The organism is Streptomyces sp. NPDC044002 (genome assembly GCF_056434525.1).
Genome location: NZ_JBWKEZ010000016.1, coordinates 57098 through 114338 on the forward strand (window position 1 = coordinate 57098; position 57241 = coordinate 114338).

General features: G+C 73.0%; 51 protein-coding genes, 2 tRNA genes and 1 pseudogene (1 of these 54 only partly in view). 42 read left to right on the forward strand and 12 right to left on the reverse strand.

What is annotated here, in order from left to right; translation table 11 throughout:
* Positions 1 to 96 precede the first annotated feature (96 nt).
* The gene (locus AC07A6_RS14855) at positions 97 to 1278 is read right to left on the reverse strand and encodes a glycosyltransferase (RefSeq protein ID WP_478777361.1); all 1182 of its coding nucleotides are present in this window, start codon (positions 1276 to 1278) and stop codon (positions 97 to 99) included.
* On the reverse strand, positions 1275 to 4145 hold the full coding sequence (locus AC07A6_RS14860) for a bifunctional glycosyltransferase/CDP-glycerol:glycerophosphate glycerophosphotransferase (RefSeq protein WP_362467236.1): 2871 nt from the start codon (positions 4143 to 4145) through the stop codon (positions 1275 to 1277). Before AC07A6_RS14860 ends, AC07A6_RS14855 begins: the two co-directional genes overlap by 4 nt.
* Before the next feature lie 159 nt (positions 4146 to 4304).
* Between AC07A6_RS14860 and AC07A6_RS14865 the strand changes: the two genes are divergently transcribed.
* From AC07A6_RS14865 to AC07A6_RS14895, 7 genes are all read left to right on the forward strand, one after another.
* Positions 4305 to 5285, forward strand: a complete 981-nt coding sequence (locus AC07A6_RS14865; protein ID WP_362467235.1) for a glycosyltransferase family 2 protein — start codon at positions 4305 to 4307, stop codon at positions 5283 to 5285.
* A complete protein-coding gene (locus AC07A6_RS14870; protein ID WP_478777362.1) occupies positions 5285 to 5743 on the forward strand; it encodes a GtrA family protein in 459 nt (152 codons plus the stop codon). Before AC07A6_RS14865 ends, AC07A6_RS14870 begins: the two co-directional genes overlap by 1 nt.
* Before the next feature lie 78 nt (positions 5744 to 5821).
* On the forward strand, positions 5822 to 6949 hold the full coding sequence (proB, locus tag AC07A6_RS14875) for a glutamate 5-kinase (RefSeq protein ID WP_362467233.1): 1128 nt from the start codon (positions 5822 to 5824) through the stop codon (positions 6947 to 6949).
* 46 nt (positions 6950 to 6995) lie between these two features.
* The gene (locus tag AC07A6_RS14880; RefSeq protein ID WP_386274904.1) at positions 6996 to 7427 is read left to right on the forward strand and encodes a hypothetical protein; all 432 of its coding nucleotides are present in this window, start codon (positions 6996 to 6998) and stop codon (positions 7425 to 7427) included.
* A gap of 669 nt (positions 7428 to 8096) precedes the next feature.
* Positions 8097 to 9380: a glutamate-5-semialdehyde dehydrogenase gene (locus AC07A6_RS14885; protein ID WP_478777363.1), complete on the forward strand. Its 1284-nt coding sequence runs from the start codon at positions 8097 to 8099 to the stop codon at positions 9378 to 9380.
* A 77-nt stretch (positions 9381 to 9457) separates the two neighbouring features.
* A complete protein-coding gene (locus tag AC07A6_RS14890) occupies positions 9458 to 9997 on the forward strand; it encodes an SCO2584 family spore wall biosynthesis protein (protein ID WP_362474227.1) in 540 nt (179 codons plus the stop codon).
* A gap of 67 nt (positions 9998 to 10064) precedes the next feature.
* On the forward strand, positions 10065 to 11261 hold the full coding sequence (locus AC07A6_RS14895; RefSeq protein ID WP_478777364.1) for an SCO2583 family membrane protein: 1197 nt from the start codon (positions 10065 to 10067) through the stop codon (positions 11259 to 11261).
* Here AC07A6_RS14895 and AC07A6_RS14900 read toward each other — a convergent pair.
* Complete coding sequence (locus tag AC07A6_RS14900; RefSeq protein WP_478777365.1) at positions 11230 to 12357, reverse strand: M48 family metallopeptidase; 1128 nt, start codon at positions 12355 to 12357, stop codon at positions 11230 to 11232. The two genes, AC07A6_RS14895 and AC07A6_RS14900, sit on opposite strands and share 32 nt — an antisense overlap.
* Positions 12358 to 12498: 141 nt before the next feature.
* Here AC07A6_RS14900 and AC07A6_RS14905 point away from each other — a divergent pair, with 141 nt between their 5' ends.
* The 14 genes and pseudogenes from AC07A6_RS14905 (at position 12499) to AC07A6_RS14970 (ending at position 26705) form a co-directional block, all read left to right on the forward strand.
* Positions 12499 to 12666: a hypothetical protein gene (locus AC07A6_RS14905; RefSeq protein WP_362474236.1), complete on the forward strand. Its 168-nt coding sequence runs from the start codon at positions 12499 to 12501 to the stop codon at positions 12664 to 12666.
* A 63-nt stretch (positions 12667 to 12729) separates the two neighbouring features.
* Positions 12730 to 13347, forward strand: a complete 618-nt coding sequence (gene nadD / locus AC07A6_RS14910) for a nicotinate-nucleotide adenylyltransferase (protein WP_007264023.1) — start codon at positions 12730 to 12732, stop codon at positions 13345 to 13347.
* A gap of 24 nt (positions 13348 to 13371) precedes the next feature.
* A complete protein-coding gene (locus AC07A6_RS14915) occupies positions 13372 to 15009 on the forward strand; it encodes a LytR C-terminal domain-containing protein (RefSeq protein ID WP_478777366.1) in 1638 nt (545 codons plus the stop codon).
* 142 nt (positions 15010 to 15151) lie between these two features.
* Positions 15152 to 15598, forward strand: coding sequence for a ribosome silencing factor (rsfS, locus tag AC07A6_RS14920; protein WP_125602767.1), 447 nt, complete (start codon positions 15152 to 15154; stop codon positions 15596 to 15598).
* A complete protein-coding gene (locus AC07A6_RS14925; protein WP_362474245.1) occupies positions 15595 to 16257 on the forward strand; it encodes a histidine phosphatase family protein in 663 nt (220 codons plus the stop codon). The genes rsfS and AC07A6_RS14925 overlap by 4 nt, the downstream gene beginning before the upstream one ends.
* A gap of 134 nt (positions 16258 to 16391) precedes the next feature.
* Positions 16392 to 16464, forward strand: a tRNA-Ala gene (locus AC07A6_RS14930).
* 146 nt (positions 16465 to 16610) lie between these two features.
* Positions 16611 to 16844 carry a hypothetical protein gene (locus AC07A6_RS14935; RefSeq protein ID WP_007264019.1) on the forward strand — a complete coding sequence of 78 codons (234 nt, stop codon included), beginning with the start codon at positions 16611 to 16613 and terminating at the stop codon, positions 16842 to 16844.
* A gap of 136 nt (positions 16845 to 16980) precedes the next feature.
* Positions 16981 to 17053 (forward strand) — tRNA-Ala (locus AC07A6_RS14940).
* Between the two features lie 256 nt (positions 17054 to 17309).
* Complete coding sequence (gene leuS / locus AC07A6_RS14945) at positions 17310 to 20174, forward strand: leucine--tRNA ligase (protein WP_478777367.1); 2865 nt, start codon at positions 17310 to 17312, stop codon at positions 20172 to 20174.
* A gap of 153 nt (positions 20175 to 20327) precedes the next feature.
* A complete protein-coding gene (locus AC07A6_RS14950; protein ID WP_478777368.1) occupies positions 20328 to 21077 on the forward strand; it encodes a SurA N-terminal domain-containing protein in 750 nt (249 codons plus the stop codon).
* 186 nt (positions 21078 to 21263) lie between these two features.
* Complete coding sequence (locus AC07A6_RS14955; protein WP_478777369.1) at positions 21264 to 22109, forward strand: DegV family protein; 846 nt, start codon at positions 21264 to 21266, stop codon at positions 22107 to 22109.
* A 189-nt stretch (positions 22110 to 22298) separates the two neighbouring features.
* Positions 22299 to 23255, forward strand: coding sequence for a ComEA family DNA-binding protein (locus tag AC07A6_RS14960; protein ID WP_478777370.1), 957 nt, complete (start codon positions 22299 to 22301; stop codon positions 23253 to 23255).
* Between the two features lie 35 nt (positions 23256 to 23290).
* Positions 23291 to 25702 (forward strand): annotated as a pseudogene (locus tag AC07A6_RS14965) (ComEC/Rec2 family competence protein); the annotation flags it as partial.
* Positions 25703 to 25823: 121 nt separating this feature from the next.
* A complete protein-coding gene (locus AC07A6_RS14970; protein ID WP_386273498.1) occupies positions 25824 to 26705 on the forward strand; it encodes a YceI family protein in 882 nt (293 codons plus the stop codon).
* A 14-nt stretch (positions 26706 to 26719) separates the two neighbouring features.
* On the opposite strand, the gene AC07A6_RS14975 is transcribed toward AC07A6_RS14970, so the two are convergent.
* Positions 26720 to 26962 (reverse strand): hypothetical protein, encoded by a 243-nt coding sequence (locus AC07A6_RS14975; RefSeq protein WP_478777371.1) that lies wholly within the window; start codon positions 26960 to 26962, stop codon positions 26720 to 26722.
* A 61-nt stretch (positions 26963 to 27023) separates the two neighbouring features.
* Between AC07A6_RS14975 and holA the strand changes: the two genes are divergently transcribed.
* Positions 27024 to 28019, forward strand: coding sequence for a DNA polymerase III subunit delta (holA, locus tag AC07A6_RS14980; protein ID WP_478777372.1), 996 nt, complete (start codon positions 27024 to 27026; stop codon positions 28017 to 28019).
* Positions 28020 to 28365: 346 nt separating this feature from the next.
* Here the strand turns inward: holA and rpsT are convergent, their stop codons facing one another.
* Positions 28366 to 28626, reverse strand: coding sequence for a 30S ribosomal protein S20 (rpsT, locus tag AC07A6_RS14985; RefSeq protein ID WP_030030523.1), 261 nt, complete (start codon positions 28624 to 28626; stop codon positions 28366 to 28368).
* A gap of 210 nt (positions 28627 to 28836) precedes the next feature.
* On the opposite strand from rpsT, the gene lepA reads away from it, so the two are divergent.
* The 4 genes from lepA (at position 28837) to AC07A6_RS15005 (ending at position 34912) form a co-directional block, all read left to right on the forward strand.
* Entirely contained in the window at positions 28837 to 30702 is a 1866-nt protein-coding gene (lepA, locus tag AC07A6_RS14990) for a translation elongation factor 4 (RefSeq protein ID WP_362472400.1), read from the forward strand.
* A gap of 189 nt (positions 30703 to 30891) precedes the next feature.
* Complete coding sequence (locus AC07A6_RS14995; RefSeq protein ID WP_362472397.1) at positions 30892 to 32784, forward strand: AMP-dependent synthetase/ligase; 1893 nt, start codon at positions 30892 to 30894, stop codon at positions 32782 to 32784.
* 216 nt (positions 32785 to 33000) lie between these two features.
* Positions 33001 to 34233, forward strand: a complete 1233-nt coding sequence (gene hemW, locus AC07A6_RS15000; RefSeq protein WP_478777373.1) for a radical SAM family heme chaperone HemW — start codon at positions 33001 to 33003, stop codon at positions 34231 to 34233.
* Positions 34234 to 34333: 100 nt separating this feature from the next.
* The gene (locus AC07A6_RS15005) at positions 34334 to 34912 is read left to right on the forward strand and encodes a Uma2 family endonuclease (RefSeq protein ID WP_478777374.1); all 579 of its coding nucleotides are present in this window, start codon (positions 34334 to 34336) and stop codon (positions 34910 to 34912) included.
* On the opposite strand, the gene AC07A6_RS15010 is transcribed toward AC07A6_RS15005, so the two are convergent.
* Together AC07A6_RS15010 and AC07A6_RS15015 are read right to left on the reverse strand one after the other, a co-directional pair.
* Positions 34890 to 35699, reverse strand: coding sequence for a DUF3097 domain-containing protein (locus AC07A6_RS15010; RefSeq protein WP_478777375.1), 810 nt, complete (start codon positions 35697 to 35699; stop codon positions 34890 to 34892). The genes AC07A6_RS15005 and AC07A6_RS15010 overlap by 23 nt on opposite strands.
* Before the next feature lie 28 nt (positions 35700 to 35727).
* A complete protein-coding gene (locus AC07A6_RS15015; RefSeq protein WP_362474599.1) occupies positions 35728 to 36459 on the reverse strand; it encodes an MBL fold metallo-hydrolase in 732 nt (243 codons plus the stop codon).
* Between the two features lie 160 nt (positions 36460 to 36619).
* Here AC07A6_RS15015 and hrcA point away from each other — a divergent pair, with 160 nt between their 5' ends.
* From hrcA to AC07A6_RS15080, 13 genes are all read left to right on the forward strand, one after another.
* A complete protein-coding gene (hrcA, locus tag AC07A6_RS15020) occupies positions 36620 to 37636 on the forward strand; it encodes a heat-inducible transcriptional repressor HrcA (RefSeq protein WP_362474602.1) in 1017 nt (338 codons plus the stop codon).
* Positions 37637 to 38776, forward strand: coding sequence for a molecular chaperone DnaJ (gene dnaJ / locus AC07A6_RS15025; protein WP_007263998.1), 1140 nt, complete (start codon positions 37637 to 37639; stop codon positions 38774 to 38776).
* Positions 38777 to 38944: 168 nt separating this feature from the next.
* Entirely contained in the window at positions 38945 to 40036 is a 1092-nt protein-coding gene (locus AC07A6_RS15030; RefSeq protein ID WP_478777376.1) for a nitronate monooxygenase, read from the forward strand.
* Positions 40033 to 40779 (forward strand): 16S rRNA (uracil(1498)-N(3))-methyltransferase, encoded by a 747-nt coding sequence (locus AC07A6_RS15035; protein ID WP_478777377.1) that lies wholly within the window; start codon positions 40033 to 40035, stop codon positions 40777 to 40779. Before AC07A6_RS15030 ends, AC07A6_RS15035 begins: the two co-directional genes overlap by 4 nt.
* 375 nt (positions 40780 to 41154) lie before the next feature.
* Complete coding sequence (locus AC07A6_RS15040; RefSeq protein ID WP_362461962.1) at positions 41155 to 41514, forward strand: histidine triad nucleotide-binding protein; 360 nt, start codon at positions 41155 to 41157, stop codon at positions 41512 to 41514.
* 3 nt (positions 41515 to 41517) lie between these two features.
* On the forward strand, positions 41518 to 42432 hold the full coding sequence (locus AC07A6_RS15045; protein ID WP_478777378.1) for a ribonuclease Z: 915 nt from the start codon (positions 41518 to 41520) through the stop codon (positions 42430 to 42432).
* Positions 42433 to 42734: 302 nt separating this feature from the next.
* Positions 42735 to 43820 carry a carbohydrate kinase family protein gene (locus AC07A6_RS15050; RefSeq protein ID WP_478777379.1) on the forward strand — a complete coding sequence of 362 codons (1086 nt, stop codon included), beginning with the start codon at positions 42735 to 42737 and terminating at the stop codon, positions 43818 to 43820.
* 128 nt (positions 43821 to 43948) lie between these two features.
* Complete coding sequence (locus AC07A6_RS15055; RefSeq protein ID WP_478777380.1) at positions 43949 to 46054, forward strand: PhoH family protein; 2106 nt, start codon at positions 43949 to 43951, stop codon at positions 46052 to 46054.
* 13 nt (positions 46055 to 46067) lie between these two features.
* On the forward strand, positions 46068 to 46565 hold the full coding sequence (ybeY, locus tag AC07A6_RS15060) for an rRNA maturation RNase YbeY (protein ID WP_478777381.1): 498 nt from the start codon (positions 46068 to 46070) through the stop codon (positions 46563 to 46565).
* Positions 46562 to 47869 (forward strand): hemolysin family protein, encoded by a 1308-nt coding sequence (locus AC07A6_RS15065; RefSeq protein WP_362461978.1) that lies wholly within the window; start codon positions 46562 to 46564, stop codon positions 47867 to 47869. Before ybeY ends, AC07A6_RS15065 begins: the two co-directional genes overlap by 4 nt.
* On the forward strand, positions 47866 to 48219 hold the full coding sequence (locus AC07A6_RS15070; RefSeq protein ID WP_362461981.1) for an MmcQ/YjbR family DNA-binding protein: 354 nt from the start codon (positions 47866 to 47868) through the stop codon (positions 48217 to 48219). Before AC07A6_RS15065 ends, AC07A6_RS15070 begins: the two co-directional genes overlap by 4 nt.
* 190 nt (positions 48220 to 48409) lie before the next feature.
* The gene (locus AC07A6_RS15075) at positions 48410 to 48787 is read left to right on the forward strand and encodes a cytidine deaminase (protein ID WP_478777382.1); all 378 of its coding nucleotides are present in this window, start codon (positions 48410 to 48412) and stop codon (positions 48785 to 48787) included.
* 248 nt (positions 48788 to 49035) lie between these two features.
* The gene (locus tag AC07A6_RS15080) at positions 49036 to 50064 is read left to right on the forward strand and encodes a phosphotransferase family protein (RefSeq protein WP_478777383.1); all 1029 of its coding nucleotides are present in this window, start codon (positions 49036 to 49038) and stop codon (positions 50062 to 50064) included.
* On the opposite strand, the gene AC07A6_RS15085 is transcribed toward AC07A6_RS15080, so the two are convergent.
* Positions 50045 to 51394 carry an MFS transporter gene (locus AC07A6_RS15085; RefSeq protein WP_478777384.1) on the reverse strand — a complete coding sequence of 450 codons (1350 nt, stop codon included), beginning with the start codon at positions 51392 to 51394 and terminating at the stop codon, positions 50045 to 50047. The genes AC07A6_RS15080 and AC07A6_RS15085 overlap by 20 nt on opposite strands.
* Positions 51395 to 51465: 71 nt before the next feature.
* Here AC07A6_RS15085 and AC07A6_RS15090 point away from each other — a divergent pair, with 71 nt between their 5' ends.
* From AC07A6_RS15090 to era, 3 genes are all read left to right on the forward strand, one after another.
* Positions 51466 to 52494, forward strand: coding sequence for a GlxA family transcriptional regulator (locus tag AC07A6_RS15090; RefSeq protein WP_478777385.1), 1029 nt, complete (start codon positions 51466 to 51468; stop codon positions 52492 to 52494).
* Positions 52495 to 52547: 53 nt separating this feature from the next.
* On the forward strand, positions 52548 to 53582 hold the full coding sequence (locus AC07A6_RS15095) for a hypothetical protein (RefSeq protein ID WP_478777386.1): 1035 nt from the start codon (positions 52548 to 52550) through the stop codon (positions 53580 to 53582).
* A 116-nt stretch (positions 53583 to 53698) separates the two neighbouring features.
* On the forward strand, positions 53699 to 54649 hold the full coding sequence (gene era, locus AC07A6_RS15100; RefSeq protein ID WP_007263983.1) for a GTPase Era: 951 nt from the start codon (positions 53699 to 53701) through the stop codon (positions 54647 to 54649).
* Positions 54650 to 54652: 3 nt separating this feature from the next.
* On the opposite strand, the gene AC07A6_RS15105 is transcribed toward era, so the two are convergent.
* The 4 genes from AC07A6_RS15105 to AC07A6_RS15120 form a co-directional block, all read right to left on the reverse strand.
* Positions 54653 to 55324 (reverse strand): class I SAM-dependent methyltransferase, encoded by a 672-nt coding sequence (locus tag AC07A6_RS15105; RefSeq protein WP_478777387.1) that lies wholly within the window; start codon positions 55322 to 55324, stop codon positions 54653 to 54655.
* A gap of 123 nt (positions 55325 to 55447) precedes the next feature.
* On the reverse strand, positions 55448 to 56257 hold the full coding sequence (locus tag AC07A6_RS15110) for a GNAT family N-acetyltransferase (protein WP_478777388.1): 810 nt from the start codon (positions 56255 to 56257) through the stop codon (positions 55448 to 55450).
* Between the two features lie 62 nt (positions 56258 to 56319).
* Positions 56320 to 56592, reverse strand: coding sequence for a protealysin inhibitor emfourin (locus AC07A6_RS15115; protein ID WP_125816462.1), 273 nt, complete (start codon positions 56590 to 56592; stop codon positions 56320 to 56322).
* 33 nt (positions 56593 to 56625) lie between these two features.
* Positions 56626 to 57241 carry the 3' portion of a M4 family metallopeptidase gene (locus AC07A6_RS15120; protein ID WP_362462004.1) on the reverse strand. 461 nt of this gene lie beyond the right edge of the window, so the window shows 616 of its 1077 coding nt (coding positions 462-1077); the start codon falls outside the window, past its right edge — the gene reads right to left on this strand; it ends in the stop codon at positions 56626 to 56628.

Consider the following 57241-nt stretch of genomic DNA (forward strand, 5'->3'; position numbering starts at 1 on the left):
CCAACGACCCCTCCCCCCCCCCCCCCCCCCCCCCCCCCCCCCCCCCCCCCCCCCCCACCCCCTCCCCCCCCCCCCGCCTCTGCGTGTACGGGCGGGTCAGCGCTCCAGGAAGGCGAACAGCTCTTCCCACCGGTCGGTGATCTCCGCGGGGGAGTAGCGCCGCACGTGGCGGAACGCCTCGTCGCCGAGGGACTCGCGGGTCTCGCGGTCCGACATGAGGGTGTCCAGGTGTCCGGCCAGCTCCATCGTGTTGCCCAGGCGGGCCAGCAGCCCGTCCTCGCCGTGCCGCACGATCTCCCGTACGCCCGGCGCGCAGTCGAACGCGGCCACCGGCAGGCCCGCGGCCATCGCCTCCAGCAGGGTGATCGGGAAGCCCTCGGCCCGGGAGGCCTGGGCGAAGACGGACGCCCCGCGCAGCGCTCCCAGTACGTCGGCGGTGCTGCCCATCCACTCCACGGAGTCGTCCAGGCCCAGCGAGGTGCAGTGCGCCCGCAGCGTGGCCTCCTCGGTGCCCGCGCCGTAGATCCGCAGGGTCCAGTCGGGGTGGTGCGGGGCCGCGTCCGCCCAGGCGTCGAGCAGCAGGTCCACGCCCTTCTCGAAGGCGAGGCGGCCGACGCTCGCGACGACCTTCGCGGTGCGGGGGGCGGGGGAGTCCGGCATGAACGGCAGCGGGTTCGGCATGCTGGCGACGTTCTCCATGCCGGCCCGGATCCACAGGTCCGCGTCCTCCGGGGTGAGCACCAGCAGCCGGTCCACCTCGGGGTAGAAGCGGCGGACCCGCGCGCCCCGGGTGGAGGTCTGGCTGGCCTCGAAGGACTCGTGGCTCATGCCGATGACCGACAGGCCCTTGGTGTCGGCGAGGGCCACCCACTCCATCGCCCACACCTGGGTGACGATGACGACGGCGCCGGGCCGGGCCGCCCGGAACAGGGCGCTCAGCGTCTCCGCCTTGGCGCGCATGCCCGCCCGGCGGGCCGCCTGCCGGCGCCGCTCCGGGGCGTTGAGGCGGCCCTTGATGCCGCGCAGGCGGCGGGCGCGGGGCGGGTGGGTCTCGTACAGGGTGGTCATCTCGTACGGGAGTACGTCCGGCAGCTGCTGGCGGATCTCCTCGGCGACGGGGGCGATGCCGACGATGTGCACCCGGTGGCCGCGGTCGGTGAAGAGCCGGGCCATCTGGTGCGACCAGGTGGTCACGCCGCCGAGCTCGTCCACGCTGTTGGAGACGATGAAGACGTCCCGGCCGCCCTGTGCCGCGGGTTCGTGGGGCTGCTGGGTCACTTGCCGCTCCTGGTGAAGAACTTCTCTACGATCCGGCGGGCCGCGTCCCCGCGGTCGTATTCGCCGAACTCGGCGAGGAAACGCTGGCGGGCCTCCGCGTACTTGGCGTCGGCCTCGTCGAAGGCGGAGACGGCCTGCATCAGCTCGTCCGCCGTGGCCACCACGGGGCCGGGCGCCTTCTCCTTCAGGTCGAAGTAGGTGCCGCGGATGTCGGTGGAGTACTTCTCGTAGTCGTACGCGAAGAACAGCATCGGCCGGTCCAGCACCGCGTAGTCGAACATCACGGACGAGTAGTCGGTGATCAGCCCGTCGGCGAGCGCCAGCAGCGGGGTGATGTCGTGGTGCCGGGACACGTCGACCACCCGGCCCGCCACCGACGGCGGCAGCGAGACGCTGTTGAGGTAGTGGGTGCGCACCAGCAGCGTGAAGCGGTCGCCGAGCCGGTCCGCGAACTCCTCCACGTCGAAGGGGAACTCGAAGCCCTCCACCGTGCCGTCCGCGCTCGCCCGGAAGGTCGGCGCGTACAGCAGCACCCGCTTGTCCGGGTCGATGCCCAGCTCGGCGGCGAGCGGGCCGCGCACGCGCTCCCCGCTGTGCGCCTCGGCGCGGTGGGCCTCGACCAGGGCGTCGTTGCGCGGGTAGCCGGTGCGCAGCAGCACCTCGTCGCGCAGCCGGAAGCCCTTGGCGAGGGTGCGCACGTCGTGCTCGGAGCGGATCAGGAAGTGGTCGAAGCGGTCGACGGCCTTCTGGAAGCGGTCCTGGGCGGGCTTGCCCTGCGCCTTGGTGCGGGGCTCGTGGAAGCCCATGCGCTTGAGTGCGGAGCCGTGCCAGGTCTGGATGTAGGTGGTGCCGGGGCGCTTGGTCAGCGCCAGCGGGAAGCCCTGGTTGTCGACCCAGTACTCGGCCTGTGCCAGGGCCCGCAGGTACTGCCAGCTCCAGCGCTTGACCAGGGTGGCCTGCTCGGGGAAGCCGGTGGGCTTGGCGCCGGCGTAGGACCAGATCGCCTCGAAGGGGGCGCCCTGGCGGACCAGCTCCTCGTAGATCGCCTTGGGGCTGTCGCTGTACTGCTTGCCCATGTGGCTCTCGAAGACGACCGTGCCCTTCTTGACCGGAAGCTTCGAGAAGACCTCGTGGTAGACCTTCACCTTCTGCTCGCCCGAGCCGATGTTGCGGCGGGCCTTCAGGGCCCGGCGCAGGCTGCGCTTGACGAGGCCGGCGGCCTTGCCGTGCATGGCGCTGCCGAGCAGCGTCTGGGTGCGCACGGCCGCGGGGCCCTCGGCGGTCAGGACGTAGGAGAGGTTGCCCTTCTTGGTCACCTCGGGTTCGAAGCGGTCCGAGACCAGCCGGGTCAGGCGGGGGCGGACGCGCAGCCGGGCCGCCGATTCCAGGTCGACGCCGCCGACCGAGACGCGGGTGGTGAGCTTGTCGCCGCCGGCCGTCAGCTTCAGGCGTACGTCCCAGACGGCGTCGATGATGCCGAGGGGGCGGACGGTGCTGCCGATGTCGGCGGTGGCGGTCCACTCGATCGTGTTACCGGCGTGGCGCACGGTTGCCACCGGGAAGCTGAAGGAGCGCACCCCGATCTGCCGGCGGGCCCGGAACTCCAGGGAGGCCTTGAGCTCGGTGCCCTCCTGGATGCGGCCCAGGGGGTTCACGACGGTGCCGGACAGGGTGACGGTGCCGCGCCCGTCGTCCTCGTACGAGGTCAGGCGGTTGCCCAGGGCGAGGGAGGACAGGGGGGCCGTGTGGAAGCCCTGGCCGGTGACGTCCAGTATCCGGCGGCCCTCGGCGTCGTCGAGGTGCTCGGCGCACCAGTAGACCCGCCCGTCGCGTTCGGCCAGCGGGGAGGACAGCCGGCCCTTGTTGGTCATCGCGTCGGCGGCGGGGAGGAGGTTCTGCCAGTCCTCCTTGCCGAGCAGGTAGGCGCAGATGGCCTGGAGGTACGTGACGTTCTCGTACGCGGCCGGGTCGATGCCGGCGAGGTAGCCGTTGGCGAGCCGGGCGAACTCCTGGCGGTACGCGTCGCCCAGCAGCGGCAGGTCGCGCAGGTGCAGCACGAGGTCGTGCTTGAGGAACTTGGCGTCCTTCGCCGTCTTGATGGCCGTGTGGCCCTTGGCCGCGAGCAGCTCGTCGACCCGGCGGTGGATCTCCATCCGGTGGACGAAGTTCGCGATCTCGTGGCGCCGGTTGCTGATCGACTTGGCGGAGGCCTTCTCGACCACGTTCCAGTAGTAGACGTGGTTCGGGATCAGCGTGATGCGGCGGGCGGCGACGTAGGCCTGCGCCGAGAACAGCAGGTCCTCGTAGTGGATGCCGACCGGGAACTCCAGGCCCTGCTCCAGCAGGAAGGCGCGCCGGTAGCACTTGTTCGTGGAGAGGGTGTCGTAGACCAGCAGGTCCGGGTACTCGGTGATCGACTCCAGGGTCCGGGTGCGGGAGTAGATCCACGGGTACCACTCGGTGGTCTTGCCCCACCGGTTGTCGAGGTGCACGCGCACGCACATGCCCGAGACCAGGTCGGATCCGGTGCTCTCGGCGGCCGCGAGCATGTTCCGGCAGGCGTTGCGGTCCAGGACGTCGTCGCTGTCCAGGAACATGACGTAGGTGCCGGTGGCCTGCTTGATGCCGTGGTTGCGCGGGGCACCGCAGCCGCCGCTGTTCTCGGGCAGCTGGAAGGCGCGCACCCGCCCCGGGTTCGCCGCTTCCAGCTCCCGGGCGACCGCGTAGGAACGGTCCTTGCTGCAGTCGTCCACGATCACGACCTCGACCCCGTGCAGGGTCTGGTCCAGAACCGACTGGACGGCCGCCGGCAGACGCTCTGCGTCGTTGTAGACGATGACGACCACGGAGACGTCAGGCACGTGCACCTCGATCCTTTCGTTCCATTCCGCTTATCCCGTCAAAGCTACCGTGTGCCGCACGCGACTCGGGCAGGCCGACCGCCGGCGTGCATACTTCTAAGGAAGAGGTGAGTGGCGGGTCCGGTCGCCGACAATCACCCGTTAGGACGCCAGCAGGAAGTGCTCATGACCAAGCTGTCGGTAGTTGTCCCCTGTTACAACGAAGAAGCCGTCATCGACCGGTTCGACGCCGAGATCCGCAAGGTGCTGGACGCCCTGCCCGTCGAGTACGAGGTCTGTTACGTCGACGACGGCAGCCGCGACGGCACCCTCGGCAAGCTCCGCAAGATCGCCGCGGACCACGGGGACCGGACCCGCTACGTCTCCTTCAGCCGGAACTTCGGCAAGGAGGCGGGCATGCTCGCCGGGCTCCGCGAGGCCACCGGCGACGCCGTGGTCATCATGGACGCCGACCTCCAGCACCCGCCGGAGCTGATCGCGACCATGCTGGAGCACTACCGGCAGGGTCACGACCAGATCATCGCCCGGCGCACCCGCGAGGGCGACAAGAAGGTCCGCTCCGCGCTCAGCCGCCTCTACTACCGCGGGGTCAACCGCTGGGTCGACGTGGAGCTCACCGACGGGGTCGGCGACTTCCGCATGCTCTCGCGGCCCGCCGTCGACGCCCTGCTCGCGCTCCCCGAGTACAACCGCTTCTCCAAGGGCCTGTTCTCCTGGATCGGCTTCGACACCGTCCACTTCGACTACCAGAACGCCCAGCGCGAGGCGGGCGAGACCAAGTGGAAGTTCGGGTCCCTGCTGAACTACGGCATGGACGGGCTGATCTCCTTCAACAACAAGCCGCTGCGCCTCGGTATCTGGCTCGGCGTGTCGCTGGTCGCGCTGACCGGCCTGTACGCGCTGTGGATCACCGTCATGGCGATCACCAACGGCATCGACTCGCCCGGTTACGTCACGATCGTCGCGATGATCGCCGGCATCGGCGGCATGCAGATGATCATGCTGGGCCTGATCGGCGAGTACATCGGCCGCATCTACTACGAGACCAAGCGCCGCCCGCACTTCCTGGTCAAGGAGGCCCACGGCGCCGATGCCGAGCGGATGCCCGGAATCTCCGAAGCCGTGATCGCGGAGCGCAGCCGCTGATGGCCGGCCACAGCCGGCGCGACCAGCTCGGCCAGATCCTCCGGTTCGCCCTGGTCGGCGGCGTGAACACAGGCACCTTCTTCGGCATCTACCTGCTGCTGCACCCGTGGATGCCCTACTTCGCCGCGTACACGCTCGCCTTCGTGCTGTCGATGATCGGGTCGTTCTTCATGAACACCTACTTCACCTACCGCACCCGGCCCACCTGGAAGAAGTTCCTCCTCTTCCCGCTGACGAACGTCACCAACTACGTCATCCAGTCCGCCGGGCTCTACGCCCTGGTCAGCTGGGCCGGAATGGACACCCGCATCGCGCCGCTGGTCGCCGCCGTCGTCGCCATCCCGTTCACCTTCCTGCTCTCCCGCAAGATCCTCATCCCCGGCACCGGCACCGGCACCGGGGCCGCCGCCGCGGCCGCCGACGGCCCGGAGCGGGAACGCTCCTCGTCCACGGTCTGAAACCGGCGGGCGGGCCCGCCGCCCCACCCCGTAGATTGGGCCGGTCGGTCGGAAAGTTTCTGCGGTGAGGGGAAAGACGTGTCAACGGCTAGGCAAGGTGTCGTGGACGCCCGCAGGATCGTGGTCAAGGTCGGCTCCTCCTCCCTGACCACCGCGGCGGGAGGCCTCGACGCCGACCGGGTGGACGCGCTGGTCGACGTACTCGCCAAGGCGCGCAGCGGCGGCGAGAAGGAGATCGTCCTGGTCTCCTCCGGAGCCATCGCCGCAGGCCTCTCCCCGCTCGGCCTGGCCCGCCGCCCCAAGGACCTCGCCCGCCAGCAGGCGGCCGCCAGCGTCGGCCAGGGCCTCCTCGTCGCCCGCTACACCGCCTCCTTCGCCCGCTACGGCGTCCGCGTCGGCCAGGTCCTGCTGACCACCGACGACACCAGCCGCCGCGCCCACTACCGCAACGCCTACCGGACCCTGGACCAGCTCCTGGCCATGGGCGCCCTGCCCGTCGTCAACGAGAACGACACCGTCGCCACCGACGAGATCCGCTTCGGCGACAACGACCGGCTCGCGGCCCTCGTGGCCCACCTGGTCCGCGCCGACCTCCTCGTCCTCCTCTCCGACGTTGACGGGCTGTACGACGGCGACCCGTCCCTGCCCGGCACCACCCGCATCGAAGAGGTCCGCGGCCCCGAGGACATCGCCCACGTCTCCATCGGCAGCGCCGGCAAGGCGGGCGTCGGCACCGGCGGCATGGTCACCAAGGTCGAGGCCGCGCGGATCGCCGCCGCCGCCGGGATCCCGGTGGTCCTGACCTCCGCCAGCCACGCCGCCGACGCCCTCGCCGGCCGCGAGACCGGTACGCACTTCCACGCCACCGGCCGCCGCTCCGCCGACCGGCTCCTCTGGCTCCAGCACGCCTCCACCCCGCAGGGGCACCTGGTCCTGGACGACGGCGCCGTACGGGCGGTCACCGAACGCGGCAGCTCGCTGCTCGCCGCCGGCATCGCCGCCGTCGAAGGCGACTTCAGCGCCGGCGACCCCGTCGAACTGCGCGCCGCCGACGGCCGCGCCGTGGCCCGGGGCCTGGTCAACTTCGACGCCAAGGAACTCCCGCAGCTCCTCGGCCGCTCCACCCGTGAGCTTGCGCGGGAGCTCGGACCCGCGTACGAGCGGGAGGTCGTCCACCGCGACGATCTGGTGCTGCTCCAGGGCTGAGGTTCGGCAAAACCGCCGCACGGCGGGCCGGGGACTGGTCAACTGTGTGGGGCGGACACGCGTAGCGCAGACAGGAGGCGGGCTGGTGAGACGAGCGCTGACCAGCGTGGGCGGCGGCGGGGACGAACAGGCCGAGACCTCCCGCCTGTGGCACATCACCCTCAGCGTCTCCGGCAAGCCGGCGCCGCTGTCCGAGGTGCGGCGCGGGCTGGAGCAGCTCGCGCACGACCACCCCTTCCTGCTGACGAGCCGGTACGCCGACGACCACGCGGAGATCCGGTACTGGGAGGAGGCCCGCGACCTCCACGACGCGGCGGCCGTCGCCCTGCGCCTCTGGGGCGAACACCGCTCGACGGCACAGCTGCCGCCGTGGGAGATCGTCGGCCTGGAGGTCATCGACCGCCCCACGTACCACCAACGCGTAGCGGAGGGCTACGGCCCACCCCCGGCCCACCCGGTGGGCGTGCACCCCTACTGAACGCGCCGCTTGCGCGGCTCGGCCGCGGGCGGCCACGCCTCTTTAACGCGCCGCTCGCGCGGCTCGGCCGCTGGCGGCCTCCCCGGCTTCGCGCCGCTGCGCCGGACTCCGTCCGGCGGCCTGCGGGGCGGGGCCGGTTCGCGTGGCTGGGGCCGGTTGGTCGGGTGCGGCTGGGTGGACCGCTGCGCGGGGCTGGGTCCCCTACCCGCCCTTCCACCGTTCCCCGGGCGCTGCCCGGACCCGCGCCTCAAACTCCCCCAGCTACCGCTGGGAGGTGCCCCCAGCGCGGGCTGGAATTTCGCTGCGCGAAATCCAGCCTCGCCGGCGTTTGAGGCGCGGGGGTGGGGGGGGCGGAGCCCCCGCAAGGGGTCCGGGCGCAGCCCGGGGAACGGGCGAAGGGCGGGTAGGGGACCTCGCCCCGCGCAGCGGCCCACCCACCGCAGCCGACCCACTTACCCGCACCCGACCCACCGGCCCGAGCCACGGGCACCGGCCCCGCCCCGGCCCCGGCGGACGGAGTCCGGCGCAGCGGCGCGAAGCCGGGGAGGCGCCCCGGCGCCGAGCCGCGCGAGCGGCGCGTCGGAAAATGGGCGCGGCGCGTCGGAAAGGGCGTCTCGGGGGGTGGAAGGCCCGGCGGAGCCAGGGGTGGCGGGGATTACCCTGGGCGGCATGACCTCGCTCGACGACGCCACCGCCGCCTCCCCCGTCACCGCCACCGCGCACGCGGCCCGCACCGCCGCCGCCGCCATCGCGCCACTGCCGCGGTCCGCCAAGGACACCGCCCTGCTGGCCATCGCGGACGCGCTGGAGGCCCGTACGGCCGAGATCGTCGCCGCCAACGCCGTCGACACCGACAAGGCCCGCGCCGCCGGCACCAGCGAGACCGTCATCGACCGCCTCACCCTCACCCCGGAGCGCGTCCGCGCCATCGCCTCCGACGTGCGCGACGTCGCCGCCCTGCCCGACCCCGTCGGCGAGGTCGTCCGCGGCTCCACCCTCCCCAACGGCATCGACCTCCGCCAGATCCGCGTCCCCCTCGGCGTCGTCGGCATCATCTACGAGGCCCGCCCCAACGTCACCGTCGACGCCGCCGCGCTCTGCCTGAAGTCCGGCAACGCCGTCCTGCTGCGCGGTAGCTCCTCCGCCTACGCCTCCAACACCGCCCTCGTCGCCATCCTGCGCGACGCCATCGAGGCCGCCGGCCTGCCCGCCGACGCGATCCAGCTCGTCCCCGGCGAGTCCCGCGACTCCGTCCGCGAGCTGATGCGCGCCCGCGGCCTCGTCGACGTGCTCATCCCGCGCGGCGGCGCCTCGCTCATCAAGACCGTCGTCGAAGAGTCCATCGTTCCGGTCATCGAGACCGGTACCGGCAACTGCCACGTCTACGTCGACGCCCAGGCCGACCTCGACATGGCCGTGGACATCCTCATCAACTCCAAGGCCCAGCGGCCCTCCGTCTGCAACGCCGCCGAGACCCTCCTCGTGCACCGCGACATCGCCGCCGCCTTCCTGCCGCGCGCCCTCGACGCGCTCGCCGACGCCGGCGTCACCGTCCACGGCGACGCCCAGGTGCTGGCCGCCGCCGAGGGGAGCAAGGTCACCGCCGTCCCCGCCACCGACGAGGACTGGGCCGCCGAGTACCTGTCGTACGACATCGCCGCCGGCGTCGTGGACTCCCTCGACGACGCCGTCGCCCACATCCGCCGCTGGACCTCCGGCCACACCGAGGCGATCGTCACCACCTCGCAGGCCGCCGCCCGCCGCTTCACCCAGCTGGTCGACTCGACCACCGTCGCCGTGAACGCCTCCACCCGGTTCACGGACGGTGGCCAGTTCGGCTTCGGCGCCGAGATCGGCATCTCCACCCAGAAGCTGCACGCCCGGGGCCCGATGGGCCTTCCCGAGCTCACCTCCACCAAGTACATCGTCACCGGCGACGGTCACGTCCGGTAACCATCGCGAGGACACGGTGTGGCCGGAATCAGGCTTACACCCTGCCCAAAGCGGCCCCCCAGGTCTACGCTGGTCCCGTGCCGGACGACGTGGGGGGCAAGCCGTTCCCGGACGACGGGGAGCCCGACGACGACCGCGGAGGCGCGGATTTCGACTTCGCCTCCGTGGTGCTCGACGAGGACTTCGTCCGGAACGCCGAGATCCATGAACCGAGCGCGGCCGAGCGCCAGCGCGCCGCCGACCGGGCGCGCGCCGACGCCGAGGCCGCCCGCGTCGCCGGGGGCTGGGCCGCCGACGACGACTACGGCCACCCCGACGGGTACGGCCTCGACGACCCCGGATGGGAGTACGGCCCGTACGGCCACGGCTACGCCGACGGCCCTTACGGCGCCTACGGCGGAGCCATGCGCCCCTACCGCGGCCGTGCCCCCTGGCTGCGCCCCGTCGCGTGGGTGCTCGCCGTCGTGATGGGGCTCGGCATGGTCGCGCTGGCCTTCAGCGCCGTCTACCGCAGCGCCGCCGGCGACCCGGACCCCGCACCCGCCCCGGCCAGTACGCCGCTCAGGGAAGTCACGGGCGTCGGCGCGTTTACGTACCCCGTCGGCCGCCAACCCTGAAGGTACGACCCCACTCGTTCGCTCCGGAGCTGGGGGCTTCTCTGAAGCGGGGACAGCGGGAGAAGCGATGGCCGTACCAGGAGATCCGCCCAACGGCACCCCCGAAGGCATCGGCGGGGGTGACGACGAACTACGCCCGGACGAATACCGCTCGGTGGTGTTCGACGAGGACTTCGTCCGTGCTGCCCGGCTCCAGGAGTTCTCCGCCCAGGAACGCATGGGCGAGCACGCCCGGGCCGTCCGCAGCCGCTCCATCTGGTCCGGCGGCGGCTCCGCCGGCCCCCGCACCGGCAGCCCGGGCCGCGGCGCCCGCCAGGGCATGCTGCTCGTGCTGCTCATCGCGTCGGCCTTCGCCATCGCCGTGTACATGGGCATGCGCAACCCGTACGTCCCGCCGCCCGGCGGCAACGCCGAGCCGCTGAGCAGCACCGTCGTCCCCCTGGCACCGGCCGTCCCGGTGCCCGGCGGCCGGCCGGCCGACCTCTACGCCGACAGCCAGGCGGCCGAGTACCGGATCGGTGCCGCCGGCATCACCCTCCCGGCCGTGCGGCGCACGCACCACTTCACCGAGAGCCAGGTCGTCGCCGCCCTGTCCATCGCCAAGGACTACCTGGTGCAGTCCTCGCTGGACCCGGACGTCCTCTCCGGCGCGGCCTCCCGGCCCGTGCGGGTGCTCCTGGACCCCGGGCAGCTGGCCCAGTTCGACGAGAGCGTGACCTCGCCCTCCGGCGACGGCCGGCACGCCGCCACCGGCTGGCTGGTCCGCTTCGACCCCGCCATCGCCGTCGTCGCCGACAGCCGCGTCAGGGTGAGCGGGATCCTCGCCGTCCAGGAGCTGAACCCCGAGGCGCTGGAGGTGAGCACCGACCACACTTTCGTGTACGCCGTCCGCCCGGCGGCCGGACCGCCCGCCGCCGCCGACGGGGCCTCGTTGTTCACCGTCCGCCGCGAGCTGCGCCTGCGCTTCGACCGGGAGGACCTCACGGCCCGCCGGGCGGAGATCTCCTCGGCCTACGTGATGGCCGGGCCGCAGGACTGCGCCACCGAGCCCGCCGAGGGCTTCAAGCCCCTCCTGGCCGGAGCCGGGCCCACCACCGTGGGACCGCCCGCGAGCGACCCCTACGCCGCCGGCCACTCCCGGCGCACGGCCGGTCTGTGCGGCGTACTGGCACCGGCCGGGGCGCCGGGCGGCCCCCCGGCCCCGTCCCAGCCGCCGCCCCCGCAGGCCTCCGTCAGTCCCGCCCGTCCGGGCCCGAGCCCGTAGGACCGGCCGGGCCGGAGGAGCCGGGGGTGCCGGGGGTGCCCTTGGGGTCGCCGGACTCCCGCGCGGCGCCGCCGCCCGATCCGGTGAACCTGTCGCGCAGCTTCCCGCCCAGGTCGCCCGCACCGCCGGCGATGTCGCCGACCAGCTTCATCAGCGGATCCTTGCTGGTCCGCACCGACTCCGCGTAGTGCGAGGCGGACTGGCGGAAGGAGTCGGTCACCGAGGTGTCCTTGTCCTCCTCCCGGCGCGGGTAGTGCCCGTCCATGATCCGCTGGTGGTCCCGGCTCTGGGACCACTTCTTCAGCTCGGCCGCCCGCACCGTCGTGAAGGGGTGGGTGCGCGGCAGCATGTTGAGGATCTTCAGGACGGAGTCGCGCAGGTCGCCGCTCTCCTCGTACTCCTCGGCCTGGGCGAGGAAGGCGTCCACGTTCATCTCGTGGAGGTGGTTGCCGCCCGCGATCTTCATCAGGCCGCGCATCGAGGCGTTCACGTCCTGCCCGACCAGCAGCCCCGCCCGGTCCGCCGACAGCTCCGACTTGCGGAACCACTCCCGCAGCGCGGTGACGATCGCCATGATCGCCACATTGCCCAGCGGGATCCACGCCACCTTCAGCGCCAGGTTCGTCAGGAACAGCAGCACCGTGCGGTACACGGCGTGCCCGGACAGTGCGTGGCCCACCTCGTGGCCCACGACCGCCCGCATCTCCTCCTCGTCGAGCAGCTCGACCAGCGCCGTGGTCACCACGATGATCGGCTCGTCCAGCCCGATGCACATCGCGTTGGGCTTCGGGTCCTGCTGCACGTACATCTGGGGGACCTTCTCCAGGTCCAGGATGTAACAGGCGTCGCGCAGCATCTCGTGCAGGTGGGGGAACTGGGTCTCGCCCACCCGCACCGAGTCCGACAGGAACAGCAGCCGCAGGCTGCGCTCCGGCAGCAGCCCGCTGAGGGCCTTGAACACCGTGTCGAAACCGGCGAGTTTGCGCAGCGCGACCAGCGCCGAGCGGTCCGCCGGATGCTCGTAGGCCCGCGAGGAAATCCCCGGGAACCTCCTGCGATTGCGTGCCGGTGACGTCTCGGAACCGGTGTTCGTCATGGCGCCCTTCCCCCTCGATCGGCTGTGGTGACGTGTGTCCATCCTCCCCAACGCCTGAGTCGGCGTGAGCGTGCCCAGGGCCCCCGCATACGATGTGAGGGAAGTCTCCGCTCGCTCCCCGACTCGATAGGTACCTGCCTGATGAGCCTCTCCACCACCGCCCACAACCTGGTCCTCCTCGCTGCGGAGGAAGGCGGGCAGCACGGCGGCAACCACGACAGCCTGAACCCGTACCTGACCGGTGGCGGTGCGCTCGTGATCCTGCTGCTCATGCTCTGGGTGACCACTCGCCTGAACCGCGACCGCTGAGCCGGGCTCCTCGTACGCACCGGCCGCCGCGCGCGTGTCACCGGGCCAGTAGGCTCTGCGCTCATGGGAGAGCAGGAAATGCCTACGGGCCCGGTCAAGCGCCGGCTCGGAGTGATGGGCGGGACGTTCGACCCGATCCACCACGGACACCTGGTGGCCGCCAGTGAGGTGGCCGCCCTTTTCCACCTCGACGAGGTGGTCTTCGTACCCACGGGCGAACCGTGGCAGAAGTCGCAGCGGGCCGTGTCTCCCGCGGAGGACCGCTACCTCATGACGGTCATCGCGACCGCCTCCAACCCGCAGTTCTCCGTCAGCCGCATCGACATCGACCGCGGCGGCCCGACGTACACCATCGACACCCTGCGGGACCTGAGCGCGCTCAACGCCGACGCCGACCTGTTCTTCATCACCGGTGCCGATGCCCTCGCCCAGATCCTGACCTGGCGCAACGCGGACGAGCTGTTCTCCCTCGCCCACTTCATCGGAGTGACCCGGCCCGGCCACGTCCTCACCGACGACGGACTGCCCGAGGGCGGGGTCTCGCTGGTCGAGGTCCCCGCGCTCGCGATCTCCTCCACGGACTGCCGCACAAGGGTCGCCCAGGGCGATCCGGTCTGGTATCTGGTTCCGGACGGTGTGGTGCGCTACATCGACAAGCGCGAGCTGTACCGGGGAGCCTGAGCTTCCGGAGAGAGGGGCCCCGCGGTGAACGACCCACAGGATCCGTACGACCCGTACGCCGCCCAGCAGCAGCTCATCGGCTACGACGCGTACGGCAGACCCGTGTACGGCCAGGTGACCGCGCAGCCTGTACACCCCGTACAGCCCGTCCCGCCCCCGTACGAGCAGCAGTACGCGCCGTACCCGCAGTACCCCCAGTACGAGCAGTACGAGCAGCCGTACCCGGAGCCGCAGCCCCACGACCCGTACGCGGGCCGGCAGGACCACCCGCAGTGGATCCCGCACCAGGCCGCCCCCCGGCAGCAGCCGGCGCAGGCACCCGCGCCCGCCCCGGTGCCCGAGCCGCGCCGGGCGGCGCCCGCCGAGTCCGCCGCCGGGGTCACGGACGCCCCCGGCGGCCGCGACTACCGCACGGAGCAGTTCGCGTTCATCGACCAGCCCGACGAGGACTCCGAGGACGTCATCGACTGGCTCGCCTTCACGGAGAGCCGGACCGAACGCCGCGAGGAGGCCCGCCGACGCGGCCGCAACCGGGTCGTCGCGCTGGTCGTCGTCCTCGCCCTGTCCGCCGTCGGAGGGCTGGGCTGGCTCTGGTACACGGGCGGGCTCCCCTTCCTCGACGGCCCCGGACAGAAGAAGGGCGCCGCGGCCGCCGCCGGCGCGCAGAAGCGCGACATGATCGTCGTCCACCTGCACAACACCAAGCGCGGCGGCAGCTCCACCGCCCTCCTCGTGGACAACGTCACGACCGGGCAGGGCGCCACCGTCCTGATCCCCAACACCCTGGGCGTCCCCAAGCAGGACGGCACCGCGACCTCCCTCGGCAAGGCCGTCCAGGAGGGCGGACTCGGCACCCGCGAGTCCCTCGACACCGTCCTCGGCACCCGCATCGGCGGCACCTGGCGCCTGGACACCCCCTTCCTGGAACGCCTCGTCGAGCTGGTCGGGGGCATCGAGGCCGACACCGACACCGCCGTCCCGGCCGACGAGCAGGCCAAGACCCCGGCCGTGGCACAGGGCCCCAGGCAGAGCCTGACCGGCGCGATGGCCGTCGCGTACGCCACGTACCGCGGCCGCGGCGAACCGGAGACGAAGCAGCTGGAGCGCACCGGCAAGGTGCTCTACGCCGTCCTCCGCAAGATCCCGGGCGACCCCGGGGCGGCGGCCACGACCGTCGAGAGCATGGGCCAGATCCTCGACCCGGGGCTCGACGCGAAGAACCTCGGCGGGCTGCTGTCGCGGATCGGCGAGCACGCCAAGGTGGCGGCGTACCGCACCGAGGTGCTCACCGTGAAGCCGGACGGCGGCCTGACCGACGAGGCCGGCCGGAAGGTCGTCAAGGAGATCCTCGGCGGCTCCCTCGGCGCGGCCCAGCCCGGCGCCGCCCCGCGGGTCGGCCTCAAGGACGCCACCGGGGACGAGAAGGCGCAGGTCGCGGCGGAGGCGGCGCTGATCAACGGCGGCTACGCCTTCGTGGACGGCGGCAGGGCGGACCGGACGGCGGCCGCCACGCGGATCACGTACCAGGACCAGGCCCAGCGGGACCGGGCGGTCGACGTCGCCAAGACGCTGGGGCTGCCGGAGACGGCCGTGCAGAAGGCCGAGAGCCCGGTGAACGCGGACGTCGTGGTGGTGCTGGGCAAGGACTACAAGCCGTCCTGACGGGGCGGGCCGGTCCGGGCGGCTCCCGCCCCGGACCGGCTCCCACCTGGGCCCGGGCCCGCGCCGGACGTTCCGCGCGGGCGGCGTCGGCGGTACGTGAGACCCTTGTGGGTATCTGTCCGCCAACCCGAAAGCATGGCCAGTGACCGCCACGGACCGCTCCATCGAGCTCATCACCACCGCCGCCCAGGCGGCGGCCGACCGGCTCGCGCACGACATCATCGCGTACGACGTCAGCGACGTGCTGTCGATCACCGATGCCTTCCTGCTCGCCTCGGCGCCCAACGACCGCCAGGTCAAGTCGATCGTCGACGAGATCGAGGAGCGCCTCCTCAAGGAGCTCGGCGCCAAGCCGGTGCGCCGCGAGGGCGACCGCGACGCCCGCTGGATCCTGCTCGACTACGTCGACATCGTCGTCCACGTCCAGCACAGCGAGGAGCGCGTCTTCTACGCGCTGGAGCGCCTGTGGAAGGACTGCCCCGAGATCGAGCTCCCCGAGGACGCCAAGCTCACCATCGGCAAGGCCGAGGAGCACGCCAAGCTGCGCGAGGCGCAGGGCGACGACGAGATGGACGGTGATCTGTTCTGAGCACGACCACGACGACTGCCGCCAAGCCCGGCAGGAAGATCGTCCTCTGGCGGCACGGCCAGACCTCGTGGAACCTCGAGCGCCGCTTCCAGGGCTCGACGGACATCGAGCTGACCGAGACGGGTGTGGCGCAGGCCCGCCGCGCCGCCCGCCTGCTCGCCTCGCTGAAGCCGGACGCCATCGTGGCCTCCGACCTGCGGCGGGCCGCGGACACGGCCGCCGAGCTGGCCGGCGTCACGGGGCTGTCCGTGGCGCACGACGAGGCGCTGCGCGAGACGTACGCGGGCGAGTGGCAGGGCCTCACCCACGAGGAGATCCTCGCGAAGCACGGCGAGCAGTACGCGGCGTGGAAGCGCGGCGAGCCCGTGCGCCGCGGTGGCGGCGAGCTGGAGACCGAGGTCGCCGACCGCGCCGCTCCGGTGGTGCTGGAGCACGCGGGCCGGCTGCCCGAGGGCGGCACGCTCGTCGTCGTCAGCCACGGCGGCACCATCCGTACGACCATCGGGCGGCTGCTGGGCCTGGAGCCGTACCACTGGGAGGGCCTGGGCGGGCTCTCCAACTGCTGCTGGTCCGTCCTGGGCGAGGGCGCGCGCGGCTGGCGCCTGCTGGAGCACAACGCCGGCACGCTGCCGGAGCCGGTGCTCGGCGACGACGACTGAGGCTTCCGCCGGGGCCCTCCGTGTGGCCCGCAGGGCCGCCGGGACCCGGATTTCACTTTCCGGCTGGTCACAGGCTAGAGTTCTTCTTGTTCGCAGCGAAGAACACCGGAAACGGGGGGAACGCGGCGGAGAGCGGGGCTATAGCTCAGTTGGTAGAGCGCCTGCATGGCATGCAGGAGGTCAGGAGTTCAATTCTCCTTAGCTCCACAATCAGGATCCCGTCCCCAACAGGGGGCGGGATCCTTGCGTTTGTTCCCCTTTGTGTGCTTGCTGACCCGTCCGCTGCCGACGTGGCAGAATCGGACGGCCGGAGGGGGACACGACGGCCCGATGCGGGAGGGAGTCGCTGACGGATGGGTGCACACCGGCGGCGGTGCGACTGGTGCAACAACGGCACGCCGATCGTGCGGGACATGGAACCGGTCAATCCCGACTACCAGTACTGGTGCGAGGAATGCGCACGGGCGCTGATCATAAAAGGCGACCCGATCGAGACGTATCGGGAGCTGGAGGGCGAGCCGATCTACGGCCGCCTGCTCGACGAGCACTGCACGCTGAAGCGCTTCTACCAGTTCGCCCGGGCGTGATCAGGGATGAAACGGACATAACGGGCCACTGGAAACCGATTTTTGGTCTGGGGCCATGACCGTGTAATGTTCTCGATGTCGCCAAGGGGAACCGGCAAGGGAAACCGAGAAGGGGCCCGGCGGCAGAGAGAAACAAGGGGCTATAGCTCAGTTGGTAGAGCGCCTGCATGGCATGCAGGAGGTCAGGAGTTCAATTCTCCTTAGCTCCACAGTGAAGAAGCGGGCCACCCGGATCGGGTGGCCCGCTTCTCTTCGTGCCCGGCCGGTGAACGTCCGAGCGCCCGCGGGGGCCGCTGCGGTACCCTGACGCCATGCGTGCCGTACGCCTTCTGCTTACCGAGCCGCGCTGATCAGTACCGACCCTTCGAGAAGGTCGGCATCGGCGCGGCGTCCCCTCCTGTGCGAGGGGCTTTTTCGTTTGGGCGGGCAGAGACGGCAGAGACGATCGATGGAGCTTCAGGAATCATGAGCGAGACGAACACCCCGGCCCCCGAGGCGGCCGAGGGGCACCGTTACACGGCTGCCATGGCCGCCGACATCGAGGCACGCTGGCAGGACGTATGGGACGCGGAGGGCACCTACGAGGCGCCGAACCCGACCGGCGACCTGGCCGGCGACCCGGCCGTCGTCGCCCGGCCCAAGAAGTTCATCATGGACATGTTCCCGTACCCCTCCGGTGCGGGCCTGCACGTCGGCCACCCGCTGGGCTACATCGCCACCGACGTCTTCGCGCGCCACCAGCGGATGTCCGGCCACAACGTCCTGCACACCCTGGGCTTCGACGCCTTCGGCCTGCCGGCCGAGCAGTACGCCGTGCAGACCGGCACGCACCCGCGCGTGTCGACCGAGGCGAACATCGAGAACATGAAGGTCCAGCTGCGCCGCCTGGGCCTGGGCCACGACAAGCGCCGCTCCTTCGCGACGATCGACCCCGAGTACTACAAGTGGACCCAGTGGATCTTCCTGCAGATCTACAACTCCTGGTACGACGCCGACGCGAAGAAGGCCCGCCCGGTCTCCGAGCTGGTCGCCGCCTTCGAGAACGGCACCCGTGAGGTCCCCGGGGGCCGTGCCTGGGCCGGCCTGACCGCCGCCGAGCGCGCCGACGTCCTGAACGGCTTCCGCCTGGCCTACGCCTCCGACGCGCCCGTGAACTGGTGCCCCGGGCTGGGCACCGTCCTGGCCAACGAGGAGGTCACCGCCGACGGCCGGTCCGAGCGCGGCAACTTCCCCGTCTTCAAGTCCCGCCTGAGCCAGTGGAACATGCGGATCACCGCCTACGCGGACCGCCTGCTGGACGACCTGGACGCGCTGGACTGGCCCGAGGCCATCAAGCTGCAGCAGCGCAACTGGATCGGCCGCAGCGAGGGCGCCCGCGTCGACTTCGCGCTGGGCGACGAGGCCATCACCGTCTTCACCACCCGCCCGGACACCCTGTTCGGCGCCACCTACATGGTCCTGGCGCCCGAGCACCCGCTGGTCGAGAAGTTCATCCCGGCCGCCTGGCCCGAGGGCACCCACGACGTGTGGACCGGCGGCTACGCCACCCCCGCCGAGGCCGTGGCCGCGTACCGCAAGCAGGCCGCCTCCAAGTCGGACGTCGAACGGCAGGCCGAGGCCAAGGACAAGACCGGTGTCTTCACCGGCGAGTACGCGGTCAACCCGGTCAGCGGCGACAAGGTCCCCGTCTTCATCGCCGACTACGTGCTGATGGGCTACGGCACCGGCGCGATCATGGCCGTCCCGGCGCACGACACCCGCGACTTCGAGTTCGCCCGCGCCTTCGAGCTGCCGATCCGCTGCGTCGTCGAGCCGACGGACGGCCGCAGCACCGACACCGCCGAGTGGGAGGACGCGTTCGTCTCCTACGACGCGAAGCTGGTGAACTCCGCCGGCGAGGGCATCTCCCTGGACGGCCTGGGCGTCGTCGAGGCCAAGGCCGCCATCACCGACTGGCTGGCCGGGCGCGGCATCGGCGAGGGCACCGTCAACTTCCGCCTGCGCGACTGGCTGTTCAGCCGCCAGCGGTACTGGGGCGAGCCCTTCCCGATCGTCTACGACGAGGACGGCGTCGCCCACTCGCTGCCCGAGTCGATGCTGCCGCTGGAGCTGCCGGAGGTCGAGGACTACTCCCCGCGCACCTTCGAGCCCGACGACGCCACCTCCAAGCCGGAGACCCCGCTGTCGCGCAACGAGGCGTGGGTCAACGTGGAGCTGGACCTGGGCGACGGCGTGAAGTCCTACCGCCGCGAGACCAACACCATGCCCAACTGGGCCGGTTCCTGCTGGTACGAGCTGCGCTACCTGGACCCGAACAACGCGTCGGCCCTGGTGGACCCGGAGATCGAGCAGTACTGGATGGGCCCGCGCGAGGGCGCGCCGCACGGCGGCGTCGACCTGTACGTGGGCGGCGCCGAGCACGCGGTGCTGCACCTGCTGTACGCCCGCTTCTGGTCCAAGGTGCTGTTCGACCTGGGCCACGTCTCGTCGGCCGAGCCGTTCCACAAGCTGTTCAACCAGGGCATGATCCAGGCGTACGCCTACACCGACGCGCGCGGCGTGTACGTCCCGGCGGCCGAGGTCGAAGAGCGCGACGGCGGGTACTTCTACCAGGGCGAGCCCGTCAAGCGCGAACACGGCAAGATGGGCAAGTCCCTGAAGAACGCCGTCACGCCCGACGAGATCTGCGAGGAGTACGGCGCGGACACCCTGCGCCTGTACGAGATGGCGATGGGCCCGCTGGACGTCTCGCGCCCGTGGGACACCCGCGCCGTCGTCGGCCAGTACCGCCTGCTGCAGCGCCTGTGGCGCAACATCGTGGACGAGGAGACCGGCCAGGTCACCGTCGTCGACGGCGAGCCCGACGAGGCCACCCTGCGCGCCCTGCACAAGGCCATCGACGGGGCCGGCTCCGACATGGCGGGCCTGCGCTTCAACACGGCGATCGCGAAGATCACCGAGCTGAACAACGCCCTGACCAAGGCGGGCCGCCCGCTGGAGCGCTCCGTGGCCGAGCGCCTGGTGCTGCTGGTCGCCCCGCTGGCGCCGCACATCGCGGAGGAGCTGTGGCACCGCCTGGGCCACACCGACTCGGTCGTCCACCAGGACTTCCCGGTCGCGGACCCGGCGTACGTGGTGGACGAGACGGTCACCTGCGTGGTCCAGGTCAAGGGCAAGGTCAAGGCGCGCCTGGAGGTGGCGCCGAGCATCTCGGAGGCCGACCTGGAGCAGCTGGCCGTCACCGACGCGGGCGTCGTCGCGGCCCTGGGCGGCGCGGAGATCCGCAAGGTGATCGTGCGTGCGCCGAAGCTGGTGAACATCGTCATCTGAGGCGGGCCGAGGCCCGTGCGTCCCGCCAGGGCCGCGCGGGCCGGCGCCTCGGGGTGATCCCGTACGGGCAGGTTGGGGGTTCGATTGGAACCCCTGGCCTGCCCGCGGCGTTTACGGTGGGAGGGACGGGAACAAGCCGGGGAAGGGAACCTCATGGAGGTAGGCGCTTTGATCATCATCTTCGCCCTGGTGGTGCTGTTCGCCTTCCTGGGGCTGGGCGCCTGGGCCACGGTGAAGGCGGTCGGCGCGGCCAAGCGCGGCGTGGACCGGACGATCACGCAGGCCCGCCGCACGGTGGAGGACACCACGCTGAAGGCCCGCAGCATCGGCCAGGGCGGGGTCGCCGGCGCGCTGGCGCAGCTGCGGCTCGACCTGCGGAACTCCATGCGCGCCACGCAGGCCGCCCTGTACCAGGGCGTGCAGTCCGACAGCTCGCTGAAGGAGTCCATCGCCCTCTTCGAGCGGTTGAGCCGGCATGGGCACGAGCTGGACGACGAGCTGAAGCGGCTGGAGCAGGAGCCCGACCGCAAGCGGATCGCGGAGTCCCTGCCCGAGCTGCGGGAGCGCACCCTCAAGATCACGAAGTCGGCCGATTCCCTGCGGTGGGCGGCGCGCGACCGCGCCCGGCGGTTCGCGGACGACGAGCTGGCGCACCTCTCGGAGCAGATCGAGGTCGAGTCGGACGCGCTGCGCGACTGGTCCCGGGAGTCGGTCGACGACCTGGCGGCCGCGGCGGCGGCCTGGGACGCGGGGCAGGAGGCCGCGGGCGCCCCGGCCGCGGGCACCCCGGGCGCCGAGCCCGGCGCGCGGCCGGCGGAGTCCGGGCGGCCGGCGCTGGGCCCCTCCGCTCCGGCGGCCGCGTACCCCTGGCAGAAGGCCCCCAGGCCGGAGGCCACCACCTGAGCGGAGGCGCGTTCGGCGGTGGTGCGGGCGTGGTCCGAGGGGCGTGCCGAGGGTGTTCCCGGGGCCGTGCCGAGGGTTGCGCGGAGGGTGTTCCCGGGGCCGTGCCGAGGGTCGTGCGGAGGCGGATCCGGGTGAGGGGGAGGCCCGGGCTGCCGGAAGGCCTCCGCTGCCGGTAACCTCCGGCTCATGTCCCGCCATGTCGCGATCGTCACCGATTCCACGGCCTACCTGCCCCCGCAGGCGATGGCGCGGCACGGGATCACCTCCGTCCCCCTGACCGTGGTCCTGGGCGACGAGGCCCTGGAGGAAGGGACCGAGATCTCGGCCCGCAGCCTCGCCGCGGCCCTGCAGAAGCGCCGCCCCGTCACCACCTCCCGCCCCGGCCCCGAGCGGTTCGTACGGGCCTACCAGGAGGCCGCGGAGGCCGGTGCCACCGGCATCGTGAGCCTGCACCTGTCCGCCGAGTTCTCCGGCACCTACGACGCCGCCGTGGTCGCGGCCCGGACCGCCCCCGTGCCGGTCCGCGTCGTCGACACCGGCATGGTCGCCATGGCCCTCGGCTTCTGCGCACTCGCCGCCGCCGAGACCGCCGAGGCCGGCGGGTCCGCCGACGAGGCCGTGGCCGCCGCCGAGAAGCGGGCCGCGGAGATGTCGGCCTACTTCTACGTGGACACCCTCGACTACCTGCGGCGCGGCGGCCGGATCGGGGCCGCGCAGGCCCTCCTCGGCTCCGCGCTGGCGGTCAAGCCGCTGCTGACCCTGGACGGCGGGCGGATCGAGATGCTGGAGAAGGTGCGCACGGCCTCCAAGGCCATCGCCCGGCTGGAGGAGCTGGCCGTAGAACGGGCCGGGGCGCGGGGCGTCGACGTCGCAGTGCACCACCTGGCGGCCCCGGAGCGGGCCGAGAAGCTCGCCGAGCGGCTGCGCGAGCGCATTCCCGGCCTGGTCGAGCTGCACGTCAGCGAGGTCGGCGCGGTGATCGGCGCACACACCGGGCCGGGGCTGCTGGCGGCGGTCGTCTCGCCGCGCTGATCACTTGGGTCGGGTGGGTTCCCGGGCCTGGTGGGCATTGGGGTCCTTCCGGGTGCCGGGTGCCGGGTGCCGGGTGCCGGGTGCTGATGGTCACACGGAAGGGTGGCCGGGTTGTCCACAACGGGGCGGTTATCCACCGGAATTGAAGGCTCCGAGCGGTGGTCCTGGGGTCGGCCCTAGCTTCGGGGCATGACTCTTCGAACGCGTACTCCAGGTGTTTCCACGGCTTCCCCTTCCGACGGCCCCGGCGGGAGCGGGCCCGGGCGGGCGCGCCGGTCCGACGGCAGGCTCGGGGACCGGCGCCGGCGCCGGGACCGGTCCCGCCCCGACCCCGCCTTGCTGCGGCGCAGGGCGGAGGCCCTGCTGGCCGGCCGGGCCGGGGCGCAGGAGACGGCCCTGCGGGTGGCCGACCCGCCGGGTGGGACGGCGGATCCCGCTGCCGGTGCCGGGCGGGAGCCCGGGGAAGCGCCGGGGGCTCGGGAGGCGCGGAGGCCGGCTCTGCGGGAACGGCTGCCGGTGTGGGTGCAGGAGCGGTGCGGGGTGGAACCGAGGACGGTGGCCGCCGTGACGGTGGTGCTGGTGGTGGCCGTCGGTTTCGCCGCCCAGCAGTACTGGTCGGGCCGGCCGCAGCCGGTGACGGCCCCGGCCGTGCTCGGGCCCGGCTCCGCTCCCGCCGCCCCGGTGCCGTCGGCGGCTGCGGCCGGTGCGGGTGCCCGCATCGTGGTGGACGTCGGCGGCAAGGTCCGAGACCCCGGTGTACGGAGGCTGCCCGGGGGCTCGCGGGTGGAGGACGCGCTGGCCGCCGCCGGGGGAGTGCGGCCGGGTACGGACACCACCGGGCTCAACCGGGCCCGGGTGCTGGTGGACGGCGAACAGGTGCTGGTGGGTGTCACCGCGCAGCCGGCCGCGGGCGGCCCGGCTCCCGGCGCGGGCGCGGCTGCGGGGGCCGGGGCCGGTCCGCTGAGCCTCGCCGGCGCGACGGTCGAGCAGCTGGACGGGCTGCCCGGGGTGGGACCCGTCCTCGCCCGGAACATCGTCGAGTTCCGGACCGCCCGGGGCGGGTTCCGGGCCGTGGAGGACCTCCGGCAGGTCGACGGCATCGGCGAGCGGAGGTTCGCCGAGCTGCGAAGGCTGGTGCGGCCGTGAGCGCCGCCGGGGAGCCGGTCGCGGAGGAGCCGGCCGTGGGAGAACGGGGCGGCGGCGGAGCGGCCGGGGGTGAGCGGGCCGGGCCGGCGGACCTGCGGCTGGCGGTGCCGGCCGTGGCGGCCTGGGGTGCGGCCGCGCTGGCGCTCGGGGTGCCGGGCGGGTGGAGCGCCGCCGGGGCGGGGCTCGCGGCGGCCGCGGCGGGGGTGCTGCTGCTCGCCGGCCGTCGCGGGTCGCAGCCGCTGTGGGGGGTCGGACCGGCCGTGGCCGCCGCGCTGCTCTGCGCCGCCGCCGGGGCGGGGGTGGCCGGGCTGGAGCGGGCCGAGGCGCGGGCGGGGCCGGTGGCCCGGCTGGCCGGGGAACACGCCCGGGTGCGCGCGGAGCTCACCGTCGGCTCGGACCCCCGGACGGCCCGCGGCGGGGCCGGGCCGCCGGTGGTGGTGCTGGACGCGGTGCTGACCGGGGTGAGCGGGCCCGACGGGACGCGGACCCGGGTGGAGACCCCCGTACGGGTACTGGCCGGGCATCCGGGGTGGGCCCGGCTGGAGCCCTCGACCCGGGTCGCGGTGGTGGCCCGGCTGGCGCCCGCCGGGGACGGGGAGCGGGCCGTGGCCCTGCTCCGCCCGGCCGCGGACGCCCCGCCGGGGGTGACGGGCGGCCCCGACCGGGTGCAGCGGCTCGCGGGGGTGCTGCGGGCCGGGCTGCGGGACGCCACCGAGGGGCTCCCGGGGGACGCCAGGGCGCTGCTGCCGGGGCTGGTGGTCGGAGACACCTCCCGGGTCCCGCCCGAGCTGCACGAGGCGTTCAGGGCCACCGACCTGCTGCACCTGCTGGCCGTCTCGGGCTCCAACCTGACCGTCGTGCTGTATCTGCTGATCGGGCCCCCGGCCCGCGCGCAGCGCGCCGAGCGGAGCGGGCTCGCGCCCCGGCTCGGGCTCTCGCTGCGGGCCACCGCCCTGGGCGGGGCCGCGCTGACGCTGGCCTTCGTGGTGGTGTGCCGGCCCGACCCGAGCGTGCTGCGGGCCGCCGCCTGCGGGGCGGTCACCCTGCTGGCCCTCGCCACCGGGCGGGGCAGGTCCCTCGTGCCGGCGCTGGCCGGGGCCGTGCTGCTGCTGGTGCTGTACGACCCGTGGCTGGCCCGCAGCGTGGGGTTCCTCCTCTCGGTGCTGGCCACCGGGGCGCTGCTCACCCTCGGGCCGCGCTGGAGCGGGGCCCTGCGGCGGCGAGGGGCGCCGCCGCGCCTCGCCGACGCCCTGGGGGCGGCCCTTGCGGCCCAGGCCGTGTGCGCGCCGGTGGTGGCGGTGCTCTCCGCCCGGGTGAGCCTGGTCGCCGTGCCGTGCAACCTGCTGGCGGAGCTGGCGGCCGGTCCCGCCACCGTGCTCGGCTTCGCGGTCCTCGCCGCGGCCCCGCTGTGCATGCCCGTGGCGGAGCTGCTCGCGCGGTGCGCGGGGGTGCCCGCCGGGTGGATCGCCGCCGTGGCGCGGGGCGGGGCCCGGCTGCCGGGGGCGGAGCTGCCCTGGCCGGGCGGGCTCGCGGGCGGGCTGCTGCTGGCCGCGGTCACGGCGGCGGCGGTGGGGTTCGGGGCCCGGTGCGGGCGGCGGCGGGGGGCCTGCGCCGCCGTGGCCGTGCTGCTGCTGATCGCGGTGCTGCGGCCGCCGCAGCTGATCCGTACCGTCACCGGCTGGCCGCCGCCGGACTGGAGCTACGTCCAGTGCGCCGTGGGCCAGGGCGATGCCGGCGTGCTGGCCGCCGGTCCCGGTACGGCCGTCGTGGTCGACGCCGGGCCCGAGCCGGGCCCGGTGGACGACTGCCTGCGCGCCCTCGGCGTGAGCCGGATCCCGCTGCTCCTGCTGACGCACTTTCACGCCGACCACGTGGGAGGGGTTCCGGGGGTGCTGCGGGGCCGGTCCGTGGGTGTGATCGAAACCACCGTGCTGGAGGAGCCGCCCGCGCAGGCGGCCGCGGTCCGCCGGGCGGCGGCGCGGGCCGGGGTGCCCGTGGTGCCCGCGGCGCCGGGGGAGCGGAGGCGGACCGGCCCGCTGGAGTGGGAGGTGCTGTGGCCCTCGGCGACGGCCCCGCCGCCGGACGGGCCCAACGACGCCAGCGTCGCCCTGCTGGTGCGTACCGCGGGCCTGGTGCTCCTGCTGCTCGGAGACCTCGAACCGCCGTCCCAGGAAGCACTTCTGAGGGAGCATCCGGAACTGGGGCCGGTGGACGTGCTCAAGGTCGCCCACCACGGATCGGCGCACCAGGACCCGGGCCTCCAGGACCGGATCCGGCCACGGCTGGCGATCGTCCCCGTCGGTGCCGGCAACCGCTACGGGCATCCCGCCCCGGGCACGATCGCGCAGCTCAGGGCCCATGGAACGGCCGTGTTGCGCACCGATGAGGACGGCTCCGTGGCGGTCTCCGGAAGCGGTGCGAGGATGCGTGCGTTTCCGGCCGGACGGCGTCCGAAAGCGCGCGGTCATACCGGGCGCGACCATTCTGTTTGCCCACAACCCGACAGCATGATCGAATGCGTCTTCGCCAGAACGGTCCAAGTCCACACAGCACGGGGGTGCACTAGCCATGTTCGGTCGCCGACGGGGGATGGAGACGACCAGCGGTGCCGCTTCGACCACATCCGCGACGCTCACACTGCCGCACACGGCGCGGCTGTTGAGCTGCCGGGTGCTCGACACGGTCCACCAGCCCATCCGACAGGCCAAGTTCGAGGTAACCGACCCGATCGGCCGACGGGTCGTCAGCGGGGAGACGGACCCGTACGGGGGGTTCACCGCGGCCGTGCCGGAGGGCGAGTACCGGCTCTCCGTCACCGCCGAGGGCTACGCGCCCTTCCACGGGGCGACGCTGGTGGGGGACCCGGCGCAGCCCGGCACGGCGGAGATCATCCTGGACTCGGTGGAGCCGCCGCTGCTGCCGCAGCCCGGGCACTGGGAGCTCGACCCGACGCACTCGTCGATCGCCTTCACCGCCCGGCACATGGGCTTCGCCCGGATCCACGGCCGGTTCACGACCTTCGCCGGCGCGGTGCGGATCGCCGAGCGCATGGAGGACTCCTCCATGCACGTGATCATCGACACGACCAGCATCGACACCGGGATGCGCAGGCGGGACGACCACCTGAGGTCGGCGGACTTCCTGGACGCGGCCCGGCACCCGCGGGTGGAGTTCTACAGCGAGCGGTTCATCCACCGCAGCGGCAGCCGCTGGGCCGTGGCGGGCGCCCTCACCCTGCACGGGGTCAGCCGCTCGGTCACCCTCGACACCCAGTACCTGGGTCACGGCACGGGCCTGGAGGGCGAGCCGCGTGCCGCCTGCCGCGCCACGGCCGAGCTGAACCGCGGGGACTTCGCGCTGAACTGGCAGTCGGTGCTGGCGCAGGGGATCGCGGCGATCGGGCCGAGCGTGGAAGTGGAGCTGGACGTGCAGATCGTGCACAAGGCGTAGGCGCGGGCGCGGCCCTACGGGGCTTCCAGCCAGCCCTCGTACTCGGCGGCGAGTTCGTCCAGCGAGGTGGCGTCGAGGCGCTCCTGGGGGTCCTCGACGACCACCAGCCACTGGGCGTCCTCGGCGTCGTCCTCGCCGGCGAGGGCGTCGCGCACCAGCTGGGGCTCCTCCGGGAGGCCGAAGCGGTCGACGACCTCCTGGGCCACCTCCTCGGCGGCGTCGCGGTCGGGCAGGACCAGTACATGTCGCACGTTCACCCGACCATTCTCGGGCACCGGGCGAGGGGTGCTGTCAGTGCGGCGTGGGATGCTGGGGGCGATGGCCACCAGGAAGAACCCCACCGACGATCTGCTCGCCCCGATCACCCTCGCGGTGGGGCAGGAGGACCTGCTGCTCGACCGCGCCGTACGGGACGTGGTGACGGCGGCCCGCGCGGCCGACGCCGACACCGACGTACGGGACCTCACCTCCGACCAGCTCCAGCCCGGCACGCTGGCGGAGCTGACCAGCCCCTCGCTGTTCTCCGAACGCAAGGTCCTGATCGTGCGGAACGCGCAGGACCTGGGGGCGGACACGGTGAAGGAGCTCAAGGCCTACCTCGCCGATCCGTACGAGGAGATCGCCCTCGTCCTGCTGCACGCGGGCGGGGTCAAGGGCAAGGGCGTGCTGGACGCGGCGCGCAAGGCGGGTGCCCGCGAGGTCGCCTGCCCGAAGATGACGAAGGCGGCGGACCGGCTGTCGTTCGTCCGCGGGGAGTTCCGGACCCTGGGGCGCTCGGCGACCCCCGAGGCGTGCCAGACGCTGGTGGACGCGATCGGCAGCGACCTGCGCGAGCTGGCGAGCGCGGCGGCGCAGCTGTGCGCGGACGTCGAGGGCACCATCGACGAGGCCGTGGTCGGCCGCTACTACACGGGCCGGGCGGAGGCGTCCAGCTTCACGGTCGCCGACCGGGCGGTCGAGGGCCGGGCCGCGGAGGCCCTCGAAGCCCTCCGCTGGTCCCTGGCGACCGGTGTGGCACCCGTTCTGATCACCAGCGCGCTGGCGCAGGCCGTCCGTGCCATCGGCAAGCTCGCCTCCGCCCCGCGCGGGGCCCGTCCGGGCGACCTCGCCCGGGACCTCGGCATGCCGCCGTGGAAGATCGACCGGGTCCGGCAGCAGATGCGGGGCTGGTCGGCGGACGGGGTCGCGGACGCGCTCCGTGCGGTGGCGCTGGCCGACGCGGGGGTCAAGGGCGGCGGGGACGACCCGGAGTACGCGCTGGAGAAGGCCGTGGTGGCCGTGGCCCGCGCCGCCAGGGCCTCGCGGGGGCGTTAGCCGCTGCGCTGCCGCTTGGGTGCGGGTGCGGGTGCGCGGGGCTGCGGGGGCCGCTGCGCGGGACTGTCCCCTACCCGCCCTTCACCCGTTCTCTGGGGGCTCCGCCCCCAGACCCCCGCGCCTCAAACGCCGGCGGGGCTGGAGGGTGCTGGCGGGGCTGGATTTGGCGGGCCTACGCGAAAGCCCCGGTTCCTCCCTGGGGAAGGGGGGAACCGGGGCCTTCGGTCACTGCTGTGTGCGCCGCACCCGCGTGGCGAACGCAGGCCGCGTGCGGCGCGGGGTGCCGGTCAGGAGCGGATGAGAGGGCCCGCTTGGTCCGTCCCGGCGATCACATCGAGTGCGGAACTCAGATGGCGGCAACCTTGGAGGCCAGCGCCGACTTCTTGTTGGCGGCGGCGTTCTTGTGGATGACACCCTTCGAGACGGCCTTGTCCAGCTTCTTGGAAGCCAGGCGGGCCGCAGCGGTGGCCTTCTCCGCGTCGCCCGCGAGGATCGCCTCGTTGGCCTTGCGGATGAAGGTGCGCAGCTCGGACTTGACCGACTTGTTGCGAAGGCGAGCCTTCTCGTTGGTCTTGTTCCGCTTGATCTGGGACTTGATGTTCGCCACGAAAGAGCCTTTTCAGGTTCAGAGTTTTTTCGGATTCGTGTCACGTCTGCTGAGAGGGCATGCGAGACACAGCCACCCAGACTACCAGGCGCGCTTCGAGCGGCCCAAACCGAGCGCATCCCCGCGTCCATGGGACCATGGGAGTCTGCGTACAAGTCTGCCTACCGATCCGACAGCAGATCCGACAGCGACCGAGAATCAGGACACTGCGTGCCCGCCATCCCCAGCCACGTGCCCGAGCCGAGCCGTACCGACCCGGCGCTGATCCGTAATTTCTGCATCATCGCGCACATCGACCACGGCAAGTCGACCCTCGCCGACCGGATGCTCCAGCTCACCGGCGTCGTCGACCAGCGGCAGATGCGCGCCCAGTACCTCGACCGCATGGACATCGAGCGTGAGCGCGGCATCACGATCAAGTCGCAGGCGGTCCGCCTGCCCTGGAGCCCCACCGAGGGCGCGGGCACGGGCACCACGCACATCCTGAACATGATCGACACCCCCGGGCACGTCGACTTCACCTACGAGGTCTCGCGCTCCCTCGCCGCGTGCGAGGGCACGATCCTGCTGGTGGACGCCGCCCAGGGCATCGAGGCCCAGACCCTCGCCAACCTGTACCTGGCGATGGAGAACGACCTCGCGATCGTCCCGGTCCTGAACAAGATCGACCTGCCGGCCGCCCAGCCGGAGAAGTTCGCCGAGGAGCTGGCGAACCTGGTCGGCTGCCAGCCCGAGGACGTCCTGCGGGTCTCCGCGAAGACCGGCCTCGGCGTGGACGCCCTGCTCAACAAGGTCGTCGAGACCGTCCCGGCCCCGGTCGGCGTCAAGGACGCCCCGGCCCGCGCGATGATCTTCGACTCGGTCTACGACTCCTACCGGGGCGTCGTCACGTACGTCCGTGTGGTCGACGGCACGCTCAACAAGCGCGAGCGCATCCGGATGATGTCCACGAACGCCACGCACGAGCTGCTGGAGATCGGCACCAACTCCCCGGAGATGCTGCCGGCCGACGGCCTCTCCGTCGGCGAGGTGGGCTACCTGATCACCGGTGTGAAGGACGTCCGCCAGTCCAAGGTCGGCGACACCATCACCCAGCAGACGGGCGGCGCCACCGAGTCCCTCGGCGGCTACAAGGACCCGAAGCCGATGGTCTTCTCGGGCCTGTACCCGCTCGACGGCTCGGACTACCCGGAGCTGCGCGAGGCGCTGGACAAGCTCCAGCTCAACGACGCCGCGCTCGTCTACGAGCCCGAGACCTCGGCGGCGCTCGGCTTCGGCTTCCGCGTCGGCTTCCTCGGCCTGCTGCACCTGGACGTGGTCCGCGAGCGCCTGGAGCGCGAGTTCGGCCTCGACCTGATCGCCACCGCGCCCAACGTGGTCTACCGGGTCGTGATGGAGGACCGCACCGAGGTCACCGTCACCAACCCGAGCGAGTTCCCCGAAGGCAAGATCAAGGACGTCTTCGAGCCGGTCGTACGGGCCACCGTCCTCGCGCCCACCGAGTTCATCGGCGCGATCATGGAGCTCTGCCAGACCCGCCGCGGCACCCTGCTCGGCATGGACTACCTCTCCGAGGACCGCGTCGAGATCCGCTACACCCTCCCGCTCGCGGAGATCGTCTTCGACTTCTTCGACCAGCTGAAGTCCAAGACCCGCGGCTACGCCTCGCTCGACTACGAGCCCACCGGCGAGCAGGCCTCCAGCCTGGTCAAGGTCGACATCCTGCTGCACGGCGACAAGGTCGACGCCTTCTCCGCCGTCTGCCACAAGGACGCCGCCTACGCCTACGGCGTGCGCCTGGTCGCCAAGCTGCGCGAGCTCATCCCGCGACAGGCCTTCGAGGTGCCCATCCAGGCCGCCGTCGGCTCCCGCGTCATCGCCCGCGAGACCATTCGCGCCATCCGCAAGGACGTCCTCGCCAAGTGCTACGGCGGTGACATCTCCCGTAAGCGGAAGCTGCTGGAGAAGCAGAAGGAAGGCAAGAAGCGGATGAAGATGGTCGGCTCCGTGGAGGTCCCGCAGGAGGCCTTCATCGCGGTCCTGTCCAGCGACGAGTCCGGCGGCAAGAAGAAGTAGCGCCGTATGCGAAAGAGGCCCCCGAGCGTAGGCTCGGGGGCCTCTTTCGTTATGAATCGGCCGCCGGTTGGCCCTTACGCGCCAGCCTGAGGCCCCCTACTCTGAGCATTGGTTACTCGCCAGTTACAAGCCCGTAGTCATGCCCTAGCCAGCCCGAGCAGGCCCTGCCGCGTGGTCCGGAGGACGTCCGTGAGCGACACACAGACCTTGATCGAGAACCGTCCGCCCACCGTGGCGGCCCTCTTCCTTGACCGCGTCGCCGCCACGCCGAACGCGGAGGCCTACCGCTTCCCCGTGGCCGCGGCCGGCCGCGAGGGTGGTCCCGACGACTGGAAGTCGCTCAGCTGGGGGCAGGCCGCCGACCGGGTCTTCGCCATCGCCGCCGGACTGATCTCCCTCGGCCTGCACTCCGAGCAGCGCGTCGCGCTCGCCTCCAACACCCGCGTCGAGTGGATCCTCTGCGACCTCGGCGTCATGTGCGCGGGCGGCGCGGTGACCACGATCTACCCCAGCACCAACGCAGAGGAGTCCTCCTTCATCCTCTCGGACTCCGAGAGCCGGGTGCTGATCGCCGAGGACGCCAAGCAGCTGGCCAAGGCCCGCGAGCGCCGCGCCGACCTCCCCGACCTCGCCCACGTGGTGGTACTGGAGGCGGCCGACGCCGTGCCCGCCGAGGGCGACCCGGAGGGCTGGGTGCTCTCCCTCGCCGAGCTGGAGGAGCGCGGCAAGGAGCACCTCGCCAAGCACCCCGCGGCGGTCAAGGACCGGATCGCGGCCATCACCCCCGACCAGCTCGCCACCCTCATCTACACCTCCGGCACCACCGGCCGCCCCAAGGGCGTACGCCTGCCGCACGACAACTGGTCGTACATGGCCAAGGCCACCGTGGCCACCGGCATGATCCACTCGGACGACGTCCAGTACCTGTGGCTGCCGCTCGCCCACGTCTTCGGCAAGGTGCTCACCTCCGGCCAGATCGAGGTCGGCCACGTCACCGCCGTCGACGGCCGCATCGACAAGATCATCGAGAACCTGCCGGTCGTCCAGCCCACCTACATGGCGGCCGTCCCGCGCATCTTCGAGAAGGTCTACAACGGCGTGGCCGCCAAGGCCCGGGCCGGCGGCGGGGCCAAGTACAAGATCTTCCAGTGGTCGGTGGGCGTCGCCCGCGAGTACGCCAAGGTCACCCAGGACAACTACCGCCGCACCGGCCGGGCCACCGCCCCCTTCGCGCTCTCCGCCAAGCACAAGGTCGCCGACACGCTCGTCTACTCCAAGCTCCGAGAGGCCTTCGGCGGCCGCCTGCGCGCCGCCGTGTCCGGCGCCTCCGCCCTGGCCCCCGAGATCGGCTACTTCTTCTCCGGCGCGGGCATCCACATCCTGGAGGGCTACGGCCTCACCGAGTCCAGCGCGGCCTCCTTCGTCAACCCCGGCGAGGCCTACCGCACCGGCACGGTCGGCAAGCCGCTCCCCGGCACCGAGGTCCGCATCGCCGACGACGGCGAGGTCATGCTGCGCGGCCCCGGCATCATGCAGGGCTACCACGGCCAGCCCGAGAAGACCGCCGAGGTCCTCGAAAGCGACGGCTGGCTGCACACCGGTGACATCGGCGAGCTCTCCCCGGACGGCTACCTGCGCATCACCGACCGCAAGAAGGACCTGATCAAGACCTCCGGCGGCAAGTACGTCGCCCCGGCGGAGATCGAGGGCCAGTTCAAGGCGATCTGCCCGTACGTGTCGACCATCGTCGTCCACGGCGCCGACCGGAACTTCTGCTCCGCCCTCATCGCCCTCGACGAGCCCGCCATCCTCGGCTGGGCCGCCGAGAACGGCCTGGAAGGCAAGACGTACGGCCAGGTCCTCGCCGCGGCCGAGACCAACCGGCTGGTCGAGACCTACATCCAGACCCTCAACGAGGGCCTCCAGCGCTGGCAGACGATCAAGAAGTTCCGGATCCTGCCGCGCGACCTCGACGTCGAGCACGGCGACCTCACCCCCAGCCTCAAGCTGAAGCGGCCGGTCGTCGAGCGTGAGTTCAAGCACCTCATCGAGGAGATGTACGAGGGCTCCCGCGAGGCCTGACGCCCCGCGGCGGGCCGGACGGGGCGGGGCGGCGCGGCCGCCCCGCAGGCCCCGCGGCCGGGCCCCGCACGAGCCGTGCGCGGCGACGCGGGCGGTGTCCGGTCGCGCGGCCGGGGCCCGGGGGCCGGGTCCTGCGCGCCCACGTCCGCCGTACGCGGCCCCGCGCCCGTCCCGGCGCGGGCCGCCGGGCCACGGCGAGTGCGGGACAATGGCGGCATGCCTTCCGCACTGCCCGATGGTGACCCCATGCCCGAAGACGGCTCGCTGCCGTCGCACGCCCTGGAGGGCGCCGGGGAGCGGCCGCTCGGGTTCTACCTGCACGTCCCGTACTGCGCCACCCGCTGCGGGTACTGCGACTTCAACACCTACACCGCCACCGAGCTGCGCGGCACCGGCGGCGTCCTCGCCTCCCGGGAGAACTACGCCGACACCCTGATCGACGAGGTCCGCCTCGCCCGCAAGGTGCTCGGCGACGACCCGCGCGCCGTGCGGACCGTCTTCGTCGGCGGCGGCACGCCCACGCTGCTGCCCGCCGGGGACCTCGTACGCATGCTCGCGGCGATCCGCGACGAGTTCGGGCTCGCCGAGGACGCCGAGGTCACCACCGAGGCCAACCCGGAGTCCGTGAACCCCGAGTACCTGGCCGAGCTGCGCGCCGGCGGCTTCAACCGGATCTCCTTCGGCATGCAGAGCGCGAAGCAGCACGTCCTGAAGGTCCTCGACCGCACCCACACACCCGGCCGCCCCGAGGCCTGCGTGGCCGAGGCGCGCGCGGCGGGCTTCGAGCACGTCAACCTCGACCTGATCTACGGCACCCCCGGCGAGTCCGACGACGACTGGCGGGCCTCCCTGGAGGCCGCGCTCGGCGCCGGCCCCGACCACATCAGCGCGTACGCCCTGATCGTCGAGGAGGGCACCCAGCTGGCCCGCCGGATCCGCCGCGGCGAGGTCCCGATGACCGACGACGATGTCCACGCCGACCGGTACCTGATCGCCGACCAGGTCATGGCCGAGGCCGGGTACTCCTGGTACGAGGTCTCGAACTGGGCCACCACCGAGGCCGGCCGCTGCCTGCACAACGAGCTGTACTGGCGCGGCGCCGACTGGTGGGGCGCGGGCCCCGGAGCCCACTCCCACGTCGGCGGGGTCCGCTGGTGGAACGTGAAGCACCCCGGCGCCTACGCGGCCGCCCTCGCGGAGGGCCGCTCCCCGGGCGCGGGCCGCGAGCTGCTGTCGGCGGAGGACCGCCGCGTGGAGCGCATCCTGCTGGAGCTCCGCCTGGTCGACGGCGTCCCGCTGTCCCTGCTGGCCCCCGCGGGCCTGGCGGCCTCCCGCCGCGCCCTCGCCGACGGCCTGCTGGAGGCGGCCCCGTACGAGGCCGGACAGGCGGTCCTGACCCTGCGCGGGCGGCTGCTGGCGGACGCGGTGGTGCGGGACCTGGTGGACTGATCCCCCGGGCGGGTGAATCCCCCCGTAACTGGGCGCTTCCTGCCTACGCTGTCCGTAGCCTGCCAGCAACGGCACGCGGCTGATGTGGAGGACCACGGAGATGACCGCTGTGTACGAAGAGATCAACGCCGTGTTCGACGAGCATCCCGAGCTCTTCGGTCACTTCAAGATCGAGCTTCTGCGGGGGGACATCGTGATGATGGCGGGACCCGACGTGGTCCACAACGACATTGTGGAGGCGGTCCAGGATCAGATTCCGCGAGCCAACTGGCGACGGCTGCAGACGCAGGACATTGCGATTCTTGAGGAAACCAGTGAGCCTCAGCCGGATCTGGTTGTGGTGGAGCGAGGCGTGGGTCCGGGGATCGGCCGCTTGATGCCATCTGAGGTGATCACGCTGCTGGTGGAGGTGGTGTCGAAGTCGAGCATCGACCGGGACTACGGCCTCAAACGAGCCCTGTACGCGGCCGGCAGGGTGCCTGCCTATCTGATCATCGACCCGTTCTATGCCGGATGCGTGCTGCTGACCAAGCCGACGGGTGCTGGTGAGGCGGCTGATTACCAGGTGGAGCTCCGAGTACCGTTCGGGCAATCCGTGCCCCTCGATATTCTCGGTATCGAGCTGGACACCACCGAGTTCGGCACCCTGCCCAAGCTCAAGCGGCACCGCCGGCCGTGACGAAGTCGATCAGCTCCTCCACCCGCCCCAGCAGCGTCGGCTCCAGGTCCCGGTAGGACGTCACCCGGGACAGGATGTGCTGCCAGGCGGCCCCCGTGTTCTCCGGCCAGCCCAGCGCCCGGCAGACGCCCGTCTTCCAGTCCTGCCCCCGCGGCACCTCCGGCCACGCCCGGATGCCCAGTGCCGACGGCTTCACCGCCTGCCAGACGTCCACGTACGGGTGGCCCACCACCAGCACGTCCGGCCCCGTCACCGAGGCCGCGATCCGGGACTCCTTCGAGCCCGGTACGAGGTGGTCGACCAGGACGCCCAGACGGGCGTCCGGGCCGGGGGCGAACTCCGCGACCACCGCCGCCAGGTCGTCCACGCCCTCCAGGTACTCCACCACCACGCCCTCGATCCGCAGGTCGTCGCCCCAGACCCGCTCGACCAGCTCGGCGTCGTGCCGCCCCTCCACGTAGATCCGCCCCGCCCGCGCCACCCGCGCCCGCGCCCCCGGGACGGCGATCGAGCCCGAAGCCGTACGGGCCGGCGCGGCGGACCCCCGCGCGGGGCGGGTCAGGGTCACCACCGCGCCGTCCAGCAGGAAGCCGCGCGGCTCCAGCGGGAAGACCCGGCGCTTGCCGAAGCGGTCCTCCAGGGTCACCGTGCCCGCCTCGCAGGCCACCACCGCGCCGCAGAAGTCCGTACCCGCCACCTCGACCACCAGGTCCGGGTCCGCCGGCACCTCCGGCACCGGCTTGGAGCGCTTCCACTGCGGGGTCAGGTCGGGGGAGTACTCACGCATCCGGCCGACACTAGGAGAGCCGGCGCCCTCACGCCCCCGACACGCCGAACCTGGCCGCCAGTGTGTCGCGTTGCGCACGCACGAAGCCCGCGTCCACCAGCGCTCCGTGACCCGGCACGTACACCGCGTCGTCACCGCCCAGCGACAGCAGCCGGTCCAGGGCGGCCGGCCACTGGCCCGGCACCGCGTCCGAGCCGGCCTGGGGCTCGCCCGACTCCTCGACCAGGTCCCCGCAGAACACCGCCTCCCGCTCGCCCGGCACGAAGACCGCCAGGTCGTGCTCGGAGTGCGCGGGCCCCACGTTCGCCAGCAGCACCTGCACCCCGCCCAGCTCCAGCGTCCACTCGCCCGACACCAGGTGCCGGGGCGCCTGGAGCAGGTCCGCCGCCTCCGCGGCCTCCTCCTCCGCCAGACCCATCCGGACCGCGCTCACCCGCACGTCCTCGCGGCCCGTCGGAGTCGACAGCAGCCGCTCCAGGCCGACCGCCCCGAAGAACTCGGCTCCCGCGAAGGCCGCTCCGCCCAGCACGTGGTCGAAATGTCCGTGGGTGAATGCGATATGGGTCACGCGGCGACCCGTGAGCCGCTCCGCCTCGGCGCGCACCTGCGCGCCCTCGCGCACGGACGATCCCGGGTCGATCAGCAGCACCGACTCGTCCCCCACCACCAGTCCCACCGTGCAGTCCCACACCGGTAGCCGTCGCCGGCCGACCCGTCCGGTGACCCTTTCCCAGCCCGCCTCTTCCCAACGTACGTCCATGCGGTGACGCTACCCTGGCGGGCCGCCCTTGCCTGCGGCGTACTACCCGGCCGTACACTGACCGGGGGATCTCTGGCACTCACACGCGCAGAGTGCCAACAAGGCCAGGGCCGGCCCCGACGGCCAGGCAGACGACCGACCGCATCCGGAGGTGTGCGCGATGCTCAGCGAACGCAGACTCGAGGTGCTGCGCGCCATCGTCCAGGACTACGTCGGGACGGAGGAGCCCGTCGGCTCCAAGGCCCTCACCGAGCGCCACAAGCTGGGCGTCTCGCCCGCGACCGTGCGCAACGACATGGCCGTGCTGGAGGAGGAGGGCTACATCGCCCAGCCCCACACCAGCGCCGGCCGGATCCCCACGGACAAGGGCTACCGCCTCTTCGTCGACAAGCTGGCCGGCGTCAAGCCGCTGTCGACGCCCGAGCGCCGGGCCATCCAGAACTTCCTCGACGGCGCCGTCGACCTCGACGACGTGGTCGGCCGCACGGTACGGCTGCTCGCGCAGCTCACCCGGCAGGTCGCCGTCGTCCAGTACCCGTCGCTGACCCGCTCCACCGTGCGGCACGTCGAGCTGCTGTCGCTGGCCCCGGCCCGGCTGATGCTCGTACTGATCACCGACACCGGCCGCGTCGAGCAGCGCCTCGTCGACACCCAGACCCCCTTCGGCGAGAACTCCCTCGCCGACCTGCGGGCGCGTCTGAACAGCAGGGTCGTCGGCCGCCGCTTCACGGACGTGCCGCAGCTGGTGCAGGACCTTCCGGAGTCGTTCGAGATCGACGACCGGGCGACCGTCAAGGCCGTCCTCGCGACCCTTCTCGAAACGCTGGCCGAGGAGGCGGAGGAGCGGCTGATGATCGGCGGCACCGCCAACCTCACCCGCTTCGGACATGACTTTCCCTTGACCATCAGGCCCGTGCTCGAGGCGCTGGAGGAGCACGTCGTGCTCCTGAAGCTGCTGGGCGAGGCCGGTGAGTCGGGAATGGCCGTAAGGATCGGTCACGAGAACGCCTACGAGGGACTCAACTCCACGTCGGTCGTGTCCGTCGGCTACGGTTCGGGCGGCGAAGCAGTCGCCAAACTCGGCGTGGTCGGACCGACCCGCATGGACTACCCCGGAACGATGGGAGCGGTACGCGCAGTGGCACGTTACGTCGGACAGATCCTGGCGGAGTCGTAAGTGGCCACGGACTACTACGCCGTTCTCGGCGTGCGCCGCGACGCATCGCAGGACGAGATCAAGAAGGCCTTCCGCCGCCTCGCCCGTGAACTCCACCCGGACGTGAATCCGGACCCGAAGACGCAGGAGCGCTTCAAGGAGATCAACGCGGCCTACGAGGTCCTCTCGGACCCGCAGAAGAAGCAGGTCTACGACCTCGGCGGCGACCCGCTGTCCTCCTCGGGCGGCGGTGGCGGCGCGGGCGGCTTCGGAGCGGGCGGCTTCGGCAACTTCTCCGACATCATGGACGCCTTCTTCGGCCAGGCCTCGCAGCGCGGCCCGCGCTCGCGGACCCGCCGCGGCCAGGACGCCATGATCCGTCTGGACCTGGAGCTGGACGAGGCCGCCTTCGGCACGACCAAGGACATCCAGGTCGACACCGCCGTCGTCTGCGGCACCTGCTCCGGCGAGGGCGCCGCTCCCGGCACCTCGGCGCAGACCTGTGACATGTGCCGCGGCCGCGGTGAGGTCTCCCAGGTCACCCGGTCCTTCCTGGGCCAGGTCATGACCTCGCGCCCCTGCCCGCAGTGCCAGGGCTTCGGCACCGTGGTCCCGACCCCGTGCCCCGAGTGCGCGGGCGACGGCCGGGTCCGCTCCCGCCGCAGCCTCACCGTCAAGATCCCCGCCGGTGTCGAGAACGGCACCCGGATCCAGCTCGCGGGCGAGGGCGAGGTCGGCCCCGGCGGCGGCCCCGCCGGCGACCTCTACGTGGAGATCCACGAGCTGCCGCACCCGACCTTCCAGCGGCGCGGGGACGACCTGCACTGCACGGTCACCATCCCCATGACGGCCGCGGCCCTGGGCACCAAGTGCCCGCTGGAGACGCTGGACGGCATGGAGGAGATCGACATCCGGCCCGGCACCCAGTCCGGCCAGGCCATCCCGCTGCACGGGCGGGGCGTCACCCACCTGCGCGGCGGCGGCCGCGGCGACCTGATCGTCCACGTCGAGGTCACCACCCCCGGCAAGCTGGACGCCCAGCAGGAGGAGCTGCTGCGCCAGCTCGCGAAGCTGCGCGGCGAGGAGCGGCCGATGGGCCAGTTCGCCCCCGGCCAGCAGGGCCTGTTCAGCCGCCTGAAGGACGCGTTCAACGGGCGCTGAGGCAGGTCCGGAGCACTCGTACGAGCCCGGTCCGGGGTCATCCCGGTCCGGGCTCCGTGCGTTCCGGGACACCGCGCGCGGCGATTCCCGGACACGCCGGGGAAGCGGACTATGCCAGGCGAATGCGACGGTTCGGCCCGGTGGCCCGGACGTGGCACGATGCAGTCCATGTCCTCCGCACCGAACGGTCTCCCCCAGTACCCGATCGTGCAGGCTCCCATGGCGGGCGGCGCCTCCTGCCCGCCGCTCGTCGCCGCCGTGTGCGAGGCCGGCGGCCTCGGATACCTGGCCGGCGGCTACAAGACCGCCGACGGCATGTACCAGGAGATCAAGCAGACGCGCGGCCTCACCCGGCGGCCCTTCGGCGTGAACCTCTTCATGCCGCAGACCGGCTACGTCGACCCGGCCGCCGTCGAGACCTACCGCGGGCAGCTGGCCGGCGAGGCCGGCTGGTACGAGGTCTCGCTCGCCCCCGAGGACACCGTCGGCAACAGCGACGACGGGTACGAGGCGAAGCTGGCCATCCTGCTGGAGGACCCCGTCCCGGAGGTCTCCTTCACCTACGGCACGCCCGCGCCCGGTGTGCTCGCCCGGCTGCGCGGGGCCGGCACCCGTACCGTCGTCACCGTCACCTCGGTCGAGGAGGCCCGCTCCGCTCAGGCGGCGGGCGCCGACGCCGTCTGCGTCCAGGGCGTCGAGGCGGGCGGCCACCAGGGCACCCACCGCGACGACCCGGAGGCCGACGGCACGGCCGGCGTCGGCCTGCTCGCGCTCGTCGCGCAGGTACGGGAGGCCGTGGCCCTGCCCATCATCGCGGCGGGCGGCCTGATGCGCGGCGCGCAGATCGCGGCGGTGCTGGCGGCGGGAGCGGACGCGGCGCAGCTCGGCACGGCCTTCCTGGCCTGCCCGGAGTCGGGCGCGCACCCGCTGCACAAGAAGGCCCTGACCGACCCGATGTTCCCGCACACGGAACTGACCCGGGCCTTCACGGGCCGGCCCGCGCGTGGCCTGGTCAACCGGTTCGTGCGGGAGCACGGGCCGTACGCCCCGGCCGCCTACCCCCAGGTCCACCACATGACCGCCGGGCTGCGCAAGGCGGCCGCGGCGGCCGGCGACCCGCAGGGCATGTCCCTGTGGGCGGGCCAGGGGCACCGGCTGGCGCGGGCGCTGCCGGCCGGGGAGCTGGTGGAGGTGCTGGCGGCCGAACTGGCCGGGGCACAGGACGCGTTGAACGCATTGCAGATGAGGAGAACGTCATGACGGCCCCCGTGTTCGTGGTCGAAGAGGTTCCGGCGGGGCCGGAGTTCGTGCTGGACGGCCCCGAGGGGCGGCACGCGGTGTCCGTGAAGCGGCTGAACCCGGGCGAGGACGTGGTCCTCACGGACGGGCGCGGCCGGTGGGCCGAGGGCGTGGTCAAGGCGGCCGAGGGCAAGGACCGCCTGGTGGTCATGGACCTGGAGAGCGTGCTGGAGGAGCCGGAGCCCGACGTCCGGATCACCGTGGTGCAGGCGCTGCCGAAGGGCGACCGGGGCGAGGTGGCCGTCGAGACGATGACGGAGACCGGCGTCGACGCCATCGTGCCGTGGCAGGCCTCGCGGTGCATCACGCAGTGGCGCGGCGACCGGGGGGCGAAGTCCCTGGCCAAGTGGCGTTCCACGGCGCGGGAGTCGGGCAAGCAGTCGCGCCGGGTCCGGTTCCCGGAGGTGGCCGAGGCGATGTCCACGAAGCAGGTGGCCGCGCTGCTGGCGCAGGCCGACCTGGCGGTGGTGCTGCACGAGGACCGGGACACCCCGTCGGCGGCGCTGGCGACGGCTCCGCTGCCGGAGAAGGGGTCGGTGGTGCTGGTGGTCGGCCCGGAGGGCGGGGTCTCGCCGGAGGAGCTGGCCGTCTTCGCGGAGGCGGGGGCCGCGCCGTACCGGCTGGGGCGGTCGGTTCTGCGCACGTCGACGGCCGGCACGGCGGCGACGGCCGTCCTGCTGGCCCGTACGGGGCGCTGGTCGTAGCCCCTGCCCTGGCCGGGCGGTTGCCGGTTCGGGGCCTTGCCCTGCGGGGCCGGTGCGGTGGGGCGGGGGCGCCGCTGCGCGGGCTGCTCCCCGCCCCGCCCTTCGCCCGTTCCCCGGGGCTCCGCCCCGGACCCCCCTGGGGGCTCCGCCCCCAGACCCCCGCGCCTCAAACGCCGGCGAGGCTGGATCATCCAGCCCGTCCGGCGTTTGAGGACCGGGGTCAGGGGCGGAGCCCCTGGGAACGGGCGAAGGGCGGGTAGGGGACCCGGCCCCGCGCAGCGGGGCGCCGTCGGCGGACGGGATATGGGGCGGCAGCCCCCGGCGCGGGGCCGATAGCATGCCCCGACCGATCAACGTCACGGGAGGCGGCAGCGAATGGCCGGGGAACCGCAGGCGGACTGCCTGTTCTGCAAGATCGTCGACGGCAAGGTGCCGGCGACCGTGGTCCGGGAGACCGAGACCACGATCGCCTTCCGGGACATCAACCCGCAGGCGCCGACCCACGTGCTCGTCATCCCCAAGGTGCACTACCCGGACGCGGCCTCCCTCGCCGCCGCCGAGCCGGCCGTGATCGCCGACATACTGCGTGAGGCCGGGGAGATCGCCGCGGAGGAGAAGATCGCCGAGCACGGGTACCGGGTCGTGTTCAACACCGGGGCCGGCGCGGGCCAGACCGTCTTCCACGCCCACCTGCACGTCCTGGGTGGCCGCGGCCTCCAGTGGCCGCCCGGATAAGCCGTGTCCGTACGCGAGTTCGTGGTCCTCGGCACCGCCAGCCAGGTCCCCACCCGGCACCGCAACCACAACGGCTACCTGTTGCGCTGGGACGGTGAGGGCATCCTCTTCGACCCGGGCGAGGGCACGCAGCGGCAGATGCTGCGGGCCGGGGTCGCCGCGCACGACATCAACCGGATCTGCGTCACGCACTTCCACGGCGACCACAGCCTCGGCCTGGCCGGGGTGATCCAGCGGATCAACCTCGACCAGGTCCCGCACCCCGTGACGGCGCACTACCCGGCCTCGGGGCAGAAGTTCTTCGACCGGCTGCGGTACGCCACCGCCTACCGGGAGACCGTGGCGCTGCGGGAGGAGCCGGTCGCCGCGGACGGGGTGCTCGCGAGCGGGCCCTCGTACGTCCTGGAGGCGCGGCGGCTCTCGCACCCGGTGGAGTCCTTCGGCTACCGGCTGACCGAGCCGGACGGGCGCCGGATGGTCCCCGCGCTGCTCGCGCGGTACGGGATCAAGGGGCCGGACGTGGGCCGGATCCAGCGCGAGGGGCGGCTGGAGCGGCCGGAGGGCGAGGTCACGCTGGAGGCCGTCAGCGAGCACCGGCCGGGGCAGCGGTTCGCCTTCGTCATGGACACGCGGCTCTGCGAGGGCGTGGACGCGCTGGCGGAGGGCTGCGACATGCTGGTCATCGAGTCGACCTTCCTCGACGCGGACGTCCGGCTGGCCGAGGACCACGGCCACCTCACCGCCGGACAGGCGGCGCGGGTGGCGCGGGACGCCGGGGTGCGGCACCTGGTGCTGACGCACTTCTCGCAGCGGTACGCGGACCCGTCGGAGTTCGAACGCGAGGCCCGCGCGGCGGGGTTCGAGGGCGAGCTGACGGTCGCGGCGGACCTGGGGCGGGTGGCGCTGCCGAAGCGCTAGGGGGTGTCCGCAAAGTGGCGCCGTCCGCCCGGAGGGCGGGCCCTGCGGCGTCCGGTGCGTGCTCTCGGCGTGCCGGGCGGAAGGCCTCGTACTGGACGTACTCGGTCTTTCGCCCGGTGCGGCGAGAGCGCGTGCCGGGCGTCGCGGGGCAGGCGCCACTTTGCGGACACCCCCTAGTGCGTCCGGTGGCGTCCGGCGTCCGGTGAGGTGCGTCACACTGGGGTTTGGTCCGGTCGGGCCCGGGCAGGGCTGGCAGCTTTCCGGCCCGTACGCAGAAACGACACATCAACGGGGAGTACGCCGTGACCAGTCGGGACAGCCGCATCACCCTCGACCCGCTCCGCCCGGTGCGCGACCCCCACGAGCCGGGCTGTGACGTCTTCCTGACCGGCACGGTCTTCCTCGACATCATCTTCACCGGCCTCGACTCCGCCCCCGTGCGCGGTACGGAGTCCTGGGCGCGCGGCATGGGCTCCAGCCCCGGCGGCGTCGCCAACATGGCCACCGCCCTCGCCCGCCTCGGCCTGCGCACCTCGCTGGCCGCCGCCTTCGGCGACGACCACTACGGCGAGTACTGCTGGGACGCCCTGGAACAGGGCGAGGGCATCGACCTGTCCATGTCGCACACCATCCCCGGCTGGCACAGCCCCGTCACGGTCTCCATGGCGTACGAGGGCGAGCGCACGATGGTCTCCCACGGCCACGAGGCACCGCCCCCGGCGGGCCCCGGCCCCTTCCCGTGGTGCCCCCCGAAGGCCCGGGCGGCGGTGGCCTCGCTCGGCGCCGGGCAGGGCGAGGACTGGATCTCCGAGGCGGCCCGCCGGGGCTCGCGGATCTTCGCGGACGTCGGCTGGGACGAGACCGGGCGGTGGGACCTGGGCGCCCTGGCCGACCTCCAGCACTGCGAGGCGTTCCTGCCCAACGCGGGGGAGGCGATGCGCTACACGCGGACCGAGTGTCCGCGCACCGCGGCCCGGGCCCTCGCGGAGAAGGTCCCGGTCGCGGTGGTGACCATGGGCTCGGAGGGCGCGTACGCGGTCGACAGCCGCACCGGGGAGACCGCGGAGGTCCCCGCGATCACGGTGGAGGCCCTGGACCCGACCGGGGCCGGGGACGTGTTCGTGGCCGGGTTCGTCACCGGCAGCCTCGCGGGGTGGCCGCTCGCCGACCGGCTGGCCTTCGCCGGGCTGACCGCGGCCCTGTCGGTGCAGGAGTTCGGGGGCTCCCTCTCCGCCCCGGGCTGGCCGGAGGTGGCCCACTGGTGGCGCACGGCCCCCGACGCCCTGCGGGACCGCTACGCCTTCCTGGACGCCCTCGTCCCGCCGGGCGCGGCCCCCTCCCCGCGCCGCCGCGCGGTCCCCACCATCGGCTTCCGGCACCCCGTCTAGGCCGCTTCCCGGCCCGCCCGGAAAACCCCTCGGGCCCGCCCCGGGGTGGACGTACCCTTGGTACTCCGGAGGCCGACGCTCGGATCGGCCCCTCAGTGGGAGGTATGCGCAGGCCACAGTGCCGGCCCATGACTCAGACACCGACAGCCCACACCCCGGCGCCGGGCCAGGCGCGAGCCCATTTCACGGTCCCGGCGACGCACCCGATGGTGACCGTGCTCGGCTCGGGCGACGCCCTGCTGCGCGTGATCGAAAAGGCTTTCCCGAAGGCCGACATCCATGTTCGGGGCAATCAGGTCAGCGCGATCGGAGCGGCGGCGGAAGTCGCCCTGATCCAGCGCCTGTTCGACGAGATGATGCTGGTGCTCCGCACCGGGCAGCCGATGACGGAGGACGCAGTGGAACGCTCGATCGCCATGCTCAAGGCGAACGGGAGCGGTGGCGGTGACACGGAGACCCCGGCCGAGGTGCTCACCCAGAACATCCTCTCCAGCCGCGGCCGCACCATCCGCCCCAAGACCCTCAACCAGAAGCGGTACGTCGACGCGATCGACAAGAACACGATCGTCTTCGGCATCGGCCCCGCCGGTACCGGCAAGACCTACCTCGCCATGGCGAAGGCGGTCCAGGCGCTGCAGTCCAAGCAGGTCAGCCGGATCATCCTGACCCGCCCCGCCGTCGAGGCGGGCGAGCGGCTCGGCTTCCTGCCGGGCACCCTCTTCGACAAGATCGACCCGTACCTGCGGCCGCTCTACGACGCCCTGCACGACATGCTCGACCCGGATTCGATCCCGCGCCTGATGGCGGCGGGCACGATCGAGGTGGCGCCGCTGGCGTACATGCGCGGAAGAGCGCAACCCGTCTTCACGAAGGTACTGACCCCGGACGGCTGGCGCCCTATCGGCGACCTCCAGGTCGGTGACCTCGTCGTCGGGTCGAACGGTGAGCCGACGCCAGTCCTCGGCGTCTACCCGCAGGGTGAGAAGGACATCTACCGCGTCACGGCCCAGGACGGCTCCTGGACCCTGTGCTGCGGCGAGCACCTGTGGACGGTCCGTACAGCGTCGGACAAGCGCCGTGACAAGCCGTGGCGGGTCCTGGAGACCAAGGAGATGATCGGCAAACTCCGCGCGGCGCACGCCCACCGCTACGAGCTGCCGCTCCTCACCGCGCCCGTCGAGTTCCCCGAGCGTCGGATTCCCATGGACCCGTACGCCCTGGGTCTCCTGCTCGGAGACGGTTGCCTGACCGGTTCCACCACGCCTTCGTTCGCCACTGAGGACGAGGACCTCGTCCGCTCCCTGGAGGCGGCTCTGCCCGGAGTGGCGGCGCGGCACAAGGGTGGTTGCGACTACGTCCTGAACCGGGTGAAGTCGCCCGGTGACGTGGTCACCCTGGAGAACCCCGTGACCAAGGTCATGAGGGAGCTGGATCTCCTCGGTAGCCGTTCGCACTCCAAGTTCGTGCCGGACGACTACCTGTTCAACACAGCGGAGGTCCGTCTCGCCGTACTCCAGGGCCTCCTCGACTCCGACGGTGGCCCGGTCGGCCAGCAAGGCCGCACCTGCCGGATCCAGTACTCGACCACGTCGATCGTCCTGAGGGACGACGTGGTCGCCCTGGTCCAATCGCTTGGCGGCGTCGCCTATAGCCGGCGCCGCAGCGCCGAGGGCCGGGAGCGGGGAACCGCCCTGGCGGCTCACCGTTTCGACGCGCACGTCGTCGACATTCGGCTCCCCGAGGGAATCGAGCCGTTCCGCCTCGCCCGCAAGCGGGACGCGTACCACGCGGCCGGCGGCGGGCGCCCGATGCGCTTCATCGACTCCATCGAGCCCGCAGGGCGTGAGGAAGCCGTATGCATCCAGGTCGCGGCCGAGGACTCGCTGTACGTCACCCAGGACTACCTGCTGACGCACAACACCCTCAATGACGCCTTCGTCGTCCTGGACGAGGCGCAGAACACCACCGTCGAGCAGATGAAGATGTTCCTGACGAGGCTCGGCTTCGACTCGAAGATCGTCGTCACCGGTGACATCACCCAGGTCGACCTCCCGGGCGGCGCCAAGAGCGGCCTGCGTCAGGTCCAGGAGATCCTCGACGGGGTGCCGGACATCCACTTCTCGCGGCTCACGTCCGAGGATGTCGTCCGGCACAAGCTGGTCGGCCGTATCGTCGACGCGTACGCCAAGTACGACGATGCCCACCCGGCCCCGAACGGCCACCAGCGGAAGTAGAACCCAGCGCACCATGTCGATCGACGTCAACAACGAGTCCGGAACCGAGGTCGACGAGCAGGCGATCCTCGACATCGCCCGCTACGCGCTCACCCGGATGCGGATCCACCCGCTGTCCGAGCTCTCCGTCATCGTCATCGACGAGGACGCCATGGAGCAGCTCCACATCCAGTGGATGGACCTCCCCGGACCGACCGACGTCATGTCCTTCCCGATGGACGAGCTCCGTCCGCCGGCGAAGGACGACGAGGAGCCCCCGCAGGGGCTCCTCGGCGACATCGTGCTCTGCCCCGAGGTGGCCAAGAAGCAGGGCGACGAGGCGCCGACGCAGCACTCCATGGACGAGGAGCTCCAGCTCCTGACCGTCCACGGGGTGCTGCACCTGCTCGGCTACGACCACGAGGAGCCGGACGAGAAGGCCGAGATGTTCGGCCTCCAGGCGGCCATCGTCGACGGCTGGCGCGCCGAGCGCGGCTTCACGGGCCCCTCCCCGGCCCCCACCGTCTCGTGACCGGCGCCGCCCAGCTGATCACCGGGGCGGTCCTGCTGACCGTGGTGGCCTGGTTCGCGGCGTGCGCCGAGTCCGGGATCGCCCGCGTCTCCAGCTTCCGTGCCGAGCAGGCCGTACGGGAGGGCCGGCGCGGCAGCGCGAAGCTCGCCCAGGTCGCCGCCGACCCCACCCGCTACGTCAACGTGGCCCTGCTGGTGCGGGTGACCTGCGAGATGGCGGCGGGCGTGCTCGTCACGTACGTCTGCCTCGACGCTTTCGGCGAGAACTGGACGGCGCTGCTCACCGCCATCGGCGTGATGGTGCTGGTGTCGTTCGTGGCGGTGGGCGTGTCCCCCCGCACGATCGGCCGCCAGCACCCGCTGAACACCGCGACGGCGGCCGCGTACGTCCTCGTGCCGCTGGCGCGGGTGATGGGGCCCATTCCGCAGCTGCTGATCCTGATCGGCAACGCGCTCACGCCGGGGAAGGGCTTCCGCAAGGGGCCCTTCGCCTCCGAGGCCGAGCTGCGCGCGATGGTGGACCTCGCGGAGAAGGAATCGCTGATCGAGGACGACGAGCGCCGGATGGTGCACCAGGTCTTCGAGCTGGGGGACACCCTCGTGCGCGAGGTGATGGTGCCGCGCACCGACCTGGTCTGCATCGAGCGCTACAAGACGATCCGGCAGGCGACGACGCTCGCGCTGCGGTCCGGCTTCTCGCGGATCCCCGTCACCGGGGAGAACGAGGACGACATCGTCGGGATGGTGTACCTGAAGGACCTCGTCCGCCGCACGCACATCAACCGGGAGGCGGAGGGCGACCTGGTCTCGACGGTGATGCGGCCGGCGGTCTTCGTGCCCGACACCAAGAACGCCGGGGACCTGCTGCGCGAGATGCAGTCCGTCCGCAACCACGTGGCCGTCGTGATCGACGAGTACGGGGGCACGGCCGGCATCGTCACCATCGAGGACATCCTGGAGGAGATCGTCGGCGAGATCACCGACGAGTACGACCGGGAGATCCCGCCCGTGGAGGAGCTGGGCCAGGACTGCTACCGGGTCACGGCGCGGCTGGACATCACCGACCTCGGCGAGCTGTTCGGGGTGGAGGCCTTCGACGACGAGGACGTGGAGACGGTCGGCGGGCTGCTGGCCAAGGCGCTGGGCCGGGTCCCGATCGCGGGCGCCTCGGCGGTGGTGGACCTGCCGGACGGGCGTCCGCTGCGGCTGACGGCGGAGTCCCCGGCGGGACGCCGGAACAAGATCGTGACGGTGCTGGTGGAGCCGGTGGCCGCCGCGGCGGCCGAAGGGGAGGAGGGGGAATGACCCCCGCGGAGCTGCGCGCGTTCTGCCTGGGCTTCAACGCGGCGGTGGAGGAGTTCCCCTTCACCCCGGAGACCTCGGTGTTCAAGGTGCTGGGCAAGATGTTCGCCCTGTCGGCGCTGGACGCCGAGCCGCTGAAGGTGAACCTCAAGTGCGAGCCGGAGGCGGCCGTGCGGCTGCGGGCCGAGCATGCGGCGATCGTGCCGGGCTGGCACATGAACAAGCGGCACTGGAACACCGTGACGGTGGGCGGGCTGCCGGACGCGCTGGTGCGGGAGCTGGTGGAGGACTCGTACGACCTGGTCGTGGCGGGGCTGCCGCGGGCGGAGCGGCTGAGGCTCGACCGGCCGTGACGGGGAGTGCGGGGCGGATGGTCCCGCACGGATGAGGGTCGAAGGTCATGCGGGGACGGGACCTTTGGATCCCAGGAGTCCCTTACGTTTCGCTTAGGTTTGTCCTGCTCCACGGGGGAACGGCGGGGGGCGGGGGGCGCGGGTGAGCGCCCCGGCGGGGTCGTTGCACGGCCGCGCCGGGGCGCTCCCTATGCTTTCGCCTATGAGCGAGAGCACCGTGGGCAACGGGATCGACCCCGAGGACAGCAAGATCATCACGCTGGCGCGCAGCGCGCGGGCCCGCAACGGAGTCCCGGAAGGGGCGGCCGTACGGGACGAGACCGGCCGGACGTACGTCGCCGGCACCGTGGAGCTCGACTCGCTCAAGCTGAGCGCCCTCCAGACGGCCGTCGCCATGGCCGTCGCCAGCGGCGCGAACTCCCTGGAGGCCGCCGCCGTCGTCAGCGCGGCCGACGCCCCCGCCGAAGCCGACCGCGCGGCCGTCCGCGACCTGGGCGGCCCCGACACCCCGGTCCTCCTCGCCGCCCCCGACGGCACCCTGAAGTCCACCACCCCCGCCGGAGCCTGAGCCGGGGCCTCCGGCGGCTTCGCGGAGGGGCGGGTCCGGGGGAGGGCGGCGGTTCGGCGCGCGGCCCCGTACGCCCGACCGGGGCACCGCCCCCGCCGGCAGGCAGGCCGGCCAGAGCCTGAGCCCGGCCTCCGGCGGTTCGCGGCCGCTTCCGGCCCGGCGCGGCCTCCGGTGGTGCGCCTGGGCCGCCGGCCGGGCGGGGCGGAATCCGATGGCGGTGCCCGCCGTCGCGGTGGTGTGATGGGCCGATGCAGCCCGACGCGCGCGAGACCGTGGACCGCGGGGACTTCCCCGGGGCCGTGACCCCGTGGGACCGGTCCGACTGGCGTGCGGAGGCGCTCGACTGGGCCGCCGCCGCCCTGGCCGCGCACGGGCTGCGCGAGAGCGGGCAGCGGCAGGTCCGGCTGCGGCCGTGGTCGGTGCTGGTCCGGTTCTCCGTCGGCGACGGCGGCCCCGTCTGGTTCAAGGCCAACCCGCCCGCCAGCGCCTTCGAGGCCGGACTGACCCGGGCCCTGGCCGACTGGGCCCCCGGGAGCGTGCTGCGGCCCCTGGCCGTCGACGCCGCCCGGGGCCGGGCCCTGCTGCCGGACGGCGGCCCGCTCTTCCGGCAGGCCCTGGACGAGGACCGCGCGGGCGACGGCCCGCGCGCCTGGGAGGCGGTGCTCGGCCGGTACGCCGAACTCCAGCGCTCCCTCCTCCCGCACACCCCCGAGATCGAGGCGCTCGGCGTCCCCGGCGCCCGTACCGCCGCACTGCCCGGGATCCTGGACCGGATGGTCGAGGAGAACACCGCCCTCGACGACACCGACCGCCGGGCCCTGCACGCCCTGCGGCCCCGCTTCGCCGGCTGGTGCGCGGAACTCGCGGGGGCCGGCATCGGCGACACCCTCGACCACTCCGACCTCCACGACGCGCAGCTCTTCGCCCCGGAGCCGGGCCGGTACACCTTCTTCGACTGGGGCGACGCCTCCGTCACCCACCCCTTCTGCAGCCTGCTGGTCCCCGCCCGGGCCGCCGCCCGGCGGTACGGGCCCGACGTGCTGCCCCGGCTGCGCGACGCCTACCTGGAGCCGTGGACCGGCGACGGGCGCACCCCCGGGGAGCTGCGCCGCGCGGCCCGGCTGGCCTGGCGGCTCGCGGCGATCGGCCGGGTCTCCGCCTGGGGCCGCTTCTTCCCCGCGGGCCCCCGCGACGCGGACGGCGGCGCCGCCGGGGAGGCCGGTGACGCCGACCGCGCCCGCTGGCTGCGCGAACTGCTCACGCGGCCGCCGCTGTAGCGGGCTCCGCCGGCGCGGGCCCGGTCGTCCGGCGGCGGATGACCATCGCCATCAGCGCCGCCACCGCGCACAGGCCGCCCGCCGCGTACCAGACCAGGTCGTACGAGCCGAGGGCGTCGCGGGCGACCCCGCCGAGGAACGCCACCAGGGCCGCGCCCACCTGGTGCGAGGCCAGGACCCAGCCGAAGACGACCGCGCTGTCCTCTCCGTAGTGCTCGCGGCACAGGGCGATGGTCGGCGGGACGGTGGCGACCCAGTCCAGGCCGTAGAAGACGATGAAGAACACCATCGGCGGGTGCACGCTCGGCGCCAGCAGCACCGGCAGGAACAGCAGGGACACCCCGCGCAGGGCGTAGTACACGGCCAGCAGCCGGCGCGCCTCGAAGCGGTCGGTGAACCAGCCGGAGGCGATGGTGCCGAGCACGTCGAACACGCCGATCACCGCGAGCAGTCCGGCGGCGGCCGTCACCGGCATGCCGTGGTCGTGCGCCGCCGGGGTGAAGTGGGTGCGGACCAGCCCGTTGGTCGAGGCCCCGCAGATCGCGAAGGTGCCCGCCAGCAGCCAGAACGGGCCGGTGCGGGCCGCGCGGAAGAGCACGGTCACGGCCCGGCGGGCCGCACCCGGAACGGGCGCGGGCTTGGGCCCGTACGTGCCTCCGTACGGGGCGAGGCCCACGTCGGCCGGGTGGTCGCGCAGCAGCAGCCAGACGAAGGGGACGACGGCGAGGGCCGCCAGCGCCACCGTGACCGAGGCCGGGCGCCAGCCGTGGTTCTCCACGAGCCAGGACAGCAGCGGCAGGAAGATCAGCTGGCCGGAGGCGCCGGCCGCGGTCAGGATGCCGGTGACCAGGCCGCGCCGGGCGGTGAACCAGCGGTTGGTCACCGTCGCCGCGAAGGCCAGCGCCATCGAACCGCTGCCGAGGCCCACGAGCACGCCCCAGAACAGCACCAGCTGCCAGGCGGCCGTCATCCACACCGTGGCCAGCGAGCCGCCCGCGATCACGGTCAGGGCCACCGCGACGACCTTGCGGATGCCGAAGCGGTCCATCAGCGCGGCAGCGAAGGGCGCGGTGAGCCCGTAGAGCGCCAGGTTGACGGAGACCGCGAAGCCGATCGTGCCGCGCGACCAGTCGAACTCCGCGTGCAGCGGCTCGATGAGCAGTCCGGGGAGGGAGGCGAAGGCGGCCGCGCCGATGATCGTCACGAAGGCCACGGCGGCGGCGAACCAGGCGCGGTGGACGCGGCCGGGCTCGCGCGGGGCGCGCGTGCCGGTGGCGGGGGAGGCGGGGGAGGCGGGGGAGGCGGAGGATCTCGGGGCTGTCTGGGTCACGCCGACAGCTTCCGGCCCGCGGGCCACCGTACGACAGTGGCCTGACTGTCATGCTTCGATACGATCGGGCCATGGCCACCGTCGAGAAGCCGCACCGTGTCGTCGTCCTCGCCCTCGCCGGGCTGCTGCCCTTCGAGCTCGGCATCCCGCACCGGATCTTCGGCCGGGCCAAGGATCCGGCGGGGCGGCACCTCTACGAGATCCTCACCTGCGGGCTCGCCCCCGGCCCGGTCCCCACCGACGCCGACTTCACGGTGTACGTCGAGCACGGGCCCGAGCTGCTCGCGACGGCCGACACCGTCGTGGTCCCCGCCTCGCACGAGCTGGGCCCGGTGCACTCCGAGGGCCGGCTGACCGACGGGCTGGCGGCGGCCCTCGCCCACGTCCGGCCCGGCACCCGGATGGTGTCCATCTGCACGGGCGGCTACGTCCTGGCCGCCGCCGGGTACCTGGACGGCCGCCGGGCCACCACCCACTGGGCCTACGCCGAGCACTTCCAGCGGATGTTCCCGGCCGTGCGGGTCGACGCCGACGTGCTCTACACCGACGACGGGGACGTGCTCACCTCCGCCGGGGTCGCCGCCGGCATTGACCTGTGCCTGCACATCGTGCGCCGCGACCACGGCGCGGCCGTCGCCAACGACACCGCCCGCAGGACCGTCGTACCGCCCCACCGCGAGGGCGGACAGGCCCAGTTCGTCCAGCGGCCCGTGCCCGGGCCGCAGCACGCCAGCACCACGGCCGCGCGGGCCTGGGTGCTGGACCGGCTGCACGAGCCCCTGCTGCTGAGCGACCTCGCCCGGCAGGAGTCCATGTCGGTGCGGACCTTCACGCGTCGGTTCCGTGAGGAGTGCGGGGTGAGCCCGGGGGAGTGGATCACCGGGCAGCGGGTGGAGCGGGCCCGGCAGCTGCTGGAGCGGACCGAGCTGCCGGTCGAGGCGGTGGCGCGGCAGGCGGGCTTCGGGACGGCGCAGTCGCTGCGCAAGCACGTGCAGGCGGCGCTGGGGGTCAGCCCGACGGCCTACCGGCGCACCTTCCGGGCGACGGAGACCACGCCATCTTCTGATGGGCCATCAGTCGATGCCGGGTCCGCGCATTGACTTCTCCGGCCGCCCGCTCGTGAATGACCCCCTGTCGGGGAGGGGGCGGGCAGGTGCGGACACGCGCGCGCAGCAGGAGCAGGAGATGGTCGGCGGCCGCCGGTACGGCGCTGCTCGCGGCGGCCGCGCTGGGCACACCGGCGGCGGCCGAGGAGGGGGCGCGGCCGGGGCGGTGCCCGTCCGCTGCCGCGGAGGGAGCGGCGGCGGCCGGGGGCGGGGCGTCCGCCTCCGGCGGGGAGCCGAGGGGCGTCGGCCCGGCCACGGTGACTCCGACTGTGCCGGGCGGGGTCGCCTTCGCGCCGGAGGTCGGGGACGGGGCGTCCGGTCGCGGCGCGGAGCCGGTGACGCCGCCCGCGCCGGAGGCCGGGTACGGGGCGTGCGCGCCCCCCGGAGCCCCGCCGCCGCTCATGAACCTGCGCCGCGTCACCCTCGGAGCGGCCGGCGGCAAGCCCGGCGCCCGGGTCCGCGTCACCGGAGCCGGCTTCACCCCCGGCGCGGCCGTGACCGTGGAGGGCCGTGCGGCCGCCGCCCCGACGGCCGACCGGGCGCAGGCCACCGCGGACGGGCGCGGGGCGGTGGCGGTGGAGCTGCCCGTCACGGACCGGGCCACGACGGGAGTGCTGGCGTACGAGGGCCCGGCCTGGTCGCCGCCACGGGGCTCGGCCCCGGCGCCGTACGCGGTCTCCGCCCCCGATCCGGGCGCGCTGACGCTGACCCAGGCGGGGGCTGCGGTGACCCTGGGGGCGGTCGCGTACGGGGGCGGCGGCGCGGCACCCGGGCGGATCGGCACGGTCACCGTCAAGGACACCCGGATCGGCGGCGGGCGGTGGAAGCTGACGGCGACGCTCACCGGCTTCACGGGCCGGGACGCGGCCAGCGCCCCCGGGGCCGTGCCGTCCTGGACCCCGTCCTGCCGGGGCGGCTGCGCCGCGGGTCCTGCGGGGCAGGCGGGCCCGGAGGGTGCCGTCCTGGCCACGGGTGCGGCCGGAACCGCCACCGTCGACGCCGCGCTCACCCTCACGCTCCCCGCGTACACCCCGCCGGGCACCTACCGGGCGCTCCTCACCCTGACGCTGGCCCCCCTTTGACGCGCTTGGCGGGAGCCACCCCCACGGCCCGGGGCGGGCCGCGGCGGCCGGGGCAGGGGCGGCCTCGGGGCCCGTCGGCGGTGGTCTGGTCGGCGCGGGGGGCCGCATCGGGGAGAATGGCCCGTATGAGCGATCGTTCCCCCGAGCCCACCGCCCCGCACCGCGCGGGCTTCGCCTGCTTCGTCGGCCGCCCCAACGCGGGCAAGTCGACCCTGACCAACGCGCTCGTGGGCACCAAGGTCGCGATCACCTCCAACCGGCCGCAGACCACCCGCCACACCGTCCGCGGCATCGTGCACCGCCCGGACGCGCAGCTGGTGCTGGTCGACACCCCCGGTCTGCACAAGCCGCGCACGCTCCTCGGCGAGCGCCTCAACGACGTGGTGCGCACCACCTGGGCCGAGGTCGACGTCATCGGCTTCTGCCTGCCCGCCGACCAGAAGCTCGGCCCCGGCGACAAGTTCATCGCCAAGGAGCTCGCGGGGATCAAGAAGACCCCCAAGATCGCCATCGTCACCAAGACCGACCTGGTCGAGTCCAAGCAGCTGGCCGAGCAGCTCCTCGCCATTCACCAGCTCGGCGCCGAGCTCGGCATCGAGTGGGCCGAGATCGTCCCCGTCTCGGCGGTCGGCGACACCCAGGTGCAGCTGCTGGCCGACCTGATCGCACCGCTGCTGCCCGAGAGCCCGCCGCTGTACCCGGAGGGCGACCTCACCGACGAGCCCGAGATGGTGATGGTCGCGGAGCTGATCCGCGAGGCCGCCCTGGAGGGCGTGCGCGACGAGCTGCCGCACTCCATCGCGGTCGTCGTCGAGGAGATGATCCCGCGCGAGAACCGGCCCGCGGACCGGCCGCTGCTGGACATCCACGCCAACGTCTACATCGAGCGCCCCAGCCAGAAGGGCATCATCATCGGCCCGAAGGGCTCGCGCCTGAAGGAGGTCGGCATGAAGTCGCGCAAGCACATCGAGGCGCTGCTCGGCACGCCGGTCTTCCTCGACCTGCACGTGAAGGTCGCCAAGGACTGGCAGCGCGACCCCAAGCAGCTGCGCAAGCTCGGCTTCTAGCCGTCAGGCGACGCGCCGCAGCTTCAGCGCGTTGTCCCGGCGGGTCCCCGGCCGGCCGTCGGGGGCCGTCAGGGCCTGCTCGTGCTCGGCCGAGAGCAGCACCTCCCAGGCGCCCTCCGGCAGCTCCAGGTCCGCGAGCACCTCGTCCGGGATCGGGAAGCGGATGTCCGCGTGCGCGTCCGGGTCCCAGGACGGCCCGCCCGCGTGCCCGGCGATGAGCAGGATCCCGCCGGGTGCCACGGCGGAGGCGGCCGTGCGCAGGATCCGCTCGCGCGGGAAGTCCCCGTACGAGTGCAGGAAGCACGCGGAGACCAGGTCGAACTCCCCGTCGGGGAAGGACTCGGCCAGGTCGTGCCGCTGCCAGTCGACGCGGTTGCCGAGCCCCGCGTCGGCGGCGTGCCCGGCCGCCCGCGCGAGGGCCACCCCGGAGATGTCGGTGCCGGTGACCCGCCAGCCCTGCCGGGCCAGCCACACGGCGTCGGCGCCCTCGCCGCAGCCGAGGTCGAGGGCGCTGCCGGGGGTGAGGCCGGACGCCTCGCGGACCAGGACCTCGTTGGCCCTGCCGCTCCAGATGCGGTCGCTCTCGCGGTAGCGGGCGTCCCACCAGCCCTCGCTCGCGCCGTCGGGGTGCTGCTCCTGGTGCTGGTGGTGCTGGTGGTGCTGGTGCCGGGACATGCGGGGCCTCTTCCATGGGTCCCCCGGTGGTGGCCGGGGGAGGGTCTGCCGGTACGGCCGATGCTGCGCCGCGGCCACCGCCCGGGCAACTTCCGTTGCCGAACCGGCAAACCCTGCCCGGGTTCAGCCCGCCGCCGGCTCCGCGATCAGGGCCGTGCCCACCCGCCGGAACCCGGCGCGGGCGTAGATCCGGGCCACGTCCTCGTCCCCGGCCGACAGGAAGACCGTACGGGCGCCCCGGGCGCGGGCCTCGGCGACCAGGGCGGCCGTCACCCCGAGGGCCAGCCCCTGGCGCCGGGCGGTGGGCAGGGTGCCGACGCCGACGACCTCGGCGACGTCGCCGACCGGGTTGTACTGGCCGGCGCAGAGCACCTGCCCGTCGCGCACGGCCGCGGCCATCGCGGTGCGGCCGTCCGCGAGCATCGCCGACACGCGGGCCCGGTGTTCCTCGGACCCCGGGTCCGCGACGGCCGCCGCCAGCTCCGCCGGGCCCGCCGTGCCCAGGGCCGTGCCCGGCTCGCGGAAGGCCAGCGCCGGTACGGTCACGGCGGCCCGCAGCAGCGGGTCGTCGGCGCCGAGCAGCCGGACCTCGGGGTGCGGCGGGAGCGGCTCGGCGCCGGCGTCCAGTGCCATCAGGGGGTGGGCGTGCACGTGCAGCCCGGCGGCCTCCACGGCGGCCCGCAGCGAGGGGGTGGTTTCGGCCACCCACTCGAAGGACTCCGGTACCTTCAGCTCCCGCTGCCTCTCCAGCACCTTGAGCACGTCGGCGGCGGTCGCGTCGGCGCCGCCGAGCGCGGGCCGCGCGTAGTACTGCCAGCCCTGTCCCTCCTGCACGAACAGGGTCAGCGGCCCGAAGTCCTCGCCCCGCGCACCGCCCCGGCGGGGGACGGCGTCGTAGTACTGCTCCAGGGCGGCCAAGATCGTTTCAGTCATCCGGTCATCCAAGCAGGACCACCACGACCGGGGCATCCCCTTTCCCGGGCCGGGGGTGCCCGCTACGCGCCCTCCTTGAGCACCCGGGAGACCAGGCTGCGCTGGGCGTCCGACAGGTGGGGGTCCTGGCAGGACACCGTCCGCCCGTCCACCGTGATCCGGTACGAGAAGCCGTCCCGGACCCCGCCCGGCCCCTGGCCGGCCCGGGGGTCCGGGCGCAGCGCCAGCAGGGCCAGCGCCTGCCACTCCTCCTCGTCGGGCCGGCCCGAGGTGTCCACCTCGGCCCGGCGCTCGATCCCCGCGAAACCGCCCGTCCGCACCACTTCGATCCGCATGGTGCCCCTTCTACCCGAGGAGGGCGCCACGGCCTAGGCCAGGCCGACGGCCGACCAGGCCTTCTGGAGGGCCTGGTGCTCCGCGCCGCCCTCGCCGTACCGGGCGACGGCCGCGGCCGTCGACAGCCGGGCGAAGTCCTTGAAGGAGGCCTTCTCGCCCAGCTGTCCGCCGGTCAGCGTGTCGTACCAGATCCGCCCGGCCCGCTCCCAGGCCTTGCCGCCGAGCTCGGTGGCCGCGATGTAGAAGGCGTGGTTGGGGATCCCGGAGTTGATGTGGACGCCGCCGTTGTCGCGCGAGGTGTTCACGTAGTCGTCCATGGTCGCGGGCTGCGGGTCCTTGCCGAGCTCGTCGTCGTCGTACGCGGTGCCCGGTGCCTTCATGGAGCGCAGCGCGACCCCGGTGACGTTCGGACCCAGCAGTCCGGCGCCGATCAGCCAGTCCGCCTGGTCGGCGGTCTGGTCCAGGGAGTACTGCTTGATCAGCGAGCCGAAGACGTCCGACATGGACTCGTTGAGCGCCCCGGACTGGCCGTGGTAGTCGAGGTTGGCCGTGTACTGGGTGACGCCGTGGGCCAGCTCGTGCCCGATGACGTCCACCGACACCGTGAAGTCGAGGAACAGGTCGCCGTCGCCGTCGCCGAAGACCATC

Excerpts from the sequence above, each read along its gene's own strand:
- AC07A6_RS14865 (WP_362467235.1), top strand. The coding sequence starts at position 4,305 with ATGACCAAGCTGTCGGTAGTTGTCCCCTGTTACAACGAAGAAGCCGTC.
- AC07A6_RS14870 (WP_478777362.1), top strand. The coding sequence starts at position 5,285 with ATGGCCGGCCACAGCCGGCGCGACCAGCTCGGCCAGATCCTCCGGTTC.
- AC07A6_RS14885 (WP_478777363.1), top strand. The coding sequence starts at position 8,097 with ATGACCTCGCTCGACGACGCCACCGCCGCCTCCCCCGTCACCGCCACC.
- AC07A6_RS14895 (WP_478777364.1), top strand. The coding sequence starts at position 10,065 with ATGGCCGTACCAGGAGATCCGCCCAACGGCACCCCCGAAGGCATCGGC.
- AC07A6_RS14900 (WP_478777365.1), bottom strand. The coding sequence starts at position 12,357 with ATGACGAACACCGGTTCCGAGACGTCACCGGCACGCAATCGCAGGAGG.
- AC07A6_RS14905 (WP_362474236.1), top strand. The coding sequence starts at position 12,499 with ATGAGCCTCTCCACCACCGCCCACAACCTGGTCCTCCTCGCTGCGGAG.
- nadD (WP_007264023.1), top strand. The coding sequence starts at position 12,730 with ATGGGAGAGCAGGAAATGCCTACGGGCCCGGTCAAGCGCCGGCTCGGA.
- AC07A6_RS14935 (WP_007264019.1), top strand. The coding sequence starts at position 16,611 with ATGGGTGCACACCGGCGGCGGTGCGACTGGTGCAACAACGGCACGCCG.
- leuS (WP_478777367.1), top strand. The coding sequence starts at position 17,310 with ATGAGCGAGACGAACACCCCGGCCCCCGAGGCGGCCGAGGGGCACCGT.
- AC07A6_RS14950 (WP_478777368.1), top strand. The coding sequence starts at position 20,328 with ATGGAGGTAGGCGCTTTGATCATCATCTTCGCCCTGGTGGTGCTGTTC.
- AC07A6_RS14955 (WP_478777369.1), top strand. The coding sequence starts at position 21,264 with ATGTCCCGCCATGTCGCGATCGTCACCGATTCCACGGCCTACCTGCCC.
- AC07A6_RS14960 (WP_478777370.1), top strand. The coding sequence starts at position 22,299 with ATGACTCTTCGAACGCGTACTCCAGGTGTTTCCACGGCTTCCCCTTCC.
- AC07A6_RS14970 (WP_386273498.1), top strand. The coding sequence starts at position 25,824 with ATGTTCGGTCGCCGACGGGGGATGGAGACGACCAGCGGTGCCGCTTCG.
- holA (WP_478777372.1), top strand. The coding sequence starts at position 27,024 with ATGGCCACCAGGAAGAACCCCACCGACGATCTGCTCGCCCCGATCACC.
- hemW (WP_478777373.1), top strand. The coding sequence starts at position 33,001 with ATGCCTTCCGCACTGCCCGATGGTGACCCCATGCCCGAAGACGGCTCG.
- AC07A6_RS15005 (WP_478777374.1), top strand. The coding sequence starts at position 34,334 with ATGACCGCTGTGTACGAAGAGATCAACGCCGTGTTCGACGAGCATCCC.
- AC07A6_RS15010 (WP_478777375.1), bottom strand. The coding sequence starts at position 35,699 with ATGCGTGAGTACTCCCCCGACCTGACCCCGCAGTGGAAGCGCTCCAAG.
- AC07A6_RS15015 (WP_362474599.1), bottom strand. The coding sequence starts at position 36,459 with ATGGACGTACGTTGGGAAGAGGCGGGCTGGGAAAGGGTCACCGGACGG.
- hrcA (WP_362474602.1), top strand. The coding sequence starts at position 36,620 with ATGCTCAGCGAACGCAGACTCGAGGTGCTGCGCGCCATCGTCCAGGAC.
- AC07A6_RS15030 (WP_478777376.1), top strand. The coding sequence starts at position 38,945 with ATGTCCTCCGCACCGAACGGTCTCCCCCAGTACCCGATCGTGCAGGCT.
- AC07A6_RS15035 (WP_478777377.1), top strand. The coding sequence starts at position 40,033 with ATGACGGCCCCCGTGTTCGTGGTCGAAGAGGTTCCGGCGGGGCCGGAG.
- AC07A6_RS15040 (WP_362461962.1), top strand. The coding sequence starts at position 41,155 with ATGGCCGGGGAACCGCAGGCGGACTGCCTGTTCTGCAAGATCGTCGAC.
- AC07A6_RS15055 (WP_478777380.1), top strand. The coding sequence starts at position 43,949 with ATGACTCAGACACCGACAGCCCACACCCCGGCGCCGGGCCAGGCGCGA.
- ybeY (WP_478777381.1), top strand. The coding sequence starts at position 46,068 with ATGTCGATCGACGTCAACAACGAGTCCGGAACCGAGGTCGACGAGCAG.
- AC07A6_RS15070 (WP_362461981.1), top strand. The coding sequence starts at position 47,866 with ATGACCCCCGCGGAGCTGCGCGCGTTCTGCCTGGGCTTCAACGCGGCG.
- AC07A6_RS15075 (WP_478777382.1), top strand. The coding sequence starts at position 48,410 with ATGCTTTCGCCTATGAGCGAGAGCACCGTGGGCAACGGGATCGACCCC.
- AC07A6_RS15080 (WP_478777383.1), top strand. The coding sequence starts at position 49,036 with ATGCAGCCCGACGCGCGCGAGACCGTGGACCGCGGGGACTTCCCCGGG.
- AC07A6_RS15090 (WP_478777385.1), top strand. The coding sequence starts at position 51,466 with ATGGCCACCGTCGAGAAGCCGCACCGTGTCGTCGTCCTCGCCCTCGCC.
- era (WP_007263983.1), top strand. The coding sequence starts at position 53,699 with ATGGCCCGTATGAGCGATCGTTCCCCCGAGCCCACCGCCCCGCACCGC.
- AC07A6_RS15105 (WP_478777387.1), bottom strand. The coding sequence starts at position 55,324 with ATGTCCCGGCACCAGCACCACCAGCACCACCAGCACCAGGAGCAGCAC.
- AC07A6_RS15110 (WP_478777388.1), bottom strand. The coding sequence starts at position 56,257 with ATGACTGAAACGATCTTGGCCGCCCTGGAGCAGTACTACGACGCCGTC.
- AC07A6_RS15115 (WP_125816462.1), bottom strand. The coding sequence starts at position 56,592 with ATGCGGATCGAAGTGGTGCGGACGGGCGGTTTCGCGGGGATCGAGCGC.